The 55,030-nt window shown below is 69.6% G+C and carries 50 protein-coding genes and 1 pseudogene (1 of these 51 cut by a window edge); 25 read left to right on the top strand and 26 right to left on the bottom strand.

Annotated features, from left to right (window positions below; all coding sequences use genetic code 11):
- Both ACNKFW_RS00255 and ACNKFW_RS00250 read right to left on the bottom strand, forming a co-directional pair.
- On the bottom strand, positions 1-686 hold the 5' portion of the coding sequence (locus ACNKFW_RS00255) for a TIGR02186 family protein (RefSeq protein ID WP_024842725.1). Its footprint begins 112 nt before the window's first position; the window shows 686 of its 798 coding nt (coding positions 1-686); the start codon lies at positions 684-686; its stop codon lies beyond the left edge, outside the window.
- Positions 683-1,606, bottom strand: coding sequence for a sulfite exporter TauE/SafE family protein (locus ACNKFW_RS00250; protein WP_024842724.1), 924 nt, complete (start codon positions 1,604-1,606; stop codon positions 683-685). Before ACNKFW_RS00250 ends, ACNKFW_RS00255 begins: the two co-directional genes overlap by 4 nt.
- A gap of 192 nt (positions 1,607-1,798) precedes the next feature.
- Between ACNKFW_RS00250 and surE the strand changes: the two genes are divergently transcribed.
- From surE to ACNKFW_RS00235, 3 genes are read left to right on the top strand one after another with little or no spacing between them, the layout of a single operon-like run.
- Entirely contained in the window at positions 1,799-2,593 is a 795-nt protein-coding gene (surE, locus tag ACNKFW_RS00245; protein ID WP_147427401.1) for a 5'/3'-nucleotidase SurE, read from the top strand.
- 7 nt (positions 2,594-2,600) lie between these two features.
- Positions 2,601-3,251 carry a protein-L-isoaspartate(D-aspartate) O-methyltransferase gene (locus ACNKFW_RS00240; RefSeq protein ID WP_024842722.1) on the top strand — a complete coding sequence of 217 codons (651 nt, stop codon included), beginning with the start codon at positions 2,601-2,603 and terminating at the stop codon, positions 3,249-3,251.
- A gap of 31 nt (positions 3,252-3,282) precedes the next feature.
- Positions 3,283-4,452: a LysM peptidoglycan-binding domain-containing protein gene (locus ACNKFW_RS00235; RefSeq protein WP_147427400.1), complete on the top strand. Its 1,170-nt coding sequence runs from the start codon at positions 3,283-3,285 to the stop codon at positions 4,450-4,452.
- A 46-nt stretch (positions 4,453-4,498) separates the two neighbouring features.
- Here the strand turns inward: ACNKFW_RS00235 and kynU are convergent, their stop codons facing one another.
- The 13 genes and pseudogenes from kynU to ACNKFW_RS00170 all read right to left on the bottom strand — a co-directional run bounded on the left by kynU (position 4,499) and on the right by ACNKFW_RS00170 (position 15,359).
- Positions 4,499-5,743, bottom strand: coding sequence for a kynureninase (gene kynU / locus ACNKFW_RS00230; RefSeq protein ID WP_147427399.1), 1,245 nt, complete (start codon positions 5,741-5,743; stop codon positions 4,499-4,501).
- Positions 5,744-5,760: 17 nt separating this feature from the next.
- Positions 5,761-6,789, bottom strand: a complete 1,029-nt coding sequence (locus ACNKFW_RS00225; protein ID WP_147427398.1) for a substrate-binding domain-containing protein — start codon at positions 6,787-6,789, stop codon at positions 5,761-5,763.
- A 349-nt stretch (positions 6,790-7,138) separates the two neighbouring features.
- On the bottom strand, positions 7,139-7,426 hold the full coding sequence (locus ACNKFW_RS00220; RefSeq protein ID WP_147427397.1) for an I78 family peptidase inhibitor: 288 nt from the start codon (positions 7,424-7,426) through the stop codon (positions 7,139-7,141).
- A gap of 2 nt (positions 7,427-7,428) precedes the next feature.
- On the bottom strand, positions 7,429-7,767 hold the full coding sequence (locus ACNKFW_RS00215; protein ID WP_024842717.1) for a hypothetical protein: 339 nt from the start codon (positions 7,765-7,767) through the stop codon (positions 7,429-7,431).
- A 119-nt stretch (positions 7,768-7,886) separates the two neighbouring features.
- Positions 7,887-8,531: a TetR/AcrR family transcriptional regulator gene (locus tag ACNKFW_RS00210; protein WP_147427396.1), complete on the bottom strand. Its 645-nt coding sequence runs from the start codon at positions 8,529-8,531 to the stop codon at positions 7,887-7,889.
- A gap of 548 nt (positions 8,532-9,079) precedes the next feature.
- On the bottom strand, positions 9,080-9,466 hold the full coding sequence (locus ACNKFW_RS00205) for a hypothetical protein (protein WP_024842716.1): 387 nt from the start codon (positions 9,464-9,466) through the stop codon (positions 9,080-9,082).
- Positions 9,463-10,569, bottom strand: a complete 1,107-nt coding sequence (gene flhB, locus ACNKFW_RS00200; protein ID WP_024842715.1) for a flagellar type III secretion system protein FlhB — start codon at positions 10,567-10,569, stop codon at positions 9,463-9,465. The genes ACNKFW_RS00205 and flhB overlap by 4 nt, the downstream gene beginning before the upstream one ends.
- Positions 10,566-11,324, bottom strand: a complete 759-nt coding sequence (locus ACNKFW_RS00195; RefSeq protein WP_147427394.1) for a flagellar biosynthetic protein FliR — start codon at positions 11,322-11,324, stop codon at positions 10,566-10,568. The genes flhB and ACNKFW_RS00195 overlap by 4 nt, the downstream gene beginning before the upstream one ends.
- Positions 11,321-13,306: pseudogene (locus ACNKFW_RS00190) on the bottom strand (flagellar biosynthesis protein FlhA). The gene ACNKFW_RS00195 and the pseudogene ACNKFW_RS00190 overlap by 4 nt, the downstream one beginning before the upstream one ends.
- Positions 13,307-13,401: 95 nt before the next feature.
- Complete coding sequence (locus tag ACNKFW_RS00185) at positions 13,402-13,665, bottom strand: hypothetical protein (RefSeq protein WP_244314605.1); 264 nt, start codon at positions 13,663-13,665, stop codon at positions 13,402-13,404.
- Between the two features lie 5 nt (positions 13,666-13,670).
- Positions 13,671-14,537 carry a flagellar motor stator protein MotA gene (motA, locus tag ACNKFW_RS00180; RefSeq protein WP_024842711.1) on the bottom strand — a complete coding sequence of 289 codons (867 nt, stop codon included), beginning with the start codon at positions 14,535-14,537 and terminating at the stop codon, positions 13,671-13,673.
- Between the two features lie 8 nt (positions 14,538-14,545).
- Positions 14,546-15,088 (bottom strand): MotE family protein, encoded by a 543-nt coding sequence (locus tag ACNKFW_RS00175; protein WP_024842710.1) that lies wholly within the window; start codon positions 15,086-15,088, stop codon positions 14,546-14,548.
- Positions 15,081-15,359, bottom strand: a complete 279-nt coding sequence (locus ACNKFW_RS00170) for a hypothetical protein (RefSeq protein ID WP_244314566.1) — start codon at positions 15,357-15,359, stop codon at positions 15,081-15,083. Before ACNKFW_RS00170 ends, ACNKFW_RS00175 begins: the two co-directional genes overlap by 8 nt.
- 102 nt (positions 15,360-15,461) lie before the next feature.
- Between ACNKFW_RS00170 and ACNKFW_RS00165 the strand changes: the two genes are divergently transcribed.
- Positions 15,462-16,418, top strand: a complete 957-nt coding sequence (locus ACNKFW_RS00165) for an IS5 family transposase (protein ID WP_147427392.1) — start codon at positions 15,462-15,464, stop codon at positions 16,416-16,418.
- A 182-nt stretch (positions 16,419-16,600) separates the two neighbouring features.
- On the opposite strand, the gene ACNKFW_RS00160 is transcribed toward ACNKFW_RS00165, so the two are convergent.
- Complete coding sequence (locus ACNKFW_RS00160; protein ID WP_024842708.1) at positions 16,601-17,083, bottom strand: flagellar basal body-associated FliL family protein; 483 nt, start codon at positions 17,081-17,083, stop codon at positions 16,601-16,603.
- Positions 17,084-17,197: 114 nt separating this feature from the next.
- Here ACNKFW_RS00160 and fliF point away from each other — a divergent pair, with 114 nt between their 5' ends.
- From fliF to ACNKFW_RS00125, 7 genes are all read left to right on the top strand, one after another.
- Positions 17,198-18,766, top strand: a complete 1,569-nt coding sequence (gene fliF / locus ACNKFW_RS00155) for a flagellar basal-body MS-ring/collar protein FliF (RefSeq protein WP_147427391.1) — start codon at positions 17,198-17,200, stop codon at positions 18,764-18,766.
- The gene (locus ACNKFW_RS00150; protein ID WP_024842706.1) at positions 18,763-19,323 is read left to right on the top strand and encodes a hypothetical protein; all 561 of its coding nucleotides are present in this window, start codon (positions 18,763-18,765) and stop codon (positions 19,321-19,323) included. Before fliF ends, ACNKFW_RS00150 begins: the two co-directional genes overlap by 4 nt.
- A gap of 2 nt (positions 19,324-19,325) precedes the next feature.
- Entirely contained in the window at positions 19,326-19,583 is a 258-nt protein-coding gene (locus ACNKFW_RS00145; protein WP_024842705.1) for a FliM/FliN family flagellar motor switch protein, read from the top strand.
- On the top strand, positions 19,580-20,338 hold the full coding sequence (gene fliP / locus ACNKFW_RS00140) for a flagellar type III secretion system pore protein FliP (RefSeq protein WP_024842704.1): 759 nt from the start codon (positions 19,580-19,582) through the stop codon (positions 20,336-20,338). The genes ACNKFW_RS00145 and fliP overlap by 4 nt, the downstream gene beginning before the upstream one ends.
- Before the next feature lie 133 nt (positions 20,339-20,471).
- Positions 20,472-21,527, top strand: a complete 1,056-nt coding sequence (locus tag ACNKFW_RS00135) for an efflux RND transporter periplasmic adaptor subunit (RefSeq protein WP_147427390.1) — start codon at positions 20,472-20,474, stop codon at positions 21,525-21,527.
- The gene (locus ACNKFW_RS00130) at positions 21,524-22,624 is read left to right on the top strand and encodes an efflux RND transporter periplasmic adaptor subunit (RefSeq protein WP_147427389.1); all 1,101 of its coding nucleotides are present in this window, start codon (positions 21,524-21,526) and stop codon (positions 22,622-22,624) included. Before ACNKFW_RS00135 ends, ACNKFW_RS00130 begins: the two co-directional genes overlap by 4 nt.
- Complete coding sequence (locus ACNKFW_RS00125) at positions 22,621-25,716, top strand: efflux RND transporter permease subunit (protein ID WP_418024409.1); 3,096 nt, start codon at positions 22,621-22,623, stop codon at positions 25,714-25,716. The genes ACNKFW_RS00130 and ACNKFW_RS00125 overlap by 4 nt, the downstream gene beginning before the upstream one ends.
- 65 nt (positions 25,717-25,781) lie before the next feature.
- Here the strand turns inward: ACNKFW_RS00125 and recQ are convergent, their stop codons facing one another.
- A complete protein-coding gene (gene recQ, locus ACNKFW_RS00120; RefSeq protein ID WP_024842700.1) occupies positions 25,782-27,815 on the bottom strand; it encodes a DNA helicase RecQ in 2,034 nt (677 codons plus the stop codon).
- Entirely contained in the window at positions 27,816-28,109 is a 294-nt protein-coding gene (locus ACNKFW_RS00115) for a YggT family protein (protein WP_024842699.1), read from the bottom strand.
- Between the two features lie 146 nt (positions 28,110-28,255).
- Between ACNKFW_RS00115 and ACNKFW_RS00110 the strand changes: the two genes are divergently transcribed.
- The 6 genes from ACNKFW_RS00110 (at position 28,256) to ACNKFW_RS00085 (ending at position 33,933) form a co-directional block, all read left to right on the top strand.
- Positions 28,256-28,828, top strand: coding sequence for an acyl-CoA thioesterase (locus ACNKFW_RS00110; RefSeq protein WP_024842698.1), 573 nt, complete (start codon positions 28,256-28,258; stop codon positions 28,826-28,828).
- A gap of 77 nt (positions 28,829-28,905) precedes the next feature.
- Positions 28,906-30,264 (top strand): MFS transporter, encoded by a 1,359-nt coding sequence (locus tag ACNKFW_RS00105; RefSeq protein WP_147427387.1) that lies wholly within the window; start codon positions 28,906-28,908, stop codon positions 30,262-30,264.
- A gap of 11 nt (positions 30,265-30,275) precedes the next feature.
- Positions 30,276-31,148 carry a penicillin-insensitive murein endopeptidase gene (gene mepA / locus ACNKFW_RS00100; RefSeq protein WP_024842696.1) on the top strand — a complete coding sequence of 291 codons (873 nt, stop codon included), beginning with the start codon at positions 30,276-30,278 and terminating at the stop codon, positions 31,146-31,148.
- Positions 31,121-32,089: an esterase-like activity of phytase family protein gene (locus ACNKFW_RS00095; RefSeq protein ID WP_147427386.1), complete on the top strand. Its 969-nt coding sequence runs from the start codon at positions 31,121-31,123 to the stop codon at positions 32,087-32,089. The genes mepA and ACNKFW_RS00095 overlap by 28 nt, the downstream gene beginning before the upstream one ends.
- The gene (locus tag ACNKFW_RS00090; RefSeq protein WP_147427385.1) at positions 32,086-33,219 is read left to right on the top strand and encodes a serine hydrolase domain-containing protein; all 1,134 of its coding nucleotides are present in this window, start codon (positions 32,086-32,088) and stop codon (positions 33,217-33,219) included. The genes ACNKFW_RS00095 and ACNKFW_RS00090 overlap by 4 nt, the downstream gene beginning before the upstream one ends.
- A 99-nt stretch (positions 33,220-33,318) precedes the next feature.
- Positions 33,319-33,933 (top strand): VUT family protein, encoded by a 615-nt coding sequence (locus ACNKFW_RS00085; RefSeq protein WP_147427384.1) that lies wholly within the window; start codon positions 33,319-33,321, stop codon positions 33,931-33,933.
- Positions 33,934-34,335: 402 nt separating this feature from the next.
- On the opposite strand, the gene ACNKFW_RS00080 is transcribed toward ACNKFW_RS00085, so the two are convergent.
- The gene (locus ACNKFW_RS00080; protein ID WP_151208817.1) at positions 34,336-35,517 is read right to left on the bottom strand and encodes an acetyl-CoA C-acyltransferase family protein; all 1,182 of its coding nucleotides are present in this window, start codon (positions 35,515-35,517) and stop codon (positions 34,336-34,338) included.
- A gap of 106 nt (positions 35,518-35,623) precedes the next feature.
- Here ACNKFW_RS00080 and ACNKFW_RS00075 point away from each other — a divergent pair, with 106 nt between their 5' ends.
- From ACNKFW_RS00075 to ACNKFW_RS00055, 5 genes are all read left to right on the top strand, one after another.
- Positions 35,624-35,980 (top strand): winged helix-turn-helix domain-containing protein, encoded by a 357-nt coding sequence (locus tag ACNKFW_RS00075; RefSeq protein ID WP_024842691.1) that lies wholly within the window; start codon positions 35,624-35,626, stop codon positions 35,978-35,980.
- A gap of 66 nt (positions 35,981-36,046) precedes the next feature.
- Entirely contained in the window at positions 36,047-36,787 is a 741-nt protein-coding gene (gene modA, locus ACNKFW_RS00070) for a molybdate ABC transporter substrate-binding protein (RefSeq protein ID WP_024842690.1), read from the top strand.
- Positions 36,784-37,500 (top strand): molybdate ABC transporter permease subunit, encoded by a 717-nt coding sequence (modB, locus tag ACNKFW_RS00065; RefSeq protein WP_024842689.1) that lies wholly within the window; start codon positions 36,784-36,786, stop codon positions 37,498-37,500. The genes modA and modB overlap by 4 nt, the downstream gene beginning before the upstream one ends.
- Positions 37,500-38,555 (top strand): molybdenum ABC transporter ATP-binding protein, encoded by a 1,056-nt coding sequence (modC, locus tag ACNKFW_RS00060; protein ID WP_036747101.1) that lies wholly within the window; start codon positions 37,500-37,502, stop codon positions 38,553-38,555. Before modB ends, modC begins: the two co-directional genes overlap by 1 nt.
- Positions 38,556-38,629: 74 nt before the next feature.
- Positions 38,630-39,208: a lytic transglycosylase gene (locus tag ACNKFW_RS00055; protein ID WP_024842687.1), complete on the top strand. Its 579-nt coding sequence runs from the start codon at positions 38,630-38,632 to the stop codon at positions 39,206-39,208.
- A gap of 13 nt (positions 39,209-39,221) precedes the next feature.
- On the opposite strand, the gene ACNKFW_RS00050 is transcribed toward ACNKFW_RS00055, so the two are convergent.
- Complete coding sequence (locus tag ACNKFW_RS00050) at positions 39,222-39,818, bottom strand: LolA family protein (protein ID WP_024842686.1); 597 nt, start codon at positions 39,816-39,818, stop codon at positions 39,222-39,224.
- An 89-nt stretch (positions 39,819-39,907) separates the two neighbouring features.
- A complete protein-coding gene (locus ACNKFW_RS00045; protein WP_418024404.1) occupies positions 39,908-41,167 on the bottom strand; it encodes a UbiH/UbiF/VisC/COQ6 family ubiquinone biosynthesis hydroxylase in 1,260 nt (419 codons plus the stop codon).
- Between the two features lie 96 nt (positions 41,168-41,263).
- On the opposite strand from ACNKFW_RS00045, the gene ACNKFW_RS00040 reads away from it, so the two are divergent.
- The 3 genes from ACNKFW_RS00040 to ACNKFW_RS00030 all read left to right on the top strand — a co-directional run bounded on the left by ACNKFW_RS00040 (position 41,264) and on the right by ACNKFW_RS00030 (position 46,602).
- Positions 41,264-42,589 (top strand): amidase, encoded by a 1,326-nt coding sequence (locus ACNKFW_RS00040; RefSeq protein WP_024842684.1) that lies wholly within the window; start codon positions 41,264-41,266, stop codon positions 42,587-42,589.
- Positions 42,590-42,717: 128 nt separating this feature from the next.
- Entirely contained in the window at positions 42,718-43,911 is a 1,194-nt protein-coding gene (locus ACNKFW_RS00035) for an aminotransferase class I/II-fold pyridoxal phosphate-dependent enzyme (RefSeq protein ID WP_024842683.1), read from the top strand.
- 3 nt (positions 43,912-43,914) lie between these two features.
- The gene (locus tag ACNKFW_RS00030) at positions 43,915-46,602 is read left to right on the top strand and encodes a DNA translocase FtsK (RefSeq protein WP_024842682.1); all 2,688 of its coding nucleotides are present in this window, start codon (positions 43,915-43,917) and stop codon (positions 46,600-46,602) included.
- A 63-nt stretch (positions 46,603-46,665) separates the two neighbouring features.
- Here the strand turns inward: ACNKFW_RS00030 and ACNKFW_RS00025 are convergent, their stop codons facing one another.
- The 5 genes from ACNKFW_RS00025 to ACNKFW_RS00005 form a co-directional block, all read right to left on the bottom strand.
- Positions 46,666-47,544 carry an alpha/beta hydrolase gene (locus ACNKFW_RS00025; RefSeq protein ID WP_147428248.1) on the bottom strand — a complete coding sequence of 293 codons (879 nt, stop codon included), beginning with the start codon at positions 47,542-47,544 and terminating at the stop codon, positions 46,666-46,668.
- Between the two features lie 107 nt (positions 47,545-47,651).
- Positions 47,652-48,734: an HlyD family secretion protein gene (locus ACNKFW_RS00020; RefSeq protein ID WP_147428246.1), complete on the bottom strand. Its 1,083-nt coding sequence runs from the start codon at positions 48,732-48,734 to the stop codon at positions 47,652-47,654.
- Complete coding sequence (locus tag ACNKFW_RS00015; protein WP_147428244.1) at positions 48,731-50,395, bottom strand: MFS transporter; 1,665 nt, start codon at positions 50,393-50,395, stop codon at positions 48,731-48,733. Before ACNKFW_RS00015 ends, ACNKFW_RS00020 begins: the two co-directional genes overlap by 4 nt.
- Positions 50,392-50,823 carry a MarR family winged helix-turn-helix transcriptional regulator gene (locus tag ACNKFW_RS00010; RefSeq protein ID WP_024842678.1) on the bottom strand — a complete coding sequence of 144 codons (432 nt, stop codon included), beginning with the start codon at positions 50,821-50,823 and terminating at the stop codon, positions 50,392-50,394. Before ACNKFW_RS00010 ends, ACNKFW_RS00015 begins: the two co-directional genes overlap by 4 nt.
- 115 nt (positions 50,824-50,938) lie before the next feature.
- Positions 50,939-53,035 (bottom strand): translocation/assembly module TamB domain-containing protein, encoded by a 2,097-nt coding sequence (locus ACNKFW_RS00005; protein WP_418024843.1) that lies wholly within the window; start codon positions 53,033-53,035, stop codon positions 50,939-50,941.
- Positions 53,036-55,030: the final 1,995 nt, after the last annotated feature.

The raw sequence follows: 55,030 nt of genomic DNA, 5'->3' as shown, positions 1-55,030 counted from the left end.
AGCCAGCGTTCCAGCCCGACCTTGCGCACCTCGATGGGCGCGCGGAAGGTGTCGATGACCCGGCCCTGGCGCAACAGGAAGATGCGGGTGCTGTAGACGCCCTCGACCAGGTTGGCAGGCAGGCGGACATCGGCGCGAAACAGCGTCTCCTCGGCCAGCCGCACGGCGCCGTCGTCCTGGCGGTAGACGTCGGCGGCGCGGCGCAGGCGGATCAGCGCCTCGGTATAGGGCACGGCATCCTCGACCTCCATCGGCCCGGCAAAGGCGCGCATCGCCAGCGGGATCGAGATGCGGTGGCGCTGGTCCTCGGCCGCGGGCAGGATCAGGTGCAGGGGCCGCGTCGTCGCCACCACGTAGAAGCTGGGGGCCGAGCCGATGCTGACCCGGCCGGTATTGACCCAGATGCCCAGCCGGCGTTCCTTGTGGCGCACGGTCAGCGCCTGGGCCGGCCCCTCCAGCGTGACGATTACGTCCAGCGGCTCGCCCGCCGGGATCCGCGTCTCGCGCTTGATGGCGCCGTAGATGATGATCTCGGAACCGTCGAAGCTGGTGGTGATGTCCACGTCGTCCCGCGACAGCCCGGCGACGATCTGCTCGGGCGGCTGTTCGGGGATAGCCGGCTGCGCATTCGCCGGCAGCGCCAGCAGGACCGGCGCCAGGACGGCGAAAAGCGCATGCCGGATCATCGCAAGATCCCCGGCGTGATCGAGTAAAGCTCGTCCGGGCGCAGGAACAGGTCCAGCGCTAGCTTGCCGCAGACCCCCAGCACCAGAAGTGCCAGCAGGATGCGCAGCTGTTCGGCCCGCAGCCGGGCGCCCAGGTGGGTGCCGATCTGCGCCCCGGTCACGCCGCCGACGATCAGCAGCACCGCCAGCATCACGTCCACCGTGTTCGAGGACACGGCGTGCATCAGCGTGGTATAGGCCGACAGGAAGGTGATCTGGAACAGCGAGGTGCCGATGACGACCTTGGTCGGCATGCCCAGCAGGTAGATCATCGCCGGCACCATGATGAAGCCGCCGCCGACGCCCATGATCGCGCCCAGCACGCCCACCGCGGCGCCGACCAGCAGCACCGGGATCGAGCTGATGTAAAGCCCCGAGGCGCGGAACTTCATCTTCCAGGGCCATTTGTGCACCCAGCCGTGCTGGTGGCGGCGCATCGGCTTGATCGGCCCGCTGCGGCGCGCGCGGTGCAGCGCGCGCAGGCTTTCCTGCAGCATCATCGCGCCGATCAGCCCCAGGAAGACGACATAGCAAAGCTGCACCACCAGATCGACCTGGCCCAGCCGCGACAGCATGTTGAACAGCAGCACCCCGGCCGAGGAACCGACCAGGCCGCCGGCCAGCAAGACCCAGCCCATGCGGAAATCCACCGTCTTGCGCTTGACATGCGCCAGCACGCCGGAAAAGGACGAGGCCACGACCTGGTTGGCGCCGGTCGCCACCGCGATGGCCGGCGGAATGCCGATGAAGAACAGCAGGGGCGTGATCAGGAAGCCGCCGCCGACGCCGAACAGGCCCGACATCAGCCCGACGATGCCGCCCAGGCCGATCAGCACCAGCGCATTGACCGCCACCTCGGCGATGGGAAGATAGATCTGCATGTCCTGCCCGGCTTATTGCCTTGTCCCGATGCTGCCCCGGCAACAGCCCTGCGTCAAACGCTTCCATGGCCTTTCGCGCGGGTTGTCGCAAGCCTGTGGCGCGGATAAAGCAGATGTGACGGGCAGATATGGCGGCGAGGGACGCGGGCGGCGTGGACAGCGGCCCGGCGCGGCGGCCGGACAGGAAAGACCATGCGCATTCTGATCACCAATGACGACGGCATCAACGCTCCGGGGCTCGAGACGCTGGAGGCGATCGCGACCGAGGTCGCCGGACCGGGCGGCGAGGTCTGGACCGTCGCCCCCGCCTTCGAGCAATCGGGCGTCGCCCATTGCATCAGCTATGTCCATCCGACCTTGATCGCCGAACTGGGCCCGCGCCGCTTTGCCGCCGAGGGCACGCCGGCCGATTGCGTCCTTGCCGCCATCGCCGACGTGATGCGGGACAATCCGCCCGACCTGGTGCTGTCGGGCGTGAACCGCGGCAATAACTCGGGCGAGAACGTGATGTATTCCGGCACCGTGGGCGGCGCGATGGAGGCGGCGTTGCAGGGCCTGCCCGCCATCGCCCTGTCGCAATACATGGGCAGCCGCACCGCGGTTCTGGACGATCCGTTCCAGGCGGCGCGGGCGCATGGGCCGCGGCTGATCCGGCAATTGCTGGACTATGGCGACTGGACCTCGGACGAGGATTTCCGGCTGTTCTACAACATCAACTTCCCGCCCTGCGACGCGGGTTCGGTCAAGGGCACGCGGGTCGCGCCGCAGGGCCGCCGCCAGGGCGTGCGCTTCGAGGTCGAGCCCTATCACGCGCCGAACGGCCGGCGCTTCCTGTGGGTGCTGGGCGGCTCGCAGACCGCCGAGGCCACGCCGGAGAGTGACGTGGACGCGAATATGCGCGACTATATCTCGCTGACGCCGATGCGGCCGGACCTGACCTGCCACAAGACCCTGGCCGAATTGCGCGGCGTGCTGGAGGAGGGCTGAACCAGGCATGGGCGACGATCCCGAGACTGCCGAACGCAAGATGCGCTTCCTGTTCGCGCTGCGGCAGCGCGGGGTCACCGATCCGCGCGTGCTGGAGGCGATGGAGCGCATCGACCGCGGCGAGTTCGTGCGCGGCCATTTCGAGGATCGCGCCTATGACGACACGCCCTTGCCCATTCCCTGCGGCCAGACCATCAGCCAGCCCTCGGTCGTGGGACTGATGACCCAGGCGCTGGAGGTGGGGCCGCGCGACAAGGTGCTGGAGATCGGCACCGGCTCGGGCTACCAGGCGGCGGTGCTGTCGCTCTTGTGCCGCCGGGTCTATACCATCGACCGCCACCGCCGGCTGGTGGCCGAGGCCGAGGCGCTGTTTCGCCACCTGGGCCTGCCCAACATCACCGCCCTGGTCGCCGACGGCTCGCGCGGGCTGCCCGAGCAGGCGCCCTTCGATCGCATCATGGTGACGGCGGCGGCCGAGGATCCGCCGGGCCCGCTCTTGGCGCAGTTGAAGATCGGCGGTATCATGGTGGTGCCGGTCGGGCAGTCGGATGCGGTCCAGACCCTGATCCGCGTGCGGCGCGGCGAAAGCGGCTTTGACTATGACGAATTGCGGCAGGTGCGCTTCGTGCCGCTGGTCGAGGGGTTGGGACAGACATGACCCCCGGCCGTCCAGAGTGAGGAACGGGCAGATGATCAAGATCAGGCAGTTGGCGATGCTCGCCGGCGCTGCGATGGCGCTGGCGTCCTGCGGGCCGCAGGGTGGCCTGGATTTCAGCAATTTCGACCCCGACCTGCGGCGCTGGGGCCGGGGCGGGCTGGAAACTGCCGGCGCGGCCGCGCGCGCCCAGCCCCGCCCGGCGCCGGACCAGCGCGGCGTGATCTCCTATCCCGGCTACCAGGTCGCCATCGCGCGGCAGGGCGATACGGTGGCCACCATTGCCGCCCGGCTGGGGCTGAACGCGGCCGAGCTGGCCAGGTACAATGCCATCGAGGCCAATACCGTGCTGAATCCCGGCGCGGTGGTCGCCCTGCCGCGCCGCGTGGCTGCCGGGGCGCCTGCGGCGGCGCCCATCGTCTCCTCGACCGGGCAGGTCAGCGATCCCTTTGCCGGCCAGGGCGTCCGGCAGCCGGAGGTGCCCCCGGCCGCGGGGGCGGGGGCCGTGACCGCGCAGACCCTGCCGGCGGCAAGTCAGCCCAAGCAGCATGTCGTCGCGGCCGGCGAGACGGCCTGGTCCATCGCGCGCAAATACAATGTCTCGGTCAACGACCTGGCGCAGTGGAACGGGCTGCGGCAGGACATGACCCTGCGCATCGGCCAGCGCCTGCTGATCCCCGTGGCCGGGCAAAGCCGCCCCGCCACGGCAGTCGTCACCGCGCCCGGAACCGGCAGCCCGACGCCGCGCCCGCCTTCCTCGGCCGAGCCCCTGCCGAACGAGCGTACCCAGCCCGCCGCCAGTGCGGTGAACAAGCCGGCCGGCCCCGACCTGGGCAAGACCCGCACCGCCGCCTCGGGCAGCGGCAAGTTCCGCATGCCCGCCAACGGCGCCATCATCCGCACCTACCAGAAGGGCAAGAACGACGGCATCGACATTTCCGCGGCCCCCGGCAGCCCGGTTTCCGCCGCCGGCAGCGGCACCGTTGCCGCGATCACCCGCGACACCGACCAGGTGCCGATCATCGTCATCCGCCACGAGGGCAACCTGATGACCGTCTATGCCGGGCTTGAGGATGTCGCCGTGACCAAGGGGCAAAGCGTCAGTGCCGGCACCCCGCTGGGCAAGACCCGCAGCCAGGGCGTCGTGCATTTCGAGGTGCGCAACGGCTTCGACAGTGTCGATCCCGAGAAATACCTGAACTAGGCCGTCCCGCGCGCCCGTGCCCTGCGGCGTGGGCGCAAGCCCTCTTTCAGGTCACGGCGGCGGGCCGGGCAAAGCGCGGGTCTTTCCAGCTTGCGCTTTTCAGAACCTCCTCCAGCGCCTCGACCGCGCGCAGCACGTCGACATGGCGCAGGTAGAGCGGCGCAAAGCCGAAGCGCAGCGTCGAGGGCGCGCGGAAATCGCCGATCACCCCGCGCGCGATCAGCGCCTGCATCACCGGCCAGGCATGGTCGTGGCCGAAGGCGACCTGGCTGCCGCGGCGGGCGGGCTCGCGCGGGCTTTCCAGCCTTAGCCCCAGCCCGGCGCAGCGCGCCTCGACCAGCTGGATGAACAGCTCGGTCAGGGCCAGGCTTTTCGCCCGCAGCGCCGCCATGTCCACCCCGTCCCAGATCGCCAGCGCGCCTTTCAGCGCCCGCATCGACAGGATCGGCTGGGTGCCGCATTGAAAGCGGCGGATGCCGGGGTCGCCCTCGTAGCCGGTCTCGAAGGCAAAGGGCCGGGCATGGCCCCACCAGCCGCTGAGCGGCTGGCGCGCCTGCCCCTGATGCCGGCGCGCGACATAGATAAAGGCCGGCGCGCCCGGCCCGCCGTTCAGGTATTTATAGGTGCAGCCTACGGCGAAATCCGCCCCGGCAGCGTCCAGCTCGACCGGCAGCGCCCCGGCCGAATGGCACAGATCCCAGACAGCGATGGCGCCCGCCGCCTGGATGCGCGCGGTCAGCGCCGCCATGTCGCGCAATGCGCCGGTCTTGTAGTTCACATGGTTGACCAGCACCGCCGCGACATCGGCGTCCAGCATGTCTTCGATGGCCGGGCCGTCCACGCCCTCCAGCCGCAGCCGCGCGCCGGGCAGGGTCGAGACCACGCCCTCGGCGATATAGAGATCGGTCGGGAAGCTGCCGCTTTCCGCGACGATGGTGCGGCGCCCCGGCCGCAGCGCCATGGCGGCATGCAGCGCCTTGTAGATGTTGACCGAGGTGGTGTCGGCCACCACCACCTGCCCCGGCGCCGCGCCGATCAGCCGGCCGATGCGGTCGCCCAGCTCGATGGGCAGGTCGAACCAGCCGGCGCCGTTCCAGCTGCGGATCAGCTGGCCGGCCCATTCGTCGCGGGCGGCGCGCAGCAGTTCCTCCTGCGCGGCGCGGGTCGGCACCCCCAGGGAATTGCCGTCCAGATAGACCTCGTCCGGGGACAGGATGAAGGCGTCGCGCAGGTGGCGCAGCGGGTCTTGCGCATCCATCGCCTCGATCGCGGTGCGGTCGGGAAGGGTCATGGTCTGTCCTTGGCGGTTCATTCCGGCGCCGCGCCGGTCGAGTTGCGGATGATCAGCTCATGCGGGCCGACGCGCTGCAATTCCTTCAGCGGCCGGCCCTCCAGCAGGCCGGCCAGGCAATCGGCCAGCGGCTCCCAGCTGTCGCGCAGCGGCGCCTTGGTCACGCTGAGCGCCGGAAAGAAGGCCGAGGCGCGCAGCGCCGGCATGTGGTCGTCATGCGCCATCACCGAGACGTCGCCGGGGATCGACAGCTCCAGCGCCTCCAGTGCCTTGTAGACCCCCTTGGCGATATGGACATGGCTGCAGATGATCGCGGTGGGCCGCGGGCCGCCCAGGCGGAACATCTCGACGGTCGAGACCAGCCCCAGCGCCTCGGTCATCTCGCCGTGCCGGGTCAGCGCCGGGTCGAAGGCGATGCCGGCCTCCTCCAGCGCCCGGCGATAGCCGCGCAGCCGGGCCGAGGCGAAGCTCAGCCCCTGCCGGCCGTTGATCAGCGCGATGCGCCGGTGGCCCAGCCCGGTCAGGTGGCTGGCCATCTGGTAGAGGATGCCCTCGTTCTCGATGTCGAAATAGGCGTGATCGGGCGCGGGGCCGATGCGGCCATGCACGACGAAGGGGATGGCGTTTTCCCGCAGGAAGGCCACGCGCGGGTCGTCGTCCGAGGGGCTGAACAGCACGAAACCGTCCAGAACCCCGTTGCCGATCAGGCGCTTGTAGACCTCGATGATCGGCTCTTGCGGGCGGGTGACATGCAGCACGAATTGCATGCCGCGACCCGAGAACTGCGCCGAAAGCCCGGCGACGCCCTCGATGAACAGCCCGTCCTCGGCCAGGTTGGTCGATTGCGGCACCACCAGCGCCACCATGCCCGAACGCCCGGTCACCAGCTTGCGCGCCGAGATATTGGCCTGATAGTTCAGCGACCGCGCCACGGCCTTGACCCGCTTGCGCGTCGTCTCGTTCACGTCGGAATGGTCGTTCAGCGCCCGGCTGGTCTGCGTGACCGACAGCCCGGCGGCCCGCGCGACATCCTTCAGCGTGGCCAATTCCCCAGCTCCCCCCTTGGGCCGGCGCCCGGCCGCCTGCTTGCCCCGGAAAATGTCTAGAACATCCGCCCCGCCCGGTCCATAGCCGCGATCCTGGGCATGGCGCGGGGCAAGGCACGGCCCTTGCCGGATCGGCCGCGCATTCGGAATGGGTCAAGCCCGGCGCGGCACGACCGGACTGGCCGGTCCCATATCCTGACGTATGTCGCCGAAGGCGCGGCCCGGCAGAGCCGGCGGCCGGGGCATACGGCGTGCGCCCCACCCAAGGGGGCCCAGGGCCTGCGGCGGCGTCATGCCGCAAGCTCGCCGCATGGGGACGCGGCGGGCTCGCCCGCCGCCGCCATGCGTGTCAATAACAGCCGATCTTGGCGATCCGGCCGTTCTCGCCGATCTCGAAGTTCATCCGGTCGGCGCGGTAGTCCATCGTCACCGCATCGCGCGGGCCGATGATGCGGGTGCCGGCGGGCAGGATCATCCTGTCCAGCACCGCGCGCGGCTGGCCGACCAGGCCGCGGAACGGCGCGGCGTTGCAGCTGTCAGCCTCTGGCCCCGGCGGCTGCGCCGGGGGCGGGGCCGCGACACAGGCAGCCAGCGCGCAAAGCGGCGCCAGCAGCAGGAAGCGGCCGATCCCCCGCATCGTCAGCCGCAATCGATGTTGTAGATATTGCCGGCCGCATCCAGCCGGAAGACGATGCGCAGCGGGTCGTATTCCTGCGGCTCGATGCCGCGATATTCGACGACGCGATAGTCGCGGGTCACGCCCAGGGTCGGGATGATGCTGCCGGGCTGGCCCAGGGCCGAGACATAGTTCTTGGCATGGCAGGCGTCGGGTTCGCGCGATTCCAGCCCGCTGACACCGGCCACCGGCACGGGCGGCAGCGGCGCGACGGCCGGAACCGGCTCGGGCGCCGGCGCATAGGCCGGGGCGCAGGCGGCCAGGGGGGCAAGGGCAAGAAGCGCGATCAGGGCTCGGGTCATCGGCAATCATCCAGTAAGGGAATTCCTGGCGCGGCAGCATAAGGGCGCGGCGTGAGAATGAGAAGCGGCGCCTTGACGAATAGGGCGCGGCGTTGCCGCGAAACCGCGTGAGCCGCGGCCTATTCGGCCGCTTCGGCCAGCGCGTTCCGGCCATTGCCATAGCAGGCCAGGAACATGGCCACCGCACTGCGGTTCACCTTGCGCAAAAGCTCCTTGTCCACCGATTGCGGTCCCAGGAACAGGGCGCGGTCGTGGATCGTGACCCCGGCCAGTTCGATCAGCTGGTCGGCGGCCAGTTCCAGGTCGGGAATGCGCAATTCGCCACGCTGGACGCAACGCTCCAGGTAGGCGATCAGCTGCTGGCGCAGAAGCGCCGGCCCCGATTCGTAATATTCCTGCGCGAGCGAGGGGAAACGCTCGGCCTCGCCCACGCTGACGCGGAAGATGCGCAGCCCGAATTCCGAGATCATATGCGCCGAGATGATCTGCACGATGAAGGGCAGGACCTGCTCGACCGGCAGTTCGACCTCGATCAGGGCGCTGGCATCGGCTGCCTCGCGGGCAAGCTCGTTGCAGAAAACTTCCATGAACATCACGCGCTTGTCGGGAAAATAGCTGTAAAGCGTCGCCTTGGACACAGCTGCCTCGCGGGCGATGTCATCGACACTCGCCCCTTCGAATCCATCGCGCAGGAAAATGGTCCGGGCGCCTTCCAGCACCTGCAAGAATTTGCGACCACGCGTTACCGGAAGAGCCTTAGGCATCCGCAAGAACCCCCTGATTACTCCTTAACTTGCCCTGCGTGTTCCGCAGAACGGAACTCAGACACCGTAACGCCGACGCAAATCGAGCCTTCCCGTTCATAAGGGCAAACCGGATTCGTTGCAAAGGTTCTGCGCGGTGAAGCGCAATATGTCTAAAAGTGTGGCCTGATTGGCCCAGCATTCCCCTTGGATCAATAACGAATCGCCTTTGCCGGGGGCCTTGTGACGCGGGCGGCAAAAACCTGAAGAAGCGGCGCATTCTTTTCCGGCCCGCATCGCTGTGCGCCGGCAGGATGGGAAGGCCGCGGCGGCGAGAAAAATTCTCAGGTGCCGTGCCCGCTTGGCGTGATTCGCCTGCGCGGGGCTCCGGTACCGGCCAGGGTCGCCGCCGCGGCCCGGCCGGCCGTCGGGCAAGGCGGGACGCTTGACCGGCCGGGACCGGGCCGACCTGGGCGCGCTTGCCTCCGGCCGTGGCGGCCTGCCGGCCAGGGCGGGTCTCTGCCCTCCGCCTTGCCGGGCAAGCGGCGTTTTGTCGCAGGCCCGTGCCGTCATCCGCTGCCCCGCCGCGCCCTGTCGCGCCGCGCCCGCGCGACCAGGTCCTTTCGCAGCGCCTGCACCGCCTCGCCGCGGCCGAATTCGCGCGCCGCCGCCTGCCGGGCCTGTTCATAGCCGGGCAGGATCCGGGCAAGCTCTTCCTCGGCGGCCAGCAGCGCCCGGCTGCGTTCCCGCGCCAGCAGGTTGGTCAGCCGCGCCTCGGCCACGGAAAACGGCTGGTCGGTGCGATAGATCGCCTGAAGCTCGGCCTCCAGCCGGTCGATCTGGTGGCGGATCGCCTCGACATGGGCGCGAAAGGCGGCCAGGCGGCGCATCTCCATATCCGCCTTGAGCCGGGCGATCCGCTCAAGCCCGGCCAGCGCATCGCGGCCCTGTCTCATCCTTCCTCCCGGCGGCGGGGGGCGCTGCCCCAGCCCTCGCGCGCCTTCTTGCGCATGGCCTCGGCAAAGCGGATCGCGGCGGCGACCGGGGCGAAATGCTCGGGCCTGATCTCGCACCCGATCTCGACCGTGGCATGCAATGCGCGGGCGCAAGGCGGGTCCGACCAGACCGGCACCTGGTGTTCCTGCGCGCGCTCGCGGATGCGGCGGGCGACCTCGTCCACGCCTTTCGCCAGGCAGACCGGCGCCCGGCCGCTGCCGCGCTTCCATTCCAGCGCCACGGCGAAATGCGTCGGGTTGACGATGATCACATCGGCCTTTTCGACATCGGCCAGCATGGTGCTGAGCACGATGTCCATGCCCTTCTGCCGGCGCGCGGCCTTCAGGTGCGGGTCGCCCTCATTCTCCTTGTGCTCGTCCTGCATTTCCTGGCGGGACATGCGGTGCCGCCTGAGATATTCCAGGCGCTTCCAGATCAGGTCGATGACGGCGAAAACCGCGCCGATCCCCAGCGCCAAGAGCACCGCCCGGCGCAGGATCAGGCCCAGCCCCTCGATCCATTGTAGATCCTGCATGCCGCCCGAGGCCATCAGCCAGGACAGGAGCGAGGCGTAAAGGAACCAGCCGCCCACCCCGACCAGCAGCGCCTTGCCCAGCGATATGGCAAAACCCACCAGCCCGCTCTTGCCGAATTTCTGGCCGGCATTCCTGACCGGGTTGATGCGTTTGAAATCCGGCAGCAGCTTCTTGGGCGTCAGTACGACCGAGCCCTGGGCCACCATGCCCAGCAGGATCGGCAAGGCCATGATCGCGACCCCGGCCAGGGTCGCCAGCCCGGCCTGTCCCGCCAGCGCGCGGGCCAGGTCGGTGACGGCGCGGCCCGCGCCCTCGGGCCAGGGCTCGGCGCCAAGCGCGCGCGCGGCCATGCCGATCCAGGCCGGCGCGGCCCAGGCGGTGGCGAACAGCGCCGCGAACCAGAAGCCCAGATACATCAGCGCCGATTGCAGCTCGGCCGAGCGCGGGACATCGCCCTCCTGCCGTGCCTTGCGCAGCTTGCTTTCCGAGGCGTCGAACTGCTTGTCGTCGTTGCTTTCCCGGCTCATCGCAGCAGCGTTCCCATCTTGCCAAGGACCGCGTCGGCCCAGATCGGCAGGATCGAGGGCGCCAGCACGACCAGCGCCAGCAGGGCCAGCAGAATCGCGCCGGGGGCGACGATGAAGACGACCGGCAGCGTGGGCATGACCTTGCTGATCATGCCCGACAGCACCTGGAACAGGAATCCGCCCAGGATGAACGGGGCCGCCAACAGCATGGCCAGGACGAACCCCTGCCGGACCAGCGCGACGGCGCTGGACAGCACCTCGGAGACCTGCGGCCAGTCGCCCAGAGGCCGCAGCACCAGGCTTTCGCGCAAGAGATCGAAGGCGAGGATCGGAAAGCCCAGGGCCATCAGCAGGGCGAGGCCCGCCAGGTGCAGCAGGTTGCCGATCGGATGCGGGGAATATTCGTTGGCGGCGCCGATCAGCTGCGACAGCGATGCGGTCGCGGCCATGGCCGTCGCCGCGATGTCCAGCGCAACCGCGAAGAGCCGCACCAGCCCGCCCAGAACCAGCCCGGTCAGGATCTCGGCCCCGGCCAGGGCGGCCAGGTGCAGCAGGCTGCCGATGTCCCCCAGGGGCCGCGCGCTCTCCGCCAGCAGGGGCGTGACCGCCATGGCCAGCGCGGTGCGCACCCGCACCGGCAGGGCGCGCTCCGAGAAGACCGGCAGCATCGCGAAACAGGCCTGCACCCGGCAATAGGTCAGCATCAGCGCGGCCAGCATGGCCGCCAGGCGCGGATCGGCCAGGAATTGCGTCATGGCGCCACCGTCCCCCGCAGCCGGATCTGCGCGGCGGGGTCGATCTCGTCCAGCCCCAGCACCGGTGTCGCGATCCCGGCCGAGGTCAGCATCATCCGCACCAGGCGCCGGCGATGGTCGGGCACGGCAAGCACCACCTCCAGGCCGGGCGGCAGCTCGGCCAGGGTGGCCTGCACGGCTTCGGCCAGGCGTTTCTGGATCTGCGGGACGGCATTGGTCCCGGCCCTGGCGCCTTCGGCCTCGTTGCGGGCGATCTCGGCCTCCCATTGCGGATGCAGTTGCAGCAACCCCAGATAACCGTCCTGATCCAGGAACTGTTCGGTGATCTGGCCGCGCAGCCGCTTGCGGACCTGTTCATAGACGGCCTCGGGCGAGGCGGCGTTGCGCGATTCGTGAACCGCGTCGGTGATGAGAACCAGGTTGCGGACCGAGATGCGTTCCTCCAGCAGACCGCGCAGCACGGCCAGCAGCATCTCGGGCGACACCTTGTCGGGCACCATGCTGTCGAAGAAGCGCTGGTTGACCTGGGCGCGATGCTCGTCCGACACGCCGCACAGCTCGCGGATCATGCGTTGCATCGAGGACAGGGTCAGAAGCGCGGGCAGGTTGGTCTTGACCACCTCCATCAGATGCGTGGACAGCACCTCCATCGGGGTGACGACCGTGGCGCCTGCGATCGCCGCCTCGTCCTGCCATTCCGGCGCGATCCAGCGCGCGGCGCTGCCGTAGACCGGTTCGCGCACGCTTTCGCCCGCAAGCCCCTCGAGCGTGGATTCCGCGCCCAGCGCCAACACGCCCTGCGGCCGCAGGACGCCCTTGCCGCGCACCACCCCGTGCAGGCGGATGACATATTCGCCGTCCTGGAAGCCGGTGCCGTCGGTGATGCGGACATCGGGCAGGATCAGCCCGTAGGCGCGGGCGACATGCAGCCGCAGGTTGGTGATGCGCTGGCCCAGCCCGCGCGCCGGGTCCAGCGCGCTGACGATCAGGCCCGCGCCGATCTCGACGCAGATCTCGTCGGTGTCCAGCACGTCGCCGATGCGGGTCGGCGCGGGCGCTGCGCTCCGGGGCTTGTCCGGCGCTACCCTGGGGGCCGGCCGGTCCTGGCGGGTGCGGATGAACTAGGCCGTCGTGCCCAGCACCGCCGCCAGGCCGAAGAACACCGGCGTCGGCATGCCGGGGACCAGGCCGATGACCAGCATCCCCGCCGCGCTGATGAAGGGAACCTGCCAGTTGCTGAGGAATTGCTGCGACAGCAGGTCTGCCGTCGTCTCGGTGGCGCCGCCGCGCGACAGCAGCAGAGCCGCGGCCATCGAGGTGATCAGCGCCGGAACCTGGCTGACCAGCCCGTCGCCGATGGTCAGCTTGGAATAGGTGCTCATCGCCTCGCCCAGGGGCATGCCGTGCAAAAGCACGCCCGCGGCCAGGCCGACGAACAGGTTGATCAGCGTGATGACCAGGCCGGCGATGGCATCGCCCTTGACGAATTTCGACGCGCCGTCGAGCGAGCCGAAGAAGCTGATCTCGCGCTGTTCGCGGGCGCGGCGGCGCTTGGCCTCGTCATGGTCGATGGCGCCCGAGTTCAGGTCGCCGTCGATGGCCAGCTGCTTGCCGGGCAGCGAATCCAGCGCGAAGCGGGCCGAGACCTCGGCCATGCGCCCCGACCCCTTGGTGATGACCATGAAGTTCACCACCGTGATCACAGCAAAGACCGTCAGCCCCACCAGGAGCGAGCCGCCGGCGACGAATTCGGCAAAGGCCTGGATTACGTGGCCGGCGGCGGCGGTGCCGCTTTGTCCGTCGGTCAGGATCAGCCGGGTCGACGAGATGTTGAGCGACAGCCGGATCAGCAGCGAGACCAGCAGCAGGACCGGGAAGGCTTGGAAATCGGTGGGCTTCTCCACCAGCGAGGCCATGACCAGGATCAGCGTCGCGCTGGCGATGGAGAGCGCGATTCCCAGGTCCAGCAGCCGCGCCGGCATGGGGATGACCATGGACAGCACGATCAGCAGCAAGACCCCGGTGATGATCAGCGGCCGGGCGGCCCAGCCCGTGCCTGCGCCTGTCTCGGCAATGCTCATTCCTGGGCTCCCTGGGGTCTGGCGGGCTCAAGCAGGCGCTCGATGCTCCAGGCCGGTCCGGCCAGCATGCCCGACCGCCTGAGAAAGATCAGGACCTCAATCCGGTCCGCGGGCGAAAGCCGCATCAGCCGGTCGCCCATGTCCGCCGGCAGCTGCTCGCCGTAAAGCAGCCGGTCGGTCGCCTCGCGGATCAGGCCGTCGCGGGTCGGTAGCCCGGCCGGGACGGGCTCGGCGGCGAATGCCGCGGCCAGGATCAGCATTGCGATCACGATGCCCTCTTCAGTTCGCGCAGCGCGTTCTCGACATCGCCGAACGAGGGGCGGACATGTTCGGGCGCGGATTGCCGGCCCACCTCGACGCAAAGATTGGTCGCATGCTGGTGCAGGCCGGCGATCAGCACCGATTTGATCACGTCGTAGAAGGCCTGGTCCTGCTTGGTCACCGCCCCGAGCCGCTGGGCGAAGGGCGCGACGAGCGCATAGGCCAGGAACACGCCCAGGAACGTGCCGACCAGGGCCCCGCCGATCATCTTGCCCAGCACCTCGGGCGGCTGGTCGATCGAGCTCATGGTCTTGATCACGCCCAGGACGGCGGCGACGATCCCTAGCGCCGGCAGCGCGTCGGCCATGTTCTGCAAGGCGTGGGGCGCGTGCATGGATTCCTCGTTCATCAGGCCGATGCGTTGCGACAGCATCTCCTCGACCTGATAGGGGTCGTCGTAGTTCAGGCTGGCGGATCGCAGCGTGTCGGCGATCAGCGTCACCACATGCTCGTCGGCCAGGATCCGCGGATAGGCCTGGAAGATCGGCGAGGCGCCGGGGCTCTCGATATGCTCCTCCAGCTCGACAGGGCTGGCGCGGGCGATCCGCAGCAGCTGGAACAGCAGGCACAACACGTCCTGCACGTCGGATTCATGCCAGCGCGGCCCCTTGAGCGAGCGGCCGATGCCGCCCAGCGCCTGCTTGATCACCGCCGTCTCGTTCGACAGCAGGAACGAGCCGATCGCCGCCCCGCCGATCATCATCATCTCGAAGGGCAGCGAATGCAGGATGACCCCCAGCTTTCCGCCGGCCAGGAGATAGCCGCCGAAGACCATCGCGAAGGTCACGACAATGCCGATCATGCCGAACATCTGTTCACCTACTTCCCGGCGGCCCGCAGGGCGCCCATGTATGAGGTCAGGACCGCGGCATGGCCCGGCTCGACCGAGGCCATGATGCGGGCACCGGTTTCCGGCTGGACGCGGGCCAGGATCTGCGCGGCGAAATCCGGCGGCAGGTTCGACAGGACCATGGCCGCCTGTTCCGGCTTCATCTGGTCGTAGACCGCGATCAGCCGCGCGATGTCCTCGGTCTGCGCCTGGCTTTGGCCGCGGCTGTTCTGGGCGATCTGCTGCCTAATCTTGCGCAGCTCGACCAGCCGCTCGGTCAGCCGCTTTTCGGCCGCGCCGATCTCGGCCTTGCGCCGCTCGATGTCCTGCATGTAGCGGTCGATGCGCAGGGCGCGCTCGCGCAGCGTCTCGGCCAGGGCCACCGCCTCGGGGACATCGGAGCAGCCGGCCATCAGCTCGGACGGCACGGCATGGGCCGACAGCCGCGACAGCCCATCCATCAGCATCGCCGCCTGGCCGGCCGCGGCCAGGATCATCACGCCGCCCAGGATCGACAGGACCGGCCTACGCATCCACCACCGCCCCTTCGCGCCGGCGGCGGCGTTGCAGCCGGTTTGACCGCTGCGGGCCGGGCTCGGCGAATTTCTGTTGCAGCATCCAGAAGGCGCGCTCCTGTTTGGCGCGTTCGATCTCCTCGGCCAGGGCCTGGGTCGCTGCGGTGGCCTCGGCCTTGGCCAGCAGGATGGATTTCTCCAGCCGGCCGATCTCGCTGGTCATGACGGCGATGGCGCCGCCCAGGCCGGTCTCCAGGTCGTTCAGCTTGCGCAGCCGGCGGGCCAGCATGAAGCAGAATGCCGACAGCCCGATGGTAAAGGAAGGTCTGAAAAACCTCGCGCCTCGCGCGCCTTGAGGTAGACTGGGCGGGACATCAGAGGATGCGCCCCGATGCCCAAGCAGCCTGCCTTTCCCGGCCTCCGCCAATCGATGAAGAAGAAGCAGACGCGGCGGGAGAAGTTCCTCGCCGAGATGGAGGCTGTGGTGCCGTGGAGCCGCCTCCTTTCACTGATCGAGCCGCACTACCCCAAGGCTGGGCCGAAGGGCGGGCGACCCCCGATGCCGCTGGAGACGATGCTGCGGGTCTACTTCCTGCAGCAGTGGTACGCCCTGAGCGATCCGCTGGCCGAGGAGATACTGTATGACAGCGACGCCATGCGGCAGTTCGCGGGCATCGAGCTTGGCGACGATCGGATCCCCGACGAGACCACGATCCTGAACTTCCGCCACCTGCTGGAGAAGCACCGACTGACCGAGCAGCTGTTCGCCGAGGTGAACAGCCATTTGGCCGATCAGGGGATCACGCTGCGCTCCGGGACACTGGTGGACGCAACCATCATCGACGCGCCCTCGTCGACCAAGAACGAGGCAAAGGCCCGCGACCCCGAGATGTCATCCACGAAGAAGGGCAATACCTGGTACTTCGGCATGAAGGCGCATGTGGGCGTCGATGCTGACAGCGGCATCGTGCACAGCCTCGAGACGACGACGGCGAAGGTCCATGACAGCCAGGTCTGGGACGCGCTCCTGCACGGCGGGGAGACATCAGTCTGGGCGGACAGGGGCTATGTCAGCGCGGCGCGGGAGGCCGCGTTCTCCGGGCCGGGCAAGTTCTGGGGCGTCATGCGCAAGGCGCCAAGGGGCGGTGCGCTGCATCCCGTCGACGCGGACATCAACCGGGTCATCGCCAGGGTGCGCGCTCGGGTCGAGCATCCCTTCCGGGTAATCAAGCAGCAGTTCGGGTATCTCAAGACCCGCTACCGCGGGCTTGCAAAGAACCGTGCTCAGCTCTTCACCCTGTTCGCCCTCGGCAACCTGTTCCTCGTCCGACGAAGGCTGCTGGCATGAGGTGGAGTCTGCCCACAGGTGCCGATCCCGGCCCTTCGAACGGGCCGATACCCGGAAATCGTCGGCATACCCGGTCGACGTGCCCTCGTCAGACCGCCTCTGCCCGAAAATCCGCGAAGCCGAAGCGGTAGTTCAGACGATCCTAAAGGTGATCAGAACGACTTGTAAAAGCTGGGCAATCGTCATTGGATCCTGAACTCCGTGATGAGGACATCGGTGAACGCCTCCTTGCCCAGGACGAAGACGGCGCGCGTCGCCAGCTCGTCCCGGACGATGTCCAATATTCCGCGTTTCTCGAAAGCGGCTGGGTCGATGTCGGTGAGAAAGCCGTTGAAGCTGTCCAGCAGGCGCGGGATCAGGTGCTCGACCTCGGCGCGGCGGTTCTGGTCGGTCTCGATCTTGACCGTCATCACCAGCGTCCGCCCCCGTGGCCCGGCCAGCGTCAGCACGATCTGGGGAATATCGACGAAGGCCACGGCCGGCGCGGTCATGGTCTGCACCTTTTCCGGCTTCGGCCCCAGAAGCGACAGGGGCGACCAGAATCCCAGCCAGGTCGAGGCAAAGCCCGCCCCGCCCAGGACCAGGGCCAACCCCAGCGGCAGCAGGATGCGCCCGATCCCCCCGCCGGGTTTTTCTTCCGCGTTGATGTCGGCGACATCGGTCATGGTGATTCTCCGTCCGTCCGGGGACTGGATAACACCCGCGGGCTAACCAATTCTTAATCGCCCCCGTGCCATGAAGGTCGCGACAAGGATAACGGCGATTCGAAGGGGACGGTTTTGCTGAAGCTGCAGGACTACTGGCGCGAAAGAAGCGCAAGACAAAGGGCCGTGCTGGCGGCTGCCTTCCTGTTCACCTTTGCCGCCATTGCCGGGCTTTCCTGGCTGGCCAGCCGGCCCGGCATGGCGCTGCTGTATTCGGGGCTGGATTCGCAGCAATCCGGCGCGGTCATGGCCGCGGTCGAGAAATCCGGCATCCCCTACCAGATCCGGGGCGATTCGATCTGGGTCGCGGAAAGCCGGCGCGACGAATTGCGCATGATGCTGGCCGGCGAGGGGCTGCCCTCGGCCGGCGGCAAGGGCTATGAAATCCTGGACGGGATGTCGGGTTTCGGCACCACCTCGCAGATGTTCGACGCTGCCTATTGGCGCGCCAAGGAGGGCGAGCTGGCGCGCACCATCCTGGCCCTGCCGAACGTCAAGGCGGCGCGCGTGCACCTGGCCGTGCCGCAGGGCCGCGGCTATCGGCGCGAGGCCGAGGCGACCGCCTCGGTCACGCTGACGACCGACGGCACGCCGATCAACCGCAGCCAGGCCAAGGCGCTGAAGTTCCTGGTCTCCTCGGGCGTGCCGGGCATGTCGGCGGACCGTGTGGCGGTGATCGACAGCGAACGCGGCGTCATTTCCTCGGGCGAGGATTTCGCCGGCGAGGACCGCGAGGCCGAGATGAAGCGCAATGTCGAGCGCATCCTGGCCGCGCATGTCGGCCATGGCAATGCCATCGTCGAACTGCACCTGGACGTGGTCAACGAATCCGAGTTCCTGACCGAGCAACGCTTCGACCCGCAGGAGCGTGCGCTGATCTCGCAGGAAAGCGAGGAAAGCGCCGATGAAAGCAGCAATGCGCAGCAGAGCGCGGTTACGGCCGCGTCGAACCTGCCCGAAGGCCAGGAGAATGCCGGCGACCAAGGCCGCTCCTCGCGGTCGGAAACCCGCCAGCGTTCGAATTTCGAGGTCAGCAAGGTCACGCGCGAGGTGACACGCCAGCCCGGCGCCACCCGCCGCCTGACCGTCGCCGTGCTGGTAAACGGCACCGCCCGGACCGAGGCCAATGGCGAAACCATGCTGGTGCCGCGAGAAGAGGCCGAGCTTCAGGCGATCCGCGAACTCGTCGCCTCGGCCGTGGGCTTCGACGAGGCGCGGGGCGATGCGATCACGGTGAAATCGCTGGCCTTCGCCTCGCTTTCCGAGGCGGGCACCCTGGCCAGAACCGGCGGCCTGCTGTCCAGGCTGGACCTGAACGGGCTGATCCGCATCGCGCTGGTCGGCCTTTTCGCGCTGGCGCTGGCGGCCTTCCTGCTGCGTCCGCTGCTGCGCTCGAGGCCCGCGGGCCATCCGGCGCAGGCCATGCTGGACCATTCCGAACCTCCGGCGGCGCTTGCGGTTGCCAGGGCCGAGGGCAGCCCTCCTCCGTCCCAGGCCAATGTCGTGCCCGAGATCGACTTTACGCCCATGGGGGCAGAGGACGGCGATCCGGTCACCCGGCTCAAGGATCTGATGAAATCGCGCAAGGACGAAAGCCTGCAGATCCTGTCGGGCTGGATCGAGAAACGTGAGGATGCGCTATGAGCCCCGCCGCGCTTCGGCTTGATTCCTTTTCCTTGGGCGCCGCGGGTGCCGGTGGGCTGGCACCCGCGGCCGAGCGCGAGGAAGCCTTTCAATGCGGTTATGAAAAGGGCTTGGCCGAGGGACGCGAGGCCAGCTTGGATGCGCTGACCCAGGCGCTGGCCGACCTGCGCTGCGACATGCGGATCGGCCAGGAAAAAGAGGTCGCGTTGCGCGCCGAGCTTCGCAAGGCGCTGGCGCCGGTGCTGCATGCATTGGTGGATGTGCTTGGCCCGCGCTCGCAAAGGGAGCGGCTGCGGCTGGCCCTGGCCGATGAGGTGGCGCGGATCGTCGAACACGCGCCGGACCGCGCGCTGGTGGTCCGTTGCCCGCAAGACCTGCAACCCGACCTTGCCGACTGCCTGGGCCGCGGGCAGTTTCCCCAGGTGCGGATCGAGAACCTGCCGCCGGGGCGGGAGATGGTCGAGCTGGTCGCGGGCCAGGGCACGATCCTCTTCGATCCTGCGGCGGCTTGCGCGGAACTGAAGGCCATCATCGACGACATCAAGACCGGGGACTGATCATGGACGATCTTGCCAGCCTTATTGCCACCGACCAGATCCAGGTGGAAATCGCCATCCGGCTGGGCGGCACGCAACTGACCGTCGCCGAGCTGTCGCGCCTGCGGCCGGACGACGTGCTGACCCTGGACCAGGACATGTCGGACGGCGTCGAGATCTGCGTCGGCGACAAGGTCATCGCGCGGGGCGAACTCGTCTCGGGCGATGAGACCGACAACCGGCTTTGTGTCCGCATCCTCGGCCCGGCAGGCGCATCGTGATCAGGCTGGTGCCTGTCCTTGCCCCGGTCCTTGCGGCCCTGCTGCTGCTGCTGCCGCAGGCCGCGGCGGCGCAGGATCTGCCGCTGATCGACCGGGCGGGCCTCGACGGGGCGGGCCTCGAAGCCGTCGCCGGCGGCATCGGCCGGCATGCGATCACGCTGCTGGCGGTGATGACGGCGCTGTCTCTGGCGCCGGGCATCGCCATTATGGTGACCTGCTTTCCCTTCATCGTGACGGTGCTCTCGATCCTGCGCCAGTCGCTGGGCTTGCAGCAATCGCCGCCGAACATGCTGATCGTCAGCCTGGCCATGTTCCTGACCTGGTTCGTGATGAGCCCGGTGCTGACCGAGGCCTGGCAGGTCGCGGGCGCACCGCTGCGCGACGGCGCGATCACCGTCGAGCAGGCGTTCCAGCGCGGCATCGTCCCCTTCCGCGGCTTCATGGAGCATCGCACCGACCCCGAGATGCTGGCCACCCTGGCCGAGATTGCCCCCGACCCACAGGCATCGCCCGACCGGCTGTCGGTGCTGATCCCCGCCTTCATGCTCAGCGAGATCCAGCGCGCCTTCGAGATCGGCTTCCTGGTGGCGCTGCCCTTTCTCATCATCGACCTCGTGGTCTCGGCTGTGCTGATGTCGATGGGCATGATGATGGTGCCGCCGGTGGTGGTGGCCTTGCCCTTCAAACTGGCCTTCTTTGTCGTGGTGGACGGCTGGGGCATGATTGCGGCCGCGCTGGTGCGAAGCTATCAATAACAAACCGTTCACCGCGCGTTCCGCGCCAGCTGGGGCCGGCGCATTCGCAAGGTCATGTCGTTCCGATATTCCAGGAGCTGCGAACTTGAACATCCGACCGGAAACGGACAGCAAACCAGATGGGAGCAGGGCGATGCTCCGCCTGCTTGGGCTGATCCTGGCGATTCTTGCGGCCTCGCCGGTCCTGGCTCAGGCTCCGCTCCGCGTGGAGTTCGTGCAGGTCGAGCAAGCCGAGCTGACCTTCGACGCCGCCCTGACCGGCACCATCCATGCCAAGGACAGCGTCGATATCGGCTTTCGGCTGGGCGGCCGCGTCGTGGAAGTGCTGGTGCGCGAAGGCGATCGGGTCAGCCGGGGCCAGCCGCTGGCCCGGACCGATCCCTTGCAACAGGAACAGGCGCTGCGCGTGGCCGAGGCGGCGGTCGCCTCTGGCGAGGCGGCCGAGGCCCAGGCCGACCAGGCGCTTCAGCGCGCCGATGCGATGCTGAAGCGTGGCGTGGGCACACGGGCTGCGCTGGATGCGGCAAGCCAGGCCCTGTCCGCGGCCAGGGGCGGGCTGGCGCAGGCGCGCACGGCCCTGGGCCAGGCCCAGCGTGCGCTGGAGGATACGGTGATCCGCGCGCCCTCCGATGCCATCGTCACCGCGCGCCGGGCCGAGCCGGGGCAGATCGTCGGAGCGGCGCAGGCGGTGATCTCGCTGGCTTCGGCGACCGGGCGCGAGGCGGTGTTCCAAAGCCCGGATTCGCCGCTGCTGCAGGGTGCGATCGGCGCGCCGGTGACGCTGACCGGCATCGATTTTCCCGATCTGCACATGACCGCGCATGTGACGGAGATCGCGCCGCTGGTCGATCCCGCCACCGGTTCGGTCACGGTGCGGGCCGAGATCGAGGACGCTCCGCCCACCGCCAGCCTGCTGGGCGCGGCGGTGCGGGGGGCGGTGCATTTCCCCGCGGGCAGCGGCATCGCCGTGCCCTGGACGGCGCTGACCTCGGCGGAGGGCCAGCCGGCCGTCTGGCTGGTGGGGGCGGACAACCGCGTCTCGCTGGCGCCGGTCCGGATCGAGCGATTCGCCAATGGCACGGTGATCCTGGGCGCCGGGGTGGAGCCTGGGCAGACCGTGGTCGGGGCGGGGGCGCAGATGCTTTACCCCGGCCGCGCGGTCGTGGATGCGGCAGCGAGGCAGGAATGATGCGCAAGGCCCTGATTCCGGCGCTGCTGGTGCTGGTCGCGCTTGCCGGCGGCGCGGCCGGTTTCCCGCTGCCCTGGCAGAAACCCCAGGAGGCGACCGCCGCGGCCCCGCGCCCGGTGGCCAGCCTCCTCGTCAGCGATGCCCAGGCTGCCGGCCATTCCATCCCCGGCGTGATCGCCGCCCGGATCGAGGTCGCCCTGGGCTTCCAGACCCTGGGCCGGGTGACGGCGCGCAATGCCGATGTCGGCGATGTCGTCCGCCGGGGCGACGTGCTGGCCACGCTCAATCCCGACGACCTGCAGGGCGATGTCCGCGCCGCCCAGGCCGCGGTCGAGGCGGCGCAGGTAGAGCTGCGCACCGCCCAGGCCACGGCCGAGCGCACGCGGGCCCTGGCCCGGCGCAACGTCGCCTCGACCGCGCAGCTGGAACAGGCCGAACGCGCGCTGGTCGCGGCGCAGGCCGCCGAGCAGCAGGCGCAATCCGAACTGATCCAGGCCCGCGACGCCGAAGGCTTCGCCGAGATGCGCGCGCCCTTCGACGGGGTGGTCAGCGCGGTTTTCGTGAATGCCGGCGCCGTGGTCAGCGCCGGAGAGCCGGTGTTGCGGCTGTCCACCCAGGACGGCATCGAGGCGGTGATCGACCTGCCCGATGTCGTGCTGTCGCGCGTGGGGCAGGGCGATCCCTATGAGGTCTGGACGGAAAACGACCCCGGTCGCATCCTGCCGGCGACGGTCTCGCAGATCGAACCGGTGGCGGATGCCGCGACCCGGACCCGGCGCATCCATCTGGCGCTTGGCGAGGATGCCGATTTCCGCCTGGGCGCGCTGGTGCGGGCGCGTCCCGCCGGCGCCGCCGCCGCGCGGCTGGTCCTGCCCCAGGCAGCCATCCTTGAACGCGACGGCGCCGAACATGTCTGGGTGGTCAGCCGCGACGGCGACCAGGGCACGGTCGCCCTGCGCCGGATCGAGACCCAGGGCCCGCCGATCGGCGGACGCGTCACCGTCGTCTCGGGCCTGGCCCAGGGCGAGGAGGTGGTGATCCGCGGCATCCATTCCCTGACCGAAGGCCAATCCGTGGGACCAAGCGTGAAACCATGACCAACCGCGGCTTCAACCTGTCCGACTGGGCGCTGCATCACCGTTCGCTGGTGTGGTTCCTGCTGATCGTCTCGATGGTGGCGGGCACGCTGGGCTATCTGCGCCTCGGCCGCGAGGAGGATCCGAATTTCACCATCAAGATCATGGTGATCAGCGCCTCGCTGCCCGGCGCCACCATCGAGGACACGCTGGAGCAGGTCACGACGCGGATCGAGACCAAGCTCGAGGAACTGGACGAGCTGAAATTCACCCGTTCGGTCACCATGCCGGGGCAGTCGGTGGTCTATCTGGAGCTGGATCCGACCATCCGCGGGCCGCAGGTGCCCGAGGTCTGGAAGCGCGTGCGCAACATGATGTCGGACATCCGCCCGGAATTCCCGCAGGAGTTCCAGGGCTTCCAGTTCAACGACGATTTCGGCGACGTGTTCGGCAATATCTATGCCTTCACCTCGGACGGCTTTACCCAGCGCGAGCTACGCGACCGGGTCGAGGATATCCGCAAGCAGGTCCAGGCCCTGCCGATGGCGGGCAAGACCCTGCTTCTGGGGGTGCGCAAGGAACGGATATTCCTGGAGTTTTCTTCGGCCCGACTGGCGGCGATGGGGCTGAACCACAACCAGGTGGTGCAGACGCTGGCGCTGCAAAACGCCATCTCGCCCTCGGGCATCGTGCAGGCCGGGCCCGAGCAGGTGCTGGTGCGCGTGGGCGGGCAGTTCGACGATGCAGCCGCGATCGCGGCGGTGAACCTGCGGGTCGGGGACCGCTTCTTCAACATCGGCGACGTGGCCACCGTGACCCGCGGCTACGAGGATCCGCCGAGCGCGCTGTTTCGCTATAACGGCAAGGAGGCCATCGGCCTGCAGATCGGTATGCGCGAGGGCGGCAACATCCTGGAATTCGGCCAGGAGGTCGATGCGCTGATGGCTGAGGTGGCCCGCGGCCTGCCCATCGGCATCGAGATGGCCAAGTTCGCCGACCAGCCGCATGTGGTGGACGAGGCCGTCGGCCATTTCGTCCAGGCCCTGGCCGAGGCGGTGGCCATCGTGCTGCTGGTCAGCTTCGTCAGCCTGGGCCTGCGCGCCGGCTTCGTGGTGACGCTGACCATTCCGCTGGTGCTGGCGATCACCTTCATCGTGATGGACATCTATGGCATCACGCTGCAACGCATCTCGCTCGGGGCGCTGATCATCGCGCTGGGGCTGCTGGTCGACGACGCGATGATCGCCATCGAGACGATGATCTCGCGGCTGGAGGTCGGCGACAGCCTGGAGCGCGCCGCCAGCCATGCCTGGAGTTCCATCGCCTTCCCGATGCTGACCGGCACGCTGGTCACGGTGGCGGGCTTCATTCCCATCGGGCTGAACAGCTCGGCGGCGGGTGAGTTCACCTTTTCGCTGTTCGTGGTGATCGCGGTTTCGCTGATCGTCAGCTGGATCGTCGCCGTGCTGTTCGCACCGCTTCTGGGCGTCACCCTGCTGCCCGCGACCATGGCGCACAAATCCGAACGGCCGACCTGGCTGCGCCGGCAGTTCCACGGCCTGCTCTTGTGGGGCATGCGCCACCAATGGCTGACCATCGCCATTACGCTGGCCGTGTTCGCGGTTTCGGTCGTGGGCATGCGCTTCGTCGAGCAGCAGTTCTTCCCGACCTCGGACCGGACCGAGATCATCGTGGACGTGACCGAGCGCGCCAATGCCTCGATCGCCAAGACCGATGCCGACATGGCCCGGATCGAGGCGATGCTGGCCGAGGAGCCGGACGCGCTGTTCTGGACCACCTATGTCGGCCGCGGCGCGCCGCGCTTCATCCTGTCGATGGATGTGCCCACCCCCGGCCCCTATATGGGCCAGATCGTGATCCAGACCCCGGACCTGGCGGCGCGCGACCGGCTCAAGGCGCGGCTGGTCGAATTCGCCGGGCGCGAGCTGATCGGCACCGACATCTATGTCAAGAACCTGGAAATCGGGCCGCCGGTGGGCAAGCCGGTGCAATACCGCGTCTCGTCGCCCGACCCCGAGCAGGCGCGCGACGCGGCGCGCGAACTGGCCGCGGTGCTGGCGACCGAGCCGCGGCTGCGCGACATCGCGCTGGACTGGAACGAGCCCGCCCGCGTGGTGCGGCTGGAGGTGAACCAGGACCAGGCCCGCCGGCTGGGCCTGACCAACGAGGACATCTCGGGCGCGCTGTCGGGCACTTTCAGCGGCCGCACGATCACCCAGCTGCGCGACGGGATCTTCCTGATCGACGTCGTTGCCCGCGGCTCGCAGGCGGATCGCGAATCGCTCGCCTCGATCCAGAACCTGCAGCTGGCGACGCCGACGGGGATGCCGATCCCGCTCGCCTCGCTGGCCAAGCTGGAATACGATACCGAGCAACCGCTGATCATGCAGCGCGACGGGTTGCCGACGGTGACGGTCAAGGCCGCCATCGCCAGCAAGGACCAGCCCGCCACGCTGGTCGAGGCGCTGGCCGAGAGGGTCGCGCGCTTCCAGGCCGGCCTGCCGCCCGGCGTCAAGGTCGTCGTCGGCGGCACGGTCGAGACCTCGGCCGAGAGCCAAGAGCCCATCGCGGCCGTGGTGCCGATCATGCTGCTGATCATGGCGACGCTGGTCATGGTGCAGATGCAGGGCTTCCGGCTGTCGCTGATCGTCTTTGCCGCCGCGCCGCTGGGGCTGATCGGGGTGGTCGCGGCGCTCTTGCCCTTCGGCGTGCCGATGGGCTTCGTCGCCATCCTGGGCATCCTGGCGCTGATCGGCATCCTGATCCGCAACTCGGTCGTCCTGGTGCATGAGATCCAGGAGCTGATCGCGCGCGGCCATGCCAGATGGGACGCGGTCTTCGAGGCATCGGACAGCCGCGCCCGCCCGATCCTGCTGACGGCGGCGGCGGCCAGCCTGGCGCTGATCCCGATCTCGCGGCAGGTGTTCTGGGGGCCGATGGCCTTTGCCATGATGGGGGGTATCATCGCCGGCACGCTGGTCACGCTGATCTTCGTCCCGGCGCTTTACTGCGCCGTGTTCCGGGTCCGCCCGCCCCAGGGCGACCCGATGCCCGACCCCGAGGACCGCGCCCGCGCCGCCGCGCAGGAATAAGACCCCAAGGGCGAAGGCGTGCCCGCCGTGCCGCCGGTGGCATCGCTTGCGGACTTGCGCCCCGCTCAGCCCTCGGGGCCGGCGGCGATCTCGGCTGCGAAGGCGGGGCCGAAACGCTCCAGCCGCGCCGCGTCCAGATAGCGCGACAGGTCGCGCGGCCGCTCCTCGGCGATGCGGCGCAGGGCGGAATTGCCGACCGAGAGCGGCTTTTCCGTGCCGTCCTCGCCGCGCATCAGCCGGGCCTGCGCCTCGGCCAGCCGGTCGAACAGATCGGCCGAGGCCCGGCCGGCCAGCGCCCGGCGCGCCGGATGCATCGGCGCCACCTCGCCGGCGATGACGCGCAGGAATTCCTCGCCGTAGCTTTCCAGCTTCTTGGCGCCGACGCCGTTCACGCGGGCCATCTCGTCCAGCGTTTGCGGGCGGCTTTGCGCCATCTCGATCAGGGTGCGGTCGGGAAAGATGACATAGGCCGGCACCCGCGCCGCCTCGGCCAGTGCGCGGCGCTTGGCCTTGAGCGCGGAAAGCAGCGGCGCGTCCTCCTCGTCGACCTGTGTGCGCACCACCACGGCGGGGCGGGCGCGGGTCATGGCATCGCGGCGCAGGGTGATCCGCTCCTCGCCGCGCAGCACCGGATGGGCGGCGGCGGTGATGGCCAGGCCGCCATGGCGTTCCGGGTCGGGGCGGATCAGGTCGCGGCCCAGCATCTGCCGGATCACCGCCTGCCATTGCGCCTTGGACAGGTCGCGGCCGCAGCCGAAGGTCGGCAGCCGGTCATGGCCGCGTTGGCGGATGCGGTCGGTCATGGTGCCGGTCAGCACGTCGATGACATGGCCGGCGCCATAGGTCTGGCCGGTGCGCAGCACCGCCGACAGCACCTTCTGCGCCGCCTCGGTCGCGTCGAAGCATTCGGGCGGGTTGTCGCAGATGTCGCAATTGCCGCAGGGCGCGGCCTTTTCGCCGAAATAGCCCAGCAGGGCGACGCGGCGGCAGGCGGTGGCCTCGGCCAGGCCCAGCAGCGCGTTCAGCCGGGCATGGTCGGCGGCCTTGCGCTCGGGCGGGGCCAGCCCCTCGTCGATCTGGCCGCGGCGCAGGCGGATGTCGTCGGGACCGTAAAGCGTCAGCGTCTCGGCCGGGGCGCCGTCGCGCCCGCCGCGGCCGATTTCCTGGTAATAGGCCTCGATGGATTTCGGCAGGTCGGCATGGGCGACCCAGCGGATGTCCGGCTTGTCGATGCCCATGCCGAAGGCCACGGTCGCGACCACGATCAGCCCGTCCTCGCGCTGGAAGCGCGCCTCGACCTCGCGGCGCAGGTCGGGCTCCATGCCGCCGTGATAGGCGACGGCGGCAAGGCCGGCCTCGTTCAGCGCGCCGGCCAGCGTCTCGGTCTTGGCGCGGGTGCCGCAATAGACGATGCCCGACTGGCCGCGGCGCGCGGCGGCGAAGTCGAGGATCTGCCGGCGCGGCCCGTCCTTGGGCTGGAAGGCCAGGTGGATGTTCGGCCGGTCGAAGCCACGCAGGAAGATCTGCGGCTGCGCGCCGTCGAACAGGCGCTTGACGATTTCCTCGCGCGTTTCGGCATCGGCGGTGGCGGTAAAGGCGGCCAGCGGCACCGACAGCGCCCGGCGCAATTCGCCCACGCGCAGGTAGTCGGGGCGGAAATCATGGCCCCATTGGCTGACGCAATGCGCCTCGTCCACGGCGATGGCCTGCACGCCGGCGCGGCGCAGCATGGGAATGGTCGCGCCCGAGGCCAGCCGTTCGGGCGCCATATACAAAAGCCGCAATTCGCGGGCATTGAGGGCCCGCAGAACCTCGGTGTTTTCCTCGTCCGAATTGCCGCTGGTCAGGGCGGCGGCGGCGACGCCCGCCTCGGTCAGCGCCCGGACCTGGTCGCGCATCAGGGCGATCAGCGGCGAGATCACCACCGTCAGCCCGTCCCGCATCAGCGCCGGCAGCTGGTAGCACAGCGACTTGCCCCCGCCGGTCGGCATGATCGCCAGCACGTCGCGGCCGGCAGCGACGGCATCGACGATCTCTTCCTGCCCCGGCCGGAAGGCGTCGAAGCCGAAGACCTGCCGCAGAAGGGGCGCGGCCGACATCTAGAAGCCGTAGAACCAGGCCGCGTTATTGGCGAGCGCGCGCTGCAGGATGATGATGCCGATGAAGACCACCAGCGGCGCCAGGTCCAGCCCGCCCGTATTCGGCAGGATCGAGCGGACGGGGCCGTAGATCGGCTCCAGCAGGCGGTTGAGCCCGTTCCAGACCTGCCAGATCAGCGGCTGGCGCAGGTTCAGCACCTGGAAGTTGATCAGCCATGACATGATGATATGGGCGATCATCACGAACCAGACCACGTCGAGTATCAGCATCAAGGCTTCGTAGAGCGTGCCCATTCCATCCCCTTCCGGCTGTTCCCCGGACAGGTAAGGCAGGCATCCGCATTGCGCAAGGCGCAGCATCGCCGCCGCAGCGTTCCGATTGACGCGTCCCGGTGCCGCGGCTAGCCCCGCAGCCGTCCGCCAGGCAGAAGAGGTCGCCGATGTATCCCATGCTCCGCTTTGCCAAGGAGATGCTGAAGTTCCGCAAAAGCGCCCGGATCGGAGTGCTGGACGCGCATGTCTCGACCCATCGCTGCTGGCCCTGGGATCTGGACCCCTGGATCGAGCTGAACAACGGCCGCACCCTGACGCTTTACGACCTGGGGCGGCTGCCCATGGCGGTGCGCACCGGCATCATCGGCACGATGCGGGAAAACGGCTGGGGCATCACCGTGGCCGGAAACACGGTGCGCTATCGGCGGCGAATCAAGGGGTTCCAGCGTTTCACCATGATCTCGCGCACGCTGGGCTGGGACGAACGCTTCCTTTACATGGAGCAAAGCATGTGGCGGCGGGGTGAGTGCTGCAACCACATGCTGCTGCGCGGCGCCATCACCTCGGACCAGGGCATCGTGGCGCCGGCGCGGCTGATGCAGGCGGCGGGGCGCGATCCGGTCAGCCCGGACCTGCCGGGCTGGGTGCAGGCCTGGATCGCGGCGGATGCCCAGCGGCCCTGGCCGCCGGTGCTGCCGCCGATTGCCCCCGCCGACCGGAATGCCGACTTGCCAGCCTGACCGCGCTGGGGCCTTATGCGCCCCGAAAGGCGGAACACAGGGTGCGCTTCAGCGCACCCCAAGGGCGGGGAACCATCATGGAACGCAGACGCATCTGGGGCTGGTGGTTCTTCGACTGGGCCAGCCAGCCCTTTGCGACGCTGCTGATGACCTTCATCTTCCCGGTCTATTACGCCGAGATCGCCCGCCGGCACTATGTCGCGCAGGGCATGACGCCCGAGGCGGCGGGGGCGGCGGCGCAGTCGCTCTGGGGCTATGGCCTGGGCATCTGCGGCGTCATCATCGCGGTTCTGGCCCCGGTGCTGGGCGCCATCGCCGACAATACCGGGCGGCGGCTGGTCTGGGTCTGGATCTTTTCCGCCTTCTACATGGCGGGCGCCTGGGGGCTGTGGTTCCTGATGCCCGGCCAGCCGAACCTGCATCTGGCCATCGTCAGCTTCGGCATCGGGCTGATCGGCATGGAATTCGCCACCATCTTCACCAATGCCCTGCTGCCCGGGCTGGCGCCGCATGACGAGATCGGCCGCATCTCGGGCTCGGGCTTCGCCTTCGGCTATCTGGGCGGCGTCATCGCGCTGGCCGCGGTGCTGCTGCTTCTGGCCGAGAACGCGCAGACCGGCCGCACCATGCTGGGCATCCCGCCGGTGCTGGGCCTTGACCCGGCACTGCGCGAGGGCACGCGGGCGGTGGGGCCGTTCACGGCGCTGTGGTATCTGGTCTTCATGATCCCCTTCGCGCTTTGGGTGCCCGAGGCGCCGGGGCCGCGCCGCCCCCTGCGCCTGGGCGCGGCCATGGCTGAACTGGGCCGGCTGCTTGCCAGCCTGCGGCACCGGCATTCGCTGGCGGCCTGGCTGGCCTCGTCCATGTTCTCGCGCGATGCGCTGAACGCGCTTTACGCCTTCGGCGGGGTCTATGCCGGCACGGTGCTGGGCTGGCCGGTGTTCCTGGCCGGGGTCTTTGGCGTGGTCAGCGCCGTCTCGGCCGCCGTGATCAGCTGGATCGGCGGCCGCGCCGACCGGCGCTGGGGGCCCAAGCCGGTGATTGTCGCCTGCACGCTGGTCCTGATCGCGGTCTGCATCCTGCTGACCGGCATGAGCCGCCAGCAGGTGCTGGGCCTGGCGCTGGCCGAGGGCTCGCGCCTGCCCGATGCGCTGTTCTTCCTCTGCGGCGCGCTGATCGGCGGCGCGGGGGGCGCGCTGCAATCGGCCAGCCGCACGATGATGGTGCGCCACACCACGCCGGAACGGGCCACCGAGGCTTTCGGGCTTTACGCGCTGTCGGGCAAGGCGACGGCTTTCCTGGCCCCCCTGCTGATCGCCACGGTGACGGATGTGACCGGAAGCCAACGGCTCGGCATCTCTCCGCTCATCGTGATGTTCCTTCTGGCGCTGGTTCTGCTAGTTTGGGTCAAAGCAAAAGGAGAGGGCGCGCAGTGATCGGCAAAGCAGTGATCCGCAAATTCCTGACCGCCGCCGTGCTGGCGCTGACCGGGCTCGGCATGGCGCAACCGGCAACGGCCGACCCGCTGGCCCGCAGCGTCTTCGGTGCCGTCCCCGGCCCGACCGGGGGCGCCCCGGTCTCGATCGGGTTCTATTCCAAGGGCTGCGTCTCGGGCGCCATGCAATTGCCCGAATCCGGCCCGACCTGGCAGGCGATGCGCCTGTCGCGGAATCGCAACTGGGGTCATCCCGAGCTGGTCAGCTTCCTGATCGGCCTGTCGCAGGCGGCGCGCCAGGTCGGCTGGCAGGGGCTGTACATCGGCGACATGGGCCAGCCGCGCGGCGGGCCGATGACCTCGGGCCATGCCAGCCACCAGTCGGGGCTCGATGCCGACATCTGGATGCTGCCGCCGCAAAGCCTGCGCCTGACTGCCGCGCAACGCGAGAAGATCTCGTCGCAATCGGTGGTGAACAAGGCCGGCACCGCGCCCTCGGGCCTGTGGAGCGGCGGGCACATGGCGATCATGCGCGCCGCCGCCCGCGACCCGCGGGTCGAGCGCATCTTCGTCGATCCCGTCGCCAAGCTGGCGATGTGCCAGGCCGAGACCGGCGACCGCAGCTATCTGCGCAAGATCCGGCCGCTGGGCGGCCACGACTATCACTTCCACGTCCGCCTGGCCTGCCCGGCGGGCTCGGTCTGCCAGCAGCAGGACGCGCCGCCGCCCGGCGACGGCTGCGCCGAGGCGGCGGAATGGATCAAGAACCGCATCGACCCCAGCCGGGTCAAGCCGGTGCCGCCCGATCCCAACTATCGCCACCCCCGCAGCTTCCGGCTGAGCGAGATGCCCCGTCAATGCCAGGTCGTCGCCACCGCCCGCTAAGGCGCGGCGGCACGGCCGGTGGCGCGGCAGGGCGGCCCCGCCGCCTGCCGGGCCTTGCGCTGGCGCTGCTGCTTGTCTCGGCCTCATCGGCCTGCGCGGCCGATCCCTCGCCTTCGCCCATGCCGAAGGTGGAATATGTCGCGACCTATGTCTGGCGGATGGAGGACGAAAGCTTCGGCGGCTTCTCGGGCATCGAGATCAGCGCCGACGGCAGCCGCTTCACCGTGCTGTCCGACCGCGCCACGATCCGCTGGGGCAGCGTCCAGCGCGACGCGCAGGGCCGCATCCGCGGGCTGGAACTGGCCGGCCGCGCCCAGCTGCGCGACAGCGCCGGCAAGCCGCTGAAGCCCGGCTGGCAGGGCGACAGCGAGGGGCTGGCCATCGCCCCCGACGGCACGATCTGGATCAGCTTCGAGGGGCTGACCCGCGTCGCCCGCCACGACACGCCCGACAGCCCGGCCCAGCCCCTGCCCCGGCCGCCCGAGTTCAAGGCGATGCAGCGCAATTCCTCGCTGGAGGCGCTGGCGGTCCTGCCCGACGGCACGCTCCTGACCCTGCCCGAGCGGTCGGGTTCCCTGACCCGGCCCTTTCCGGTCTGGCGCTGGCGGAACGGCGCCTGGGACCAGCCCTTCGCGATCCCGCGCTCGGGCGACTGGCTGGCGGTGGGCGCCGATATCGGCCCGGACGGGCGCTTCTACCTGCTGGAACGCGACTTCAAGGGCCTCCTGGGCTTTCGCACCCGCGTCAGGCGCTTCGACCTGTCGGAAAGCGGCGTCTCGAACGAGCGGGTGCTGCTGGAATCGCGGCCGCTGCAATATGACAACCTGGAGGGCATCTCGGTCTGGCATGACGGGCAGGGCATCCGCATCACCCTGATCTCGGACGACAATTTCGGCTGGCTGCAACGCACCGAATTGGTCGAATACCGGGTGGCGGAATGAGCCCTGCGGCCTGCATCGCCGCGCTGGACCGCGCGGTCGAAAGCGCGCTGGCCGAGCGGCGGATCGTCGGCTGCGTGGTGCTGCTGGCCGAGGATGGCCGGCTGGTCCATGCCCGCGCCGCGGGCCTGGCCGACCGCGAGGCCGACCGGCCGATGCGGCAGGCGACCTGGCTGCGCTATGCCTCGGTCTCGAAGCCCTTCACCACGGTCGCGGCGCTGCGGCTGATCCAGGCGGGGCGGCTGTCTCCCGAGGATCCGGTGACGCGCTGGCTGCCGGATTTTGCTCCGGCGCTGCCCGACGGCAGCCGCCCCGCGATCACCGTGGACCAGCTGATGTCGCATCTGGCGGGGCTGGACTACGGCTTCAACCAGCCGCCGGACGGCCCCTATGCCCGCGCCGGGGTCTCGGACGGGATCGGCGACAGCGGCATCTCGCTGGCCGAGAACCTGCGCCGCATCGCCTCGGTGCCGCTGGACCGGCCGCCGGGCACGCGCTGGCGTTATTCGGTGGCGACCGATGTGCTGGGCGCGGTGATCGAGGCCGCAGCCGACATGCCGCTGCCCGAGGCCATGGCCCGGCTGGTGACGGACCCCTTGGGCATCGAGGCCGGCTTCCAGGCCCCGGACGCCGTGGACCTGGCCGCGAATTACGCCGATGCCCGCCCCGAGCCGCAACGGATGCGCGGCCCGACCCGTGTCCGCAATCGGCTGCAACCTGAGCAAAGCTATGCCTACCTGCCCGAGCGCATCCGCGACCCCTCGGCCTTTCCCTCGGGCGGCGGCGGCATGGCAGGGACGGCCGAGGCGGCGCTGGCGCTGCTGGAAACCCTGCGCGACGGCCCTTTCCTGGCCGAGAACCTGCGCGCCGAGGTCCGCCGCAACCGCATCCGCCAGCGCCATCCGCTGCGCGGTGCCGGCTGGGGCCATGCCTGGGCGGGCGCGGTCGTCACCGACGCGGATGCGGCCGGCATCGGCTTGCCGCAAGGCTGCCTCGGCTGGGGCGGCATCTACGGCCACAGCTGGATCGTCGATCCCGCGCGCGGCCGCAGCCTGGTCGCGCTGACCAATACCGCGGTCGAGGGGATGAACGGTGCCTTTGCGGTGGAAATCGCCGCCGCGGCCGCGCAATAAGCCCGCGCAAGGCCGTTGACAGAATCTGCAGACGGCCTTATGCGGCCTTGCCCCGACGGGGCCGAGTCTCCGCGACCTTGCCAAAACGGAAAACCAGACATGTCCCGCATCCTTCCCGGCGTCATCGCCATGGCCGCCGTCGTGGTGGCCTCGAACATCCTGGTCCAGCACCTGCTGGGCGCCTGGCTGACCTGGGGGGCGCTGACCTATCCGGTCGCCTTCCTGGTGACCGACATCATGAACCGGGTCTATGGACCGGCCGCCGCGCGCAAGGTGGTTTATGCCGGCTTCGTGACCGGCGTGCTCTGCTCGGTCGTGGCCGCGGGGCTGGACAAGACCACGCTGCGCATCGCCATAGCCTCGGGCGCGGCCTTCCTTTCGGCGCAGCTGATGGACATCTCGGTCTTCAACCAGTTGCGAAAATACAACTGGTGGCTACCACCCCTGGCGGCCAGCGTCGCCGGCTCGATCCTCGACACTGCCGTTTTCTTCAGCATCGCCTTTGCCGCACAGCTGACGCCAATCTTCCCGGCGGACGATGTTTCCTGGGCAAATGAGCTGGTTCCGCTGCTGGGCCAGGGCCCCGTCCAGCCACTATGGGTTTCGCTGGCAGTCGCCGACTGCTCGGTGAAGCTTGCGCAGGCAGTGCTGGCGCTCGTGCCCTTCCGCATCGTCGTCGGAAATTTGATCCAGCGCCGCGCGCAAATTCATTGACTGTCAAGGGTTCTGTGGCAGGCTGGACCCCATAAGGCAACTTATTGAAAGGAGGTGGTCCAGTGTCGAGAGTGATATTGGAGAGAGGTGTCGGGACAGTCAGGGGGGTCGTGGCCTGAGGGCAGCCCCAAGGGTCGTAAACCCTGACTGGGACGGTGGGCACCAACCCTAACCGGACCATCTCCGTGGATCTCGCGGGCCGTTCTCCAGGGGGGCGGCCCGTTCCATTTTCTGCTGCTTCGGCATTCGTGCGTACAGGGCATGCGTGGCGAAGCGTGAAAGGCGGTTCGGGTATTTATGGAACGAAGAAGCCGGGCCTGCGCTTCTTCGTTCCCCAAATACCCATGCGGCAGCGCAGCCGAAGACCCGACCCCGGTTGGGGGCCGGGTGGTTGCAGCAGGCTCAGATCCGCTCGATGGCCAGCGCGATGCCCTGGCCGCCGCCGATGCACATGGTGATGAGGCCCTTGCTGCCGCCGGTGCGCATCAGCTCATACATTGCCTTCACGGTGATGAGGGCGCCGGTCGCGCCGACCGGGTGGCCGAGCGCGATGGCGCCGCCGTTCGGGTTCACCCTGGCGGGGTCGAGGCCCAGCCCCTTGTTCACTGCCAGCGCCTGCGCGGCAAAAGCCTCGTTCGATTCGATCACGTCGAAATCGCCGGCCGTCAGGCCGGTGCGCTTCAGCAGTGCCTCGACCGCCGGGACCGGGCCGATGCCCATCACCTCGGGGCGCACGCCGGCGACGGCATGGCCAAGGATGCGGAACAACGGCCTGGCGCCCGCCGCCTGCGCCGCATCGGCCCGTGCCAGCACCAGCGCCGCCGCACCGTCGTTGATCCCCGAGGCATTGCCTGCCGTCACCGTGCCGTCCTTCTGGAACACCGGCTTCAGCCCGGCCAGTTTCCCGGCATCGGTCGCCTTCGGATGCTCGTCCGTGTCGAAGGCGACCACGCCCTTGCGGGTCTTGATCTCGACCGGGACGATCTGCTCCCTGAAGCGGCCCTCGGCGATGGCGGCGGCGGCGCGTTTCTGGCTTTCCAGGGCGAATTCGTCCTGCGCCTGGCGCGAGATGTCATGTTCGCGCGCGACATTTTCCGCCGTCACCCCCATATGGCCGGTGCCCATCGGGCAGGTCAGCGCGCCGACCATCATGTCGAGCATCTGCACGTCGCCCATCTTGGCACCGAACCGCGCCGCGGGCACGGCATAGGGCGCGCGGCTCATCGATTCCGCGCCGCCCGCCACGGCGAAATCCGCATCGCCCAGCATCAGCGCCTGTGCGGTCGAGACGATGGCCTGCGCCCCCGAGCCGCAGAGCCGGTTCACGTTCATCGCCGGGGTGGTGTCGGGCACCCCGGCTTCCAGCATCGCCACGCGCGACAGATACATGTCGCGCGGCTCGGTGTTCAGGACATGGCCGAAGACCACGGTGCCGATGCGCTCGGGGCCGATGCCGGCGCGCTCGATCGCGGCGCGGGTCGCGGTCGCAGCCAGCTGGATCGGCGGCACGCCGGCCAGGCTGCCGCCGAAGGTGCCGATGGCCGTGCGCGCCCCGGACAGGATGACGATTTCATTCTCGGACATGATTTCCCCCGATTGCCGTTGGCATGATGTTATTGCTAGAGCCGCGATAGCCCATCGAAAAGACCCGCCCCCTTGCGACCTTGCGGAAAGACGGCAGAATATGGCCATGACCGAGGATCCCCGCATCAGCCTGCGCCTGCATTTCGAATCCGGCCTGACCTTTGGCCGCGGCAAGGCCGACCTGCTGCAAGCCATCGACGACGAGGGCTCGATCTCGGCCGCCGGGCGGCGCATGGGCATGAGCTATCGCCGCGCCTGGTCGCTGGTCGAGGAAATGAATGCGCATTTTGCCGCACCCCTGGTGGACAGCAGCCGCGGCGGCGCCCATGGCGGCGGCGCCCAGCTGACCGCGCGTGGCCGGCAGGTGCTGGCCGATTACCGCGCGCTGGAGGCGCTGCTGCGCGACCAGGGCGCCGGGGCTTTGGGGCGGCTGCGCGCGGGGCAGCGATCTGCACCGGCGTAAATAACGGTTGCCAGCGCGGGCAAGGGTTGGTTATGTCCGTCCAGACACAACGAATGGACCAGCCCGATGCGCCTGTCTTTCCTTGCCGCCGCCCTGATCGCGCTTGCCCCCGCAGCCCAGGCCGACGAGATCACCATCTTCGCCGCCGCCAGCCTCAAGGACGCGCTGGACGAGATCGCCGCCGACTGGCAAGCCAGCCATGGCGATACGGTGGTGATCTCCTATGCCGGCAGTTCGCAGCTTGCCAAGCAGATCCAGGAGGGCGCGCCGGCCGACCTGTTCATCTCGGCCTCGACCGCGTGGATGGATGCGGTGCAGGATTCGGGCGACATCGACCCGGCGACGCGCCGCGACCTGCTGGGCAATACGCTGGTGCTGGTCGGTACCGGCAAGCCGGCCGAGGCGGCCGTGACCGAATTGCCCGGCCTGCTGGGCGACGGCAAGCTGGCCATGGCGATGGTCGATTCCGTCCCTGCCGGGCAATACGGCAAGGCGGCGCTGACCGCGCTGGGCCTGTGGGAGCAGGTCGAGGGCCAGGTCGCGCAGGCCGACAACGTCCGCGCCGCGCTGAAGCTGGTCGCCACGGGCGAGGCGCCGCTGGGCATCGTCTATGGCAGCGACGCCGTGGCCGAGCCGGGCGTGGGCGTGGTGGCGACCTTCCCGGCCGACAGCCACGAGCAGATCACCTATCCCGCCGCCGTGACCAGGGCCGCCGATACGCCGCAGGCCGCCGCCTTCCTTGACAGCCTGTCGCAGGAGCCGGCAAGATCGGTCTTTGAATCGCAAGGCTTTACCGTCACGCAATGATCCCGACCGATTGGCTTGGCCCCCAGGAATGGCAGGCCGTGCGGCTGTCCCTGCGGGTCGCCGCCGTCGCCACGCTGGCCGGCCTGCCGCCGGCCGTCGCCGTGGCCTGGCTGCTGGCCCGGCGGCGCTTTCCGGGGCATGGGCTGCTGAGCGGCATCGTGCATCTGCCGCTGATCCTGCCGCCGGTCGTCACCGGCTACCTGCTGCTGATCACCTTCGGCACCCAGGGGCCGGTGGGCAGCCTGCTGAAACCGCTGGGCATCGTCTTCGCCTTTCGCTGGACCGGCGCGGCGCTGGCCTGCGGCATCATGAGCTTTCCGCTGATGGTGCGCGCCATACGCCTGGGCTTCGAGGCGGTGGACCCCAGGTTGGAACAGGCTGCCGCCACATTGGGCGCGCCGCGGGCCTGGATCTTCCTGACCGTGACGCTGCCCTTGATCCTGCCCGCGATCCTGGCCGGGGCCACGCTGGGCTTTGCCAAGGCAATGGGCGAGTTCGGCGCCACCATCACCTTCGTCTCGAACATTCCGGGCCAGACCCAGACCCTGCCCTCGGCCATCTATGCGCTGTTGCAGGTGCCCTCGGGCGAGGCGGCGGCGCTGCGGCTGGTGCTGGTCTCGGTGGTGATCGCCATGGCGGCGGTGCTGGTCTCGGAATGGCTGGCCTGGCGCATGGCCGCGCGCATGAACGGGCGCGCCGAGGGGCGGGCGTGATGCTGGAGGTCGCCTTTCGCCACAATTTCCGGGGGCTGGCGCTGGACGTGGCCTTTCAGGCGCCCGGCGGGGTGACGGCGCTGTTCGGCCCCTCGGGCTGCGGCAAAAGCACCACGATCAACGCCATCGCCGGGCTGATGCGCCCCGAACAGGGCCGCATCGCGCTGGACGGGCAGGTGCTGTTCGACGGCGCCACGAACCTTGCGCCGCAGGCCCGGCGCATCGGCTGCGTGTTCCAGGACGCGCGGCTGTTTCCGCATATGACGGTGGCGGCGAACCTGCGCTATCCTTCGCGTTGGCGGCGCGGGGCGGCGCGCGATTTCGACCGCATCACCGGGATGCTGGCGCTGGAGCCCTTGCTGCACCGCCGCCCCGGCACGCTGTCGGGGGGCGAGCGCCAGCGCGTGGCCATCGGGCGCGCGCTTCTGTCTGACCCGGCGCTCTTGGTGATGGACGAGCCGCTGGCGGCGCTGGACGAGGCGCGCAAGGCCGAGATCATGCCCTGGCTGGAGCGCCTGCGCGACGAGATCCGGCTGCCGATCCTTTATGTCAGCCATTCGGTGCCCGAGGTGCTGCGGCTGGCGACCACGGTGGTGCTGATGCGGCAGGGGCGGGTGGTCCATTCCGGCCCGCTGGCCGCGATCCTGGCCGATCCCGAACTGGCCCCGCAGCTGGGCGCGCGCGAGGCGGGGGCGCTGATCCGCGCCACGGTCGAGGCGCGCGAACCCGACGGCATGACCCGTGTGGCCACCGCCGGCGGGCCGATGCTGTTGCCCGGCATGGACCTGGCGCCGGGGCGGGCGCTGCGGCTGCGCATCCTGGCGCATGAGGTGATCCTGGCGCGCGAGGCGCCGCGGGGCCTGTCGGCGCTGAACGTGCTGCCGGTCGCGGTGACGCGCATCGAGGGCGGGCTGGTGCAGCTGGCGCTGGGGCAGGGCGCGCAGCATGAGCGGATGCTTGCGCAGGTCACGCCGCGCTCGGTCAAGGCGCTGGAATTGCAGCCGGGAACCGCCTGCCACGCCATCGTGAAATCGGTCTCGGTCCTGCCCAGCTAGGCCGGGTCGAGCCTTTGTCATTTGCGCCCTGTCCCGGATTCCGCTTATCCTGCCGGCAAAAACATGAGGGCAGTATGAACAGGTTTCTCAAGCTCGCCATCGTCGGGCTGGTGGCCTCTTGCGGAGGGGGCGGGAACTACAAGGCACCGCGCAATCTGGAAAGCGCCTGCGCCATCGCGGCAGAGCGGCCCGCCTACATGCGCGCGATGAAGGCGACCGAGCGGCGCTGGGGCGTGCCGGTGCATGTGCAGATGGCGACGATCCACCAGGAATCGAAATTCATCGGCAATGCCCGCACGCCGCATCAATATGCGCTGGGCATCATTCCGATCGGCCGGCAAAGCTCGGCCTATGGCTACAGCCAGGCGCTGGACAGCACCTGGGACGATTACCGCAAGCAGACCGGCAACCGCCGTGCCCGGCGCGACAATATCCGCGACGCCACCGACTTCATGGGCTGGTACATGAACGATTCGGCGCGGGTGCTGGGCATCTCGAAATGGGACGCCGCCTCGCAATACCTGGCCTATCACGAGGGCCGCTCGGGCTTTGCCAGGGGTTCGCACAATTCGAAGCCCTGGCTGCTGGGCGTGGCGGGCAAGGTCCAGGCCAGGGCCGAGGTCTATCGCAGCCAGCTTGCCTCCTGCCGCTGACCGTTTCGCCCGCCTATTGGCGGCGGGCGATCTCGTTCTGGATGGCGAAGGTCGAGGCGGGAAAGCTCATCCCGGTCTGCATGTCGCCCAGGATCACCGTGGTGCGCTTGCCGGTGTCGTCGGTCACGACCCATTGCCGCAGCTGGGTCGGGTTGGCGGTAAAGACCATCTGGATATTGCCGTATTCCGGGTGCTGGGGATCCTGCGCCGTGACCACGGTGGTGTTCTTCTTTTCGGCATAGCCGGTGACCATGCGCGCCCGGCTCAGGTCGATGTTCGGCGCCAGGATCAGCGACAGCGGCGTCTTGGACAGCGGATATTGCTGCGGCGCGCCGCGCGTCTTGCCGTCGAACACGGCGACGTTGCCGGCCGAGGCCATGACCAGCGTGCGGTCGCCCTTGTATTCGAAGCGCACCCGCTGCGGGCGCTGGATATAGACCACCCCGGTCGAGATCGAGCCGTCGGCATTCACCTGGGTGAAATCCGCCTTGGCGGTCTTGAGGCTGTTGAGATAGCGCGAGATCTCGTTCAGCGGAATCTTCTCGGCCAGGGCGGGAAAGGCCATGGCCAGGCACAGGACGGGCGCAAGGGCGAGCGTTTTCAGTTTCATGGGCGGAATGATACCGATCCTCCAAAGACTTGCACATCACGTTCGCTGGATGCGCGGTGCTTCAACGCTGACGGCGGCGTGAGCGTTCCCTAAAGCCGCCGCCCGGTCAGCAGGCGCGGCATCGGCTCAAGGCTCAGCCCCGCCGCCTGGCGCATGAAGCCGCGCCGCAGGGGCGGGATGGCATCGACCAGACCCATGCCGATTTCGCGCGCGGCGCGCAGCAGCGGATTGGCGTTGAAAAACAGCGCGTTCACCCCGTCCATGCCAAGCGCCAGCGCCGTCGCATCCGGTCGGCGCCAGTCCTGGTAGCGTGCCAGCACCAGCTCGGCGCCGATATCCTCGCCGCGGCGGCGGGCGGCGACGACGACCTCGGCCAGCGCGGCCACGTCGCGCAGGCCCAGGTTCAACCCCTGCCCGGCGATGGGATGCACGCCATGCGCCGCATCGCCCACCAGCGCCACGCGCGCATCGACGTAGCGTTCGGCCAGGGTCAGGTTCAGCGGATAGGAAAAGCGCGGCCCGGCCAGTTGGATTTCGCCCAGGAAATCGCCGAAGCGCGGGCGCAGCACCGCCAGGAACTCCGCGTCCGGCAGATCCATGATGGCGCGGGCCTGGGCCTCGGGCTCGGACCAGACGATCGAGCTGCGATTGCCCGGCAGCGGCAGGATCGCCAGCGGCCCGGTCGGCATGAAATACTGATGCGCGGTGCCTTCGTGCGGCAGTTCGTGATCGACCGCCGCGACCAGCGCGATCTGGCCGTAGTCATGGCCGATGCGCCGGATCCCGGCCCGCGCCGCCACGCCCGATTGCCGCCCGTCGGCGCCGACCAGCAGCCGGGCCTTGATGCTGCGCCCGTCCGAAAGGCTGGCGCGGATCCCTGCGCCCTCGGCCTCTTGCCCGGTGACGGACAGGCCGGGCAGATGCGTGACCCGGCCCCGCATCGCGGCCAGCAGCGCGCGGTAAAGGAAGCGGTCCTCGAGCATATAGCCCAGCCGGCCTTCCTCGATCTCGGCGCCGTCGAAATGCAGGCCGAAGGGGCCGGCGCCTTCGCCCGGCACGCCCTGCGTCGCCTCGACCTTGCGGATCTCCTGCGCGTTCGGGGCCAGGTCGTTCCACAGCCCCAGCGCGGCCAGCAGCCGTTGCGAGGCCAGCGCCAGCGCATAGGCGCGGCCGTCGAAGGCGTCGCCGGCGCGGGCATCGGCGGGGCGGGCATCGGCCACCGCCACCGACAGGCCGGCATCGGCCAGGGCCAGGGCCAGGGCCGGGCCGTTCAGCCCGCCGCCGGCAATCAGGATGTCGAAATCGGTCCTCATGGGACGCAATATGACCTTCGGCCGGGCAATGTCCATGCGTCACGGCGGCCGCCAAGCGCATTGCGAGCCAGCCCGCGCCGGGATAGCCTGTGTCTTATTTGGTATCTGGATATTGTCGGTCGGGGGAAGGGCATGGATTGGCTCAGGGCATCTGCGGCGGAACAGGGAAGGGCGATCCTGGCCGGGCTCATCAGCCCGGTCGAGCAGGCCGAGGCCTATCTGGACGCCGCGGCCCGCCATCCCTATGGCGACCGCATCTATGCCCGGCTGACCCCCGAGCGCGCGCGGGCCGAGGCGATCGCCGCCCATGACCGCGCCCGCGCCGGGCTGCGCCGCGGCTTGCTGGACGGGGTGGCGATCAGCTGGAAGGATAATATCGACAGCGCCGGCATCGCGACCGAGGCCGGCTCGCGCCTGCTGCAAGGCCGCGTGCCCCGCCAGGATGCCGCGATCCTGGCCGGGGCGACGCTGGACGGGCTGGTCTGCCTGGGCAAGACGCATATGACCGAGCTGGCCTTTTCCGGCCTGGGGGTGAATCCCCGCACGGCGACGCCGCCCAACAGCATCGACCAGGAACTGGCGCCGGGCGGGTCGAGTTCGGGCGCGGCCGTCTCGGTGGCGCTGGGGCTGGCGGCGGCGGCGGTGGGCTCGGATACCGGCGGCTCGATCCGGGTGCCGGCGGCCTGGAACGGGCTGGTGGGCTTCAAGCCGACCACGGGCGCGGTCAGCGGTGCTGGCATCGTGCCGCTGTGCCGCCGCTTCGACGTGGCCGGCCCCATCGCCCGCACGGTCGAGGATTGCGCCGAGCTTTTCGCCGTGCTGCGCGGCGAGCCGGCAGCCGACCTGGCCGATGCCAATCCGCGCGGACTGCGGCTGATGGTGCTGGACGGTGTGCCCTTCGAGGATGCGCGCAAGGAGCCGGTCGCCGGCTTCGAGGATGCGGTGGACCGCCTGGCCCGCGCCGGTGCCCGCATCACCCATGCCGCGCCGCCCTGCGTGGCCGAGGCCATGGTGCTGGCGCCGCTGCTGTTCGCGCCCGAGGCCTATGGCATCTGGCGCGAGCAGATCGAGGCGGCGCCCGAGTTGATGTATCCGCCGATCCTGGAGCGTTTTCGCGGCGGCCAGTTCGTGCTGGCGGCCGATTACGTCGCCGCCTGGGAGGAGCTGGCCCGGCTGCGCGCCGACTGGGCGCGGCTGGTCGCGGGCTTCGACGCGGTGATCCTGCCCACGGCGCCGATCCTGCCGCCGCCGGTGGACCGGCTGCTGGCCGAGGAAGAGTTCTTTGCCCGCGAGAACCTGCTGACGCTGCGCAATACCCGCATCGCCAACCTGCTGGACCTGCCGGCGGTCAGCCTGCCGACCGGCCATCCGGGTTGCGGCATCATGCTGATGGGCCGCGCCGGCCAGGACCGCGCGCTGCTGGTGGCGGCCGCCGCGGCCGAGGCGGCGCTGCGCTGAAGCGTGGTTTTTCCGGGCAAATCCGGCACGGACGGGGGCAATCTGGTGGTGAAACTCTGGACGCATGGGGGGATTGCCGGTAGTCTTGCGGCAAAACGGGGCGCGACGACCCCGACTGAGAGGCAGTCATGGCAATTCCCGAGCGGTTCTCGAACCTGCCGGATTACGCGTTTCCGCGCCTGCGGAAGCTTCTTTCGGGCATCGAGCCCGGCGGCGAGCCGCTGATCCTGACGATCGGCGAGCCGCGCCATGCCTTGCCGGATTTCGTCGGCCCGGTCATGGCCGAAAGCATCGCCGATTTCGGCAAATATCCCTCGAACGAGGGCACGGCCGAACTGCTGGCCGCGATCTCGGGCTGGCTTTCCCGCCGGCACGGGCTGGAGGTCGCGCCCGAGCGGATCATGGCGCTGAACGGCACGCGCGAGGGGCTGTTCAACGCCGCCCTGGCGCTGGCGCCGGAGCGCAAGAACGGCCAAAAGCCTGCAATTCTGGTGCCGAACCCGTTCTACCAGGTCTATGCCGTGGCCGCCGCCGCCGTGGGCGCCGAGCCCGTCTTCGTGCCCGCCACGCCGGAAACCGGCCACCTGCCGCGCTTTGCCGACCTGCCGGCCGCGGTGCTGGACCGCGCCGCCGTGGCCTATCTGTGCTCGCCCGCCAATCCGCAGGGCAGCATCGCCTCCGAGGATTATCTCGAGGAGCTGATCGCGCTGGCCGACCGGCACGATTTTCTGGTCTTCGCCGATGAATGCTATTCCGAGATCTGGCGCGACGCCCCGCCGCCCGGCGCGCTGGCGGTGGCTGCGCGCATGGGGCTGGCCGACCGGGTGGTGATGTTCAACTCGTTGTCGAAACGCTCGAACCTGCCGGGGCTGCGCTCGGGTTTCGCGGCGGGCGGCGCGGCGCAGATCGCGCAGTTGCGGCGGCTGCGCAGCTATGCGGGCGCGCCGCTGCCGCTGCCGGTGCAGCGGGTCAGCGCCATGGCCTGGGCGGATGAGGGCCATGTGGACGCAAGCCGCGCACTCTACCAGCAGAAATACGCCATCGCCGATCGGGTGCTGGGCAATGTGCCGGGCTACCAGCCGGTGCAGGGCGGCTTTTTCCTGTGGCTGCCGGTCCCGGAAAGCGTCGGCACCGGCGAGGACGCGGCGAAAAAGCTGTGGGCCGAGGCGGGTATCCAGGTGCTGCCCGGCGCCTATCTGGCCCGCGACGGCGAGGCCGGCAATCCGGGCCGGAATTTCATCCGCGTGGCGCTGGTTGCGCCGGCGGAGCAGACCGAGGCGGCGCTGAACCGCCTGAAAATGTGTTTGTATCAAGGGGGTTGACGCATGGCGAGCTGGCAGGCGAAACACCGCGATCCGCTGTTTGACCAAAACACGCAGGCGGCGCTGGAGCGGCGCGGCAAGGAATTGCTGGGCGCGGGGCTGGTCATCCTGGGCGTGCTGATCGCGATGATGCTGGTCAGCTATTCCCCCGACGATCCCAGCTTCCTCTCGGCGACCGACCAGCCGGCGCAGAACTATCTGGGCCGCTTCGGCGCCTATGTCGCCTCGGCGCTGTTCATGATCACCGGCTACGGCACCTGGGTGCTGGTGGTGGGCGCCGTGGCCTGGGGCCTGCGGCTGATGCTGCACCGGGGCGAGGAACGGCTGATGCGCGGCATCTTCCTGCCCATCGCCATGGTGCTGGTGTCGATCTATGCCACCTCGATGACCCCGCCGGCGGCCTGGACGCAAAGCTTCGGCCTGGGCGGGCATCTGGGCGACATGCTGATGGGCGGCATGCTGTCGGCCATGCCGATGAAGGCATCGGTCGCGATCAAGCTGCTGGCACTGTTGACCGCCATCGGCACCGTCGCCTTCCTGGCTTTCGTGCTGGGCTTCGACCGCAAGGAACTGACGACCATCGGCACCTTCCTGCGCGAGGGGCTGGCCACCGCCCGCGTCCTGGCGCTGCATGCGGTGGATCGCGGCGCAAGGCTGTCCTCGGGCGCGGCGCGCGGGCTCAAGAGCCGCAGCGAGGCCCGGCGCGAGCGGGTCGGCCGCGCCGCATCCGCCGCCCTGCCGCAGGCGCCCCGCGGCGGCCTGCCGGGCCTGCGCCCGGCGCCGGCGCCCCTGGGCGATGATCGCGACTTCGCCCCCGAGCCCGAGTTGATCGACCCCGAGACGCATTATGCCGAGGATGACGAGCCGCCCTCGAACGCCGCCGTCAGCGCCCGCATCACCGATGCGATCCGCAGCCGCGCGGAAGGCGCCCGGTCCGAGGGCAAGGGGCTGCTGTCGGCGGTGACGGCGCGGCTGACCGGCGCCCGCGCCGCGCCCGCCCGGCACGAGCCGCCGCTGCGCGCCGGCGAGGATGAGGACGGCGAGGATTTCGCCGAACCCGTCACCGCCGCGCCCTTCGGCGCCGAGACGCCGCGCGTGGTGGTGCCGCCCAAGAAGCCCGCCCCCTCGCGCCAGGCGCAATCCGAGGCGCAGCCGGCGCTGCGCTTCGACGACGCGGCCAGCCATTACGAGCATCCGCCGCTGTCGCTTCTGACCGCGCCGACCACCGTCGAGCGCCACCAGCTGTCGCAAGAGGCGCTGATGGAAAACGCCCGCATGCTGGAGGCGGTGCTGGACGATTACGGCGTCAAGGGCCAGATCACCGAGGTCCGCCCCGGTCCGGTGGTCACGCTTTACGAACTGGAGCCGGCGCCGGGGCTGAAGGCCAGCCGGGTGATCGGGCTGGCCGACGACATCGCGCGGTCGATGTCGGCGCTGTCGGCGCGGGTCTCGACCGTGCCCGGCCGCTCGGTGATCGGCATCGAGCTGCCCAATGCCCGGCGCGAAAAGGTGGTGCTGCGCGAGATCCTGGCCTCCAAGGCCTATGGCGACGGCACCCAGCCGCTGCCCTTGGCGCTGGGCAAGGATATCGGCGGCGGGCCGGTGGTGGCGAACCTGGCCAAGATGCCGCACCTCTTGATCGCCGGGACCACCGGCTCGGGCAAGTCGGTGGCGATCAACACCATGATCCTGTCGCTGCTCTACAAGCTGACGCCCGAGGAATGCCGGCTCATCATGATCGACCCCAAGATGCTGGAACTGTCGGTCTATGACGGCATCCCGCATCTGCTGTCCCCGGTCGTCACCGATCCCAAGAAGGCCGTGGTGGCGCTGAAATGGGTCGTGGGCGAGATGGAGGAACGCTATCGCCGCATGTCCAAGATGGGCGTGCGCAACATCGAGGGCTATAACGGCCGCGTGCGCGAGGCGCTGGACAAGGGCGAGCTGTTCAAGCGTACCGTGCAGACCGGCTTTGACGAGGATACCGGCGAGCCGGTCTTCGAGACCGAGGAATTCCTGCCCGAGACCTTCCCCTATATCGTCGTCATCGTCGACGAGATGGCCGACCTGATGATGGTGGCGGGCAAGGAGATCGAGGCCTGCATCCAGCGCCTTGCGCAGATGGCGCGGGCCTCGGGCATCCACCTGATCATGGCGACGCAGCGGCCCTCGGTCGATGTCATCACCGGCACGATCAAGGCCAACTTCCCGACCCGGATCAGCTTCCAGGTCACCTCCAAGATCGACAGCCGCACCATCCTGGGCGAACAGGGCGCCGAGCAATTGCTGGGCCAGGGCGACATGCTCTACATGGCCGGCGGCTCGCGCATCACCCGCGTCCACGGACCCTTCGTCAGCGACGAGGAGGTCGAGGAGGTGGTGAACCATCTGAAAAGCTTCGGCCCGCCCAGCTACATGTCCGGCGTGGTCGAGGGCCCGGACGAGGAGCGCGCCGACAGCATCGATCAGGTGCTGGGCCTGTCCTCGGGCGAGGGCGGCGATGCCGAGCTTTACGACATGGCCGTCGCCATCGTCGCCAAGGACCGCAAATGCTCGACCTCGTATATCCAGCGCAAGCTGGCCATCGGCTACAACAAGGCGGCGCGGCTGGTCGAACAGATGGAGGAACAGGGCGTCGTCACCCCGGCGAACCATGTCGGCAAGCGCGAGGTGCTGGTGCCGGAGGTGTAAGCCGGCCGCATCGGGATCGGGGCCGGGCCGCTGCGCCCGGCCTTTTTCATGCGGCAGCCTAGCCTAGCCCGCCCGCCGGCCCAGGTGCAGCGCCAGCGCCTGGCGCGCGGCGGGGCGGATGACCGAGCCGTGGTTTTCCTGGGGGTGCGGGCGGTGGACCAGCTCGAGCCCCGGAATCCCGGACAGCAGCGACAGGATCGGCGGCGGTTCGGTTCCCGAACTGGCAATCAGCAGCGGCACCGCCGGGTCCAGCCGGCCGCCCGCCGCCAGGATGCCGCCGCGAAAGGCGCGGGCCTCGCGCAGGGGTTCGCCGGCGTTCCACCAGGTCGAGGGATCGGCCGCGGCATAGCGGGCGAACAGGCGCGGGCGGGTGAACAGCGTATTCAGCACGAAAAGCCCGCCCAGCGAATGACCGAACAGTGTCAGGTCGCCTGTATCCAGCGGCAGGCGCCGGCCGAGTTCGGGCAGCAGCTGCGCCGCGATCATCCGAAGAAAGGCATCCTGCCCGCCGGTCGGCCGGTCGCCGGGACCGCGCAGCCCCTCTTGCGCCGGGACCGGCTGCTTGCCGGGCGAGGTCAGGTCGAACCAGCGGCGGGCCGGGTCGAAGCGGGTCTCGACCGGATAGCCGATGCCGACCAGCGCCACCGGCGCCTCGGGCGCCAGTTCCTCGCGCAGATGCCACAGGATCGGAAAGGTCGCGTTGCCGTCCAGCGCCAGGATCGCGGAATAGCCGCCCCGCGGCGCCGGAACCTGCGGCAGGCCCAGGAAGATGCGCCAGGGCGCCTCGGCCGGGCCAAGGTCGAAATGGCTGGCGCGCGGATGCTCGATCCGCTCGGCCGGCTCCAGCCCGCGCGGCCTGCCTTCCTGCGCCCGTGCCGCGCCGGCGGCCATGGCGACCAGCGATACCGCCAGAAAGCCGCGTCGGGAAAGGGGGATCTGCATCTTTGCCTCCGGTCCATCGGCGGGCTGGCGGAAGCGGGCTTGCCCTTGCCCGCATGGCCTAGCGGCCACCGGCCCGGGGCGCAAGCCCGGCGGCGCTGGCGCTTGGCTCAGCCCTCGTGTCCCATGATCGGCCGCGCCTGGGCCGAGCGATCGGCGTTCGAGCCCTCGTCCACCGTCACCACCACCGACAGGCCCGGCTCAAGATACTCGGCCATCTCTTGCCCCGGATCGATCGCGATGCGCACCGGCAGGCGCTGCGCCACCTTGGTGAAATTGCCGGTGGCGTTCGAGGCCGACAGCAGGCTGAACTCGGAAGCCGTGGCGGGCGAAAAGGCCTCGACCCGGCCGGTAAAGGCGCGGTGGCGCATGGCGTCCACGGTGAAGGTGGCGCGGTCGCCGATGCGGATGCCGTGCAGCTCGGTCTCGCGGAAATTGGCGATGATCCAGACTTCGGGGCCGACATGGCTGACCAGCGCGGTGCCCGCCGTGACATATTGGCCCAGCCGCACCCCGACCTGGCCCAGCCGCCCGTCCGAGGGCGCGCGGATCACCGTATTGTCCAGGTCGATCCGCGCCAGTTCCACCGCCGCCTGGGCCGAGGCGATCTCGGCGCGTTTCGCGGCCAGCCCGACCTCGGCGCCCTTGACGTTCTCGCGCGCCACCGCGATGGCGCTTTCGGCCTGGGTGACGGCGGCCTCGGCCTGGCGCAGCGCCAGCTCGGTCTGGTCGGCCGAGCTTTGCGCCGTCACGCCGCGCGATTGCAGGGCCTGCGCCCGGTCCCAGGTCGAGGCCGCCGTGTCCCGCGCCGCCCGCGCCGCGGAAAGCGCCGCTTCGGCCGATTGCAGGCTGGCCTGGGCGGAATGGACGCCTTGTTCCTGGATCTTCAGCGCCGCCTCGGCACCTTGCAGGGTGGCCTGGGCCTGGGCAAGCTTCTGCCGGTATTGCCGGTCGTCGATGCGGGCGATGACCTGACCCGCGGTCACGGGCTGGAAGTCCCGCACCTCGACCGCCGCGACATAGCCGGACAGCTGCGGCGCGACGGTGGTCAGCTGGCCGCGGATATAGGCGTTCTCGGTCTGCGGATGGGCCGGGCGAAACGGCGGCAGGTGCCAAGCGTAAAGCACGATCAGCAGGCCGGCCAGGCCGGCGGCCAGCGCGATCAGGGTCGGGATCAGGTGGTTTCTGGTCATGTCTCGGGCTCGGGATGGGTCTGGGCGCCGGCCGGCAGCGGCGCGCGGCGCGCCGCCAGCCAGTCGCGGAACAGATGCAGCAGCAGCGCGCAAAGCGCCGCCGCCGCCAGCAGGAAGGTCAGGAAATAGGCGTCGTTATAGGCCATCACATAGGCCTGGGCGCCGGCATCCTGGGCGATCTGCGCCACCGCCTGCGCCTGGCGCTGCGCGGCATCGGCGATCTGCGGCGTCAGGGCGGCGCTGCGCTGCGCGATCTCGGCCGCGACCAGTGGGTCGGTGGCGGTCAGTTCCTCGCGCAGCACTTGCAGATGCAGGGCCTGGCGGTGGTTGATCAGGGTCGAGAACAGGCCCGATCCCATGGCCCCGCCCAGGGATTGCGTGGACAGGAAGACGATGACAAAGGACAGGATGTAGTTCGGCCCGCGCGCCAGGGCCGAAAGCAGCCCGCGCATCATCGCCGGCGCCAGGAAGAACGAGCCGGCAAAGGCGATCATCGCCTGGCTCAGCATCATCTGCGCCGGCCGGGTGTCCAAGCTGGCATGGCTGTCCATGAAGGCGCCGGCGGCGATCAGCGTCAGCGCGATGATGTGGAACAGCGGCACCCGCTCGGGCTTCATGAAGGGAATCAGCGCCAGCCCGCCCAGCACCGAGGCCACCGAGATCATCGCGAACAGCGGCACCAGCTGGTCCTGGGTCACACCCAGCACCTGGAACATGCGCGGCGCGCCCGCGCTTTGCTCGGACAGCACCAGGCGAAAGATCAGCAGCGTCGCCGTCAGGTGCAGCATCGCGGGGCTGGCCAGCCAGCGGATGTCCAGCAGCGGCGCCTTGCGGTGCAGCTCGATCACCACGGCCAGGGTCAGCGCCACGATGGACAGCGCCAGCACCCAGCCCAGCCAGGCCACGTCGGTCCACCAATGGATCGAGCCCATGATGAAGCCCACCGTCAGCCCGCCGAAGCCGGTGGCGATCAGCAGCCAGCTGACCAGGTCCATGGCGGCGATCACCTTGACGCGCGGTGCCGAGGTCAGCGGCAGGGCATAGACCAGCCCCAGCGACACCGCCGCCAGTCCCAGCGCCATGTAATGCAGCCCGTCCCAGCCGTGATCGCCCATCAGCGCGGGCGAGATCACCCGTGCCAGCATCGGCCCGGTCGCAACCATGGCCAGCACCATGGGCAGGCCCAGCCGCATCTTCCATTGGGGCGGCAGCGGCTCCAGCATATACATGAAGGCCAGCGTGGACAGCGGCGCCGAGGCCATGCCGGCGACGAATTGCACCGCCACCGCCGAGCGCAGGTCCGAGATGGCAAAAGCCGCCAGCGATACCGCCAGATAGACCAGGATCGCCACCTCGGCAAAGCGGCGCAGGCCGAACTGGGTGCGGATCTTGATCAGCAGCAGCGGCATCGAGGCGCGCGGGATCATGAAGGCCGCCATCAGCCAGGTCGCCTGGGTGGTGGTGGCGCCCAGGTCTCCGGCGATCTGCGGGATGTTGGTGCTGACGAAGCCCTGCGCCAGCCCCTGCGTCAGGCCGATGGTGATCGAGGCGCCGATATAGCCCAGCGTGGCCGGCCAGGACATCGGCACGAAGGGCGGCGGCGCGGGCGCGGCCGCGGCGGGGGGCGCAGGCGCCGCGGGGGCGGCTGGGGATCGGCTCATGCCTGCCGCAGCCCTTCGGCATTCCGCGCCATCCGTGCCAGCGTCCGGCGCGTGACCGCCAGATCCTCGGGCGCGATGCCCTGGGCCAGCGTGGCATCGACCTCGGCGCGAAAGCCCAGCAGGGGCGCGATCCGCGCCGCCTCGGTCAGATAGACGGCGTGCTTGCGGCCATCCTCGGGGATCGGGCGGCGCTCGGCCAGGCCCTGATCCTCCAGCGCGTCCAGCAGGCGCTTCAGCGTCGGCGTCTCGATGCCCAGGATCGCGGCCAGCTGGGCCTGGCTGGCGCCCTCGTGGCGGCCGATGGTGGTCAGCAGCCGGGCGCGCGCAAAGGTCAGCCCGTATTGCTCGACGCGCTGCTCGAAGGCGGCGCGCAGGGTCCGGGTCAGTTCGATGAGCGATTCGACGAGCGTGAAGGGACGGTCTGGCATGGGTTTCCCGCTGTTCCGCGAATTTCATTAGCAAGCTAATGAATATGTCGCAGCTATGCAAGGGGCGCCCCGGCCGCCCCGCGCCACCGCGGCGGCGGGCGGGGCGGGGCCGGGGTCAGTAATCGCGTTCGTAGAACAGGCCGATGGTGCTTTCGCCTTCGCTGTCGACCGAGCCGCGCGCGGTCAGCGTCGGGGAAATGTCCAGGTTCAGGTTCAGCTTGGTCTTGCCGTCGCCGCCGACCTGCACGTCGGTATAGAGGTTCTCGGACAGGTATTTGCCCGCCCGGACCGAGACATTGCCCTCGTCGTCCGTCGCCAGGTCCAGGTCGTCGAGCCCGGTCGAGGCCCGCAGCCGCCCGACGATCCCCTCGCCGCCGCGCCCGGCCAGGGTCGCTACGGCGCTGGCCAGCTGCGCGGCCTGAAGCGCGCTGATATTGTCCAGCCCCCGGCCGAACAGCAGGTGCGACAGTACCTCTTCCTGCGGCATCTCGGGCGAGGATTCAAAGGTGATCTCGGGATCCTGCGCCTCGCCGTCGATGATGATGCGGGCGGTGATGTCGTTCTGCACAGTCTCGGCCACCAGCCGGATCACCGGGATCATGCTGCCCTGCAACTCGATCAGCCCCTCGGTCATGTCGAACCGCTTGCCCAGCAGGTCGACCCGGCCGCGGATCAGCTCCAGCTGGCCGATGGGGATGGGTTGGCGGGCATTGCCGGTCAGGCGCAGCTCGCCGCCCAGTTCGGCATCGACGCCGCGGCCGCGGATGAAGACCTGCGACGGGGCCGAGACCAGCAGGTCGAAGCGTGCCGGATTGGCCGGCGGCGTCGCCGGCGGCGCGGCCATGCCGGCCTGGCGCGAAGCCTCGCTGGGATATTCCAGCAGCCCGGCCTTGGCGCGGGTCTGGCGCTGCGGCGGGCGTTCCGAACGGTGGATGATGTCCGGGATCGCCTTCGCCCCGCCCAGCCCGGTCGAGGGGATGCGCAGTTCCGTATGGCCCATGTCGATGCGGCCCGAGACCAGCGGCCCCTGTCCCACCGTGCCGGCGACGTTGATCGCGCCGTTCACCAGCGTCTCATAAAGGTTGGGGTCGCGCAGCACCACGTCGGACAGCCGCACGTCCAGGTTCATCTGCCGGTCGCCGACCAGGCTGACCGGGCCGCTGACGGTAATGGTGCCGCCGGCCTCGACCGCGCCGCGCAGATCGACGGCGATGCGGCCGGCGTTGAAATCGGCGTTGGCGTTCAGGCTGCCCACGGCCAGGCCGAAGCGCGGCTCGGCCAGCCGGCCATTGGCCAGCGCCACCCGCCCGGACAGCGATTCCAGCGCCGGCCGGCCATTCAGGCGCAGGTCGAAGCTCAGCGGCCCCTCGACCGAGCGGGTGCGCAGGAAGGGGTTGGCGGCGGCGGCATTGGAGTTGCCGCTGACCGCGATGTCGGCCGTGGACAGGTCTGTCGCCGCCGTGCCGGTCACGCGGGCCTGGGTATTGCCGGGTCCGGTGGCGGTCAGGTTCACGTCGTAGCTTCTGCCCAGGTTGCGGATGGTGCCGGCGACCGTCGCCGGGCCGGGAAAGCCCGGCACCACCAGGGCCAGGTCGTTCAACCGGGCGTCGAGGTTCAGCCCCTCGGCCGGGCTGCCGTCGCCGGTGACGCTGAACTGGCCGTTGCCGGCGCGCAGCCGGCTGACGGTCAGGCCGCCGTCCGGACGCTGCGCGGCGGCAAGGTCGAAGCTGGTCTCGCCCGCCAGCACGGCATCGGCCTGCGGGTTGCCGATGCCCAGCCCGCGGGCCAAGCCGCTGGCGGTGATCTGCCGCCCGCCGCCCTGCTGGTCCACGACATGGCCCGAGGCATTGACCGCGCCCCGGAAACCGCGGCCCAGAAAGCGCAGGTCGTCGGCGCGCAGGGTCGCGGTCAGGTCGGTGGCGCCCTGGCCCAGCCGGCCCTCGGCGCCCAGGTTCAGGCGCGGGTTCTCGACGGTCGCGGTCTCGATGGTGAAGACGCCGTCGCGCTCGATCCCGTGCAGGGCCAGCCGGGTCTCGCCCGCCAGCGCGCCATCGACCTGCGCCTGGCCAAAGGACAGGTCGGTGCCGGTGCCGGTCACCTCCAGCCGCCGCCCGCCCGAGCCGTCGTCCTTGAAGCTGCCCTGCGCGTTCAGCGCCCCGCGCCAGCCGCGGCCGAAGCTGGCCAGCGAGCGGATCTCGACCCAGCCCTGCATGTCGGTGTCGCTGGGGGCGATGCGGCCCTGCGCGGTGGCCAGCATCTGCCGGTTGGTCAGGTCGAAGCCATGCACGATGATCTCGTCGCCGCGCTGTTCGGCTGAAAGCCGCAACTCGGTCACGCCGGTCAGCGCCCCGTCCACGTCCTGCTGGCCCAGGCGCAGGTCGGTGCCGCGCCCGGTCAACTCGATCCGGCGGGTGCCGTCCTGCTCCACCGCCGTCGCCTCGGCGGTCAGCCCGCCCGAGAAGCCGCGCCCCAGCACCGCCAGGTCGGGCATGGACAGGTTCAGCGTCGCATCCATCGCGCCTTGCGCGAAGCTGCCCCGGCCCTCGGCGTCGATCTGCGGGTTGGTCAGCCGGAAAGTCTGCACCTCGAACCCGTCCCGTGCCTGCGCCGCCTCGACCAGCAGGTCGGTTTCGCCCTTCAGCGCGCCGTCCAGTTCGGCGATGCCGGTGACCAGATCCTGCGCCTTGCCGGTCAGGGTCACGCGGCGCGCGCCGGCGGCGCCGGTGGCGCGAAGCGCGCTGCGGACCGAGCCCGACATGCCGGGATCGGCCACCGACAGGTCCGGCATCTCGATGGTCGCGGTCAGGGTGCTGGAATAGCTGTCCAGCCGGCCCTGCGCCTCGGCCGTCAGGTTTCGGGCGCTCACCACCAGCTTGCGCAGGTTGATGCCCGAGGTGTCGCGCCGGGCGCTGAGTTCGATGCGCGACTGGCCCGCCAGCATGCGGTCGGCATGGTCCTGGCCGACGCGGATGTCGTTGCCCAGCACCTCTGCCTCGACGTCGAAGCCCTTGCCCAGCAGCGCGTAGCGACCCTTGATACGGGCATCGGCGGTGCCGCCCAGCTCGCGCCCGGCCAGGGCCGAGAAGCGTGCCACATTGCGGTGCTGCGCGGTGATGTCGCCCGACAGCGTGATCCCGGTGCGCAGGCCAGAGACGGTGGTCTCGCCCTTGAAGCCGAAATCCTCGCCGTTGATGTTCATCCCCCAAAGCTGCAGCGCATTGCCGGGCGTGAAGGCAAAGTTCAGCCCGCCGTTCAGCACCCGGCCCAGGGCCTGCGCCAGGCCCGGATCGGCCGGCACCAGGTCGTCCATGCCGAAGGCGATCCAGCCGCGCACCTCTTCCAGGGCCTGCTCGGCGGTCAGGGCGACGCGGCCGCGCCCGTCGAGCCGCAGTTCCGACAGGGTGATGTCGTCGCGGGCGATGTCACCCACCACGCCCTTGAGCACCCAGCCCGAGCCCTGCGCCGCGTCGTAATCCAGCCGCAGGCTGCCCGAGCGCACCGTGGTCGGGCGGTCGGCCCAGGGCAGCCGCACCGGCAATTGCGCCGCCCCGGCGTCCTCGCCCAGCAGCAGCGTCAGATGCGCGCTTTCCGGTGCGCCGCGGCTGGTGGTGGCCAGGTTGCCGTCCAGCCGCAGCGCCTCGGTCGCCAGCCGCAGCGAGGGGACGACCAGCCGGCCGTCCTGCCCGCGCCAGCCCTCGGCCAGAAGCTGCGATTGCGTGCCGAAAAAGGCGCGGTGCTGCGGCGGCACCAGCGCGGCCACGTCGCCGCCCAGCTCGGCGCGGAAGGCGGTGCCGGGGGCGCCGTCGCGCTCGGCCGCATCGACCGAGACGGTGCCGGTCACGCGCGGCTGGCCGTCGGTCGCCAGCTGGATATTGGCGGTGAAATCCGACATCGGCCCTTCGCCCGCGATCTCGGCGGTAACGGCGGGGCGGTCGTGCAGCTTGATCGCGTTCGCGAACAGCCCGTTGCGGTCCTCGTCCAGCCTCAGGTCCAGGCGCAGCACGCGGGTCTCGTTGGAAAAGCCCGCGTCCAGCGCGAACTGGCCGCGCGGCCCGTCCACGCGGTCGATGGTCAGCCTGGTCTCGCCCTCGCCGCCCGACAGGTTCATCGAGCCGTCGATGGCGATCACCGCCTCTTGCCCCATCACCGGCTGGCCCAGTTCCACCCGGCCTACGGCGATGCGGGCGATGTTCACCCCCACCGGCAG

Source organism: Paracoccus sp. TD-10 (assembly GCF_048270675.1).
Taxonomy (GTDB): domain Bacteria; phylum Pseudomonadota; class Alphaproteobacteria; order Rhodobacterales; family Rhodobacteraceae; genus Paracoccus; species Paracoccus pantotrophus.
Note: the sequence above shows the minus strand (reverse complement) of the source record. Positions and strands in the feature narration are given on the sequence as shown.

Excerpts from the sequence above, each read along its gene's own strand:
- ACNKFW_RS00185 (WP_244314605.1), bottom strand. The coding sequence starts at position 13,665 with ATGCTGATCCTGGCCGCGGCATTCGCCGCCGAGCCCGTCCCGGCCGGG.
- ACNKFW_RS00090 (WP_147427385.1), top strand. The coding sequence starts at position 32,086 with ATGAGCCCTGCGGCCTGCATCGCCGCGCTGGACCGCGCGGTCGAAAGC.
- ACNKFW_RS00240 (WP_024842722.1), top strand. The coding sequence starts at position 2,601 with ATGGGCGACGATCCCGAGACTGCCGAACGCAAGATGCGCTTCCTGTTC.
- ACNKFW_RS00235 (WP_147427400.1), top strand. The coding sequence starts at position 3,283 with ATGATCAAGATCAGGCAGTTGGCGATGCTCGCCGGCGCTGCGATGGCG.
- ACNKFW_RS00085 (WP_147427384.1), top strand. The coding sequence starts at position 33,319 with ATGTCCCGCATCCTTCCCGGCGTCATCGCCATGGCCGCCGTCGTGGTG.
- ACNKFW_RS00055 (WP_024842687.1), top strand. The coding sequence starts at position 38,630 with ATGAACAGGTTTCTCAAGCTCGCCATCGTCGGGCTGGTGGCCTCTTGC.
- modA (WP_024842690.1), top strand. The coding sequence starts at position 36,047 with ATGCGCCTGTCTTTCCTTGCCGCCGCCCTGATCGCGCTTGCCCCCGCA.
- ACNKFW_RS00015 (WP_147428244.1), bottom strand. The coding sequence starts at position 50,395 with ATGAGCCGATCCCCAGCCGCCCCCGCGGCGCCTGCGCCCCCCGCCGCG.
- ACNKFW_RS00195 (WP_147427394.1), bottom strand. The coding sequence starts at position 11,324 with ATGACGCAATTCCTGGCCGATCCGCGCCTGGCGGCCATGCTGGCCGCG.
- recQ (WP_024842700.1), bottom strand. The coding sequence starts at position 27,815 with ATGTCGGCCGCGCCCCTTCTGCGGCAGGTCTTCGGCTTCGACGCCTTC.
- ACNKFW_RS00115 (WP_024842699.1), bottom strand. The coding sequence starts at position 28,109 with ATGGGCACGCTCTACGAAGCCTTGATGCTGATACTCGACGTGGTCTGG.
- modC (WP_036747101.1), top strand. The coding sequence starts at position 37,500 with ATGCTGGAGGTCGCCTTTCGCCACAATTTCCGGGGGCTGGCGCTGGAC.
- ACNKFW_RS00030 (WP_024842682.1), top strand. The coding sequence starts at position 43,915 with ATGGCGAGCTGGCAGGCGAAACACCGCGATCCGCTGTTTGACCAAAAC.
- ACNKFW_RS00250 (WP_024842724.1), bottom strand. The coding sequence starts at position 1,606 with ATGCAGATCTATCTTCCCATCGCCGAGGTGGCGGTCAATGCGCTGGTG.
- ACNKFW_RS00110 (WP_024842698.1), top strand. The coding sequence starts at position 28,256 with ATGTATCCCATGCTCCGCTTTGCCAAGGAGATGCTGAAGTTCCGCAAA.
- ACNKFW_RS00175 (WP_024842710.1), bottom strand. The coding sequence starts at position 15,088 with ATGCGTAGGCCGGTCCTGTCGATCCTGGGCGGCGTGATGATCCTGGCC.
- ACNKFW_RS00020 (WP_147428246.1), bottom strand. The coding sequence starts at position 48,734 with ATGACCAGAAACCACCTGATCCCGACCCTGATCGCGCTGGCCGCCGGC.
- ACNKFW_RS00150 (WP_024842706.1), top strand. The coding sequence starts at position 18,763 with ATGAGCCCCGCCGCGCTTCGGCTTGATTCCTTTTCCTTGGGCGCCGCG.
- ACNKFW_RS00160 (WP_024842708.1), bottom strand. The coding sequence starts at position 17,083 with ATGACCGATGTCGCCGACATCAACGCGGAAGAAAAACCCGGCGGGGGG.
- ACNKFW_RS00095 (WP_147427386.1), top strand. The coding sequence starts at position 31,121 with ATGCCAGGTCGTCGCCACCGCCCGCTAAGGCGCGGCGGCACGGCCGGT.
- ACNKFW_RS00025 (WP_147428248.1), bottom strand. The coding sequence starts at position 47,544 with ATGCAGATCCCCCTTTCCCGACGCGGCTTTCTGGCGGTATCGCTGGTC.
- ACNKFW_RS00130 (WP_147427389.1), top strand. The coding sequence starts at position 21,524 with ATGATGCGCAAGGCCCTGATTCCGGCGCTGCTGGTGCTGGTCGCGCTT.
- ACNKFW_RS00125 (WP_418024409.1), top strand. The coding sequence starts at position 22,621 with ATGACCAACCGCGGCTTCAACCTGTCCGACTGGGCGCTGCATCACCGT.
- motA (WP_024842711.1), bottom strand. The coding sequence starts at position 14,537 with ATGTTCGGCATGATCGGCATTGTCGTGACCTTCGCGATGGTCTTCGGC.
- ACNKFW_RS00040 (WP_024842684.1), top strand. The coding sequence starts at position 41,264 with ATGGATTGGCTCAGGGCATCTGCGGCGGAACAGGGAAGGGCGATCCTG.
- ACNKFW_RS00045 (WP_418024404.1), bottom strand. The coding sequence starts at position 41,167 with ATGGACATTGCCCGGCCGAAGGTCATATTGCGTCCCATGAGGACCGAT.
- surE (WP_147427401.1), top strand. The coding sequence starts at position 1,799 with ATGCGCATTCTGATCACCAATGACGACGGCATCAACGCTCCGGGGCTC.
- flhB (WP_024842715.1), bottom strand. The coding sequence starts at position 10,569 with ATGAGCCGGGAAAGCAACGACGACAAGCAGTTCGACGCCTCGGAAAGC.
- ACNKFW_RS00080 (WP_151208817.1), bottom strand. The coding sequence starts at position 35,517 with ATGTCCGAGAATGAAATCGTCATCCTGTCCGGGGCGCGCACGGCCATC.
- ACNKFW_RS00210 (WP_147427396.1), bottom strand. The coding sequence starts at position 8,531 with ATGCCTAAGGCTCTTCCGGTAACGCGTGGTCGCAAATTCTTGCAGGTG.
- ACNKFW_RS00105 (WP_147427387.1), top strand. The coding sequence starts at position 28,906 with ATGGAACGCAGACGCATCTGGGGCTGGTGGTTCTTCGACTGGGCCAGC.
- ACNKFW_RS00010 (WP_024842678.1), bottom strand. The coding sequence starts at position 50,823 with ATGCCAGACCGTCCCTTCACGCTCGTCGAATCGCTCATCGAACTGACC.
- ACNKFW_RS00075 (WP_024842691.1), top strand. The coding sequence starts at position 35,624 with ATGACCGAGGATCCCCGCATCAGCCTGCGCCTGCATTTCGAATCCGGC.
- ACNKFW_RS00215 (WP_024842717.1), bottom strand. The coding sequence starts at position 7,767 with ATGACCCGAGCCCTGATCGCGCTTCTTGCCCTTGCCCCCCTGGCCGCC.
- ACNKFW_RS00005 (WP_418024843.1), bottom strand. The coding sequence starts at position 53,035 with ATGCAGGGCTGGGTCGAGATCCGCTCGCTGGCCAGCTTCGGCCGCGGC.
- kynU (WP_147427399.1), bottom strand. The coding sequence starts at position 5,743 with ATGACCCTTCCCGACCGCACCGCGATCGAGGCGATGGATGCGCAAGAC.
- modB (WP_024842689.1), top strand. The coding sequence starts at position 36,784 with ATGATCCCGACCGATTGGCTTGGCCCCCAGGAATGGCAGGCCGTGCGG.
- ACNKFW_RS00170 (WP_244314566.1), bottom strand. The coding sequence starts at position 15,359 with ATGCTGGCCCGCCGGCTGCGCAAGCTGAACGACCTGGAGACCGGCCTG.
- ACNKFW_RS00135 (WP_147427390.1), top strand. The coding sequence starts at position 20,472 with ATGCTCCGCCTGCTTGGGCTGATCCTGGCGATTCTTGCGGCCTCGCCG.
- ACNKFW_RS00205 (WP_024842716.1), bottom strand. The coding sequence starts at position 9,466 with ATGAGACAGGGCCGCGATGCGCTGGCCGGGCTTGAGCGGATCGCCCGG.
- ACNKFW_RS00220 (WP_147427397.1), bottom strand. The coding sequence starts at position 7,426 with ATGCGGGGGATCGGCCGCTTCCTGCTGCTGGCGCCGCTTTGCGCGCTG.
- ACNKFW_RS00165 (WP_147427392.1), top strand. The coding sequence starts at position 15,462 with ATGCCCAAGCAGCCTGCCTTTCCCGGCCTCCGCCAATCGATGAAGAAG.
- ACNKFW_RS00035 (WP_024842683.1), top strand. The coding sequence starts at position 42,718 with ATGGCAATTCCCGAGCGGTTCTCGAACCTGCCGGATTACGCGTTTCCG.
- ACNKFW_RS00145 (WP_024842705.1), top strand. The coding sequence starts at position 19,326 with ATGGACGATCTTGCCAGCCTTATTGCCACCGACCAGATCCAGGTGGAA.
- ACNKFW_RS00050 (WP_024842686.1), bottom strand. The coding sequence starts at position 39,818 with ATGAAACTGAAAACGCTCGCCCTTGCGCCCGTCCTGTGCCTGGCCATG.